Annotated in this window: 56 protein-coding genes (1 of these 56 cut by a window edge); 6 read left to right on the top strand and 50 right to left on the bottom strand. The window is 70.0% G+C overall.

Features of this window, described 5'->3' with window-relative positions; genetic code table 11:
* From VFX14_09055 to VFX14_09025, 7 genes are all read right to left on the bottom strand, one after another.
* On the bottom strand, positions 1-884 hold the 5' portion of the coding sequence (locus tag VFX14_09055; protein ID HEU5189825.1) for an NAD(P)-dependent oxidoreductase. Its footprint begins 4 nt before the window's first position; only the first 884 of its 888 coding nucleotides appear in the window; it begins with the start codon at positions 882-884; its stop codon lies off the left edge, out of view.
* Positions 885-889: 5 nt separating this feature from the next.
* Entirely contained in the window at positions 890-2074 is a 1185-nt protein-coding gene (locus VFX14_09050; GenBank protein ID HEU5189824.1) for an acyl-CoA dehydrogenase family protein, read from the bottom strand.
* Between the two features lie 3 nt (positions 2075-2077).
* Complete coding sequence (locus tag VFX14_09045; protein HEU5189823.1) at positions 2078-2545, bottom strand: VOC family protein; 468 nt, start codon at positions 2543-2545, stop codon at positions 2078-2080.
* A 1-nt stretch (position 2546) separates the two neighbouring features.
* The gene (locus VFX14_09040) at positions 2547-3482 is read right to left on the bottom strand and encodes a branched-chain amino acid ABC transporter permease (protein HEU5189822.1); all 936 of its coding nucleotides are present in this window, start codon (positions 3480-3482) and stop codon (positions 2547-2549) included.
* A 25-nt stretch (positions 3483-3507) separates the two neighbouring features.
* The gene (locus VFX14_09035) at positions 3508-4383 is read right to left on the bottom strand and encodes a branched-chain amino acid ABC transporter permease (protein ID HEU5189821.1); all 876 of its coding nucleotides are present in this window, start codon (positions 4381-4383) and stop codon (positions 3508-3510) included.
* Between the two features lie 112 nt (positions 4384-4495).
* Positions 4496-5731: an ABC transporter substrate-binding protein gene (locus VFX14_09030; GenBank protein ID HEU5189820.1), complete on the bottom strand. Its 1236-nt coding sequence runs from the start codon at positions 5729-5731 to the stop codon at positions 4496-4498.
* A gap of 35 nt (positions 5732-5766) precedes the next feature.
* Complete coding sequence (locus VFX14_09025; GenBank protein ID HEU5189819.1) at positions 5767-6180, bottom strand: VOC family protein; 414 nt, start codon at positions 6178-6180, stop codon at positions 5767-5769.
* Between the two features lie 158 nt (positions 6181-6338).
* Here VFX14_09025 and VFX14_09020 point away from each other — a divergent pair, with 158 nt between their 5' ends.
* A complete protein-coding gene (locus tag VFX14_09020; GenBank protein HEU5189818.1) occupies positions 6339-8597 on the top strand; it encodes a xanthine dehydrogenase family protein molybdopterin-binding subunit in 2259 nt (752 codons plus the stop codon).
* Between the two features lie 10 nt (positions 8598-8607).
* Here VFX14_09020 and VFX14_09015 read toward each other — a convergent pair whose 3' ends face one another.
* From VFX14_09015 to VFX14_08970, 10 genes are all read right to left on the bottom strand, one after another.
* A complete protein-coding gene (locus tag VFX14_09015) occupies positions 8608-8985 on the bottom strand; it encodes a hypothetical protein (GenBank protein ID HEU5189817.1) in 378 nt (125 codons plus the stop codon).
* 9 nt (positions 8986-8994) lie between these two features.
* Entirely contained in the window at positions 8995-9327 is a 333-nt protein-coding gene (locus VFX14_09010; protein ID HEU5189816.1) for a hypothetical protein, read from the bottom strand.
* An 86-nt stretch (positions 9328-9413) separates the two neighbouring features.
* Positions 9414-10163, bottom strand: a complete 750-nt coding sequence (locus tag VFX14_09005; GenBank protein ID HEU5189815.1) for an alpha/beta hydrolase — start codon at positions 10161-10163, stop codon at positions 9414-9416.
* A gap of 67 nt (positions 10164-10230) precedes the next feature.
* Positions 10231-10911 (bottom strand): amino acid ABC transporter permease, encoded by a 681-nt coding sequence (locus tag VFX14_09000; protein ID HEU5189814.1) that lies wholly within the window; start codon positions 10909-10911, stop codon positions 10231-10233.
* Positions 10908-11633, bottom strand: a complete 726-nt coding sequence (locus VFX14_08995; protein HEU5189813.1) for an amino acid ABC transporter permease — start codon at positions 11631-11633, stop codon at positions 10908-10910. Before VFX14_08995 ends, VFX14_09000 begins: the two co-directional genes overlap by 4 nt.
* Before the next feature lie 135 nt (positions 11634-11768).
* Positions 11769-12635, bottom strand: a complete 867-nt coding sequence (locus VFX14_08990) for a transporter substrate-binding domain-containing protein (protein ID HEU5189812.1) — start codon at positions 12633-12635, stop codon at positions 11769-11771.
* Positions 12636-12659: 24 nt separating this feature from the next.
* Complete coding sequence (locus VFX14_08985; protein HEU5189811.1) at positions 12660-13397, bottom strand: amino acid ABC transporter ATP-binding protein; 738 nt, start codon at positions 13395-13397, stop codon at positions 12660-12662.
* A 2-nt stretch (positions 13398-13399) separates the two neighbouring features.
* Positions 13400-13912 carry a biotin/lipoyl-containing protein gene (locus VFX14_08980; protein ID HEU5189810.1) on the bottom strand — a complete coding sequence of 171 codons (513 nt, stop codon included), beginning with the start codon at positions 13910-13912 and terminating at the stop codon, positions 13400-13402.
* A complete protein-coding gene (gene accC, locus VFX14_08975; GenBank protein ID HEU5189809.1) occupies positions 13894-15396 on the bottom strand; it encodes an acetyl-CoA carboxylase biotin carboxylase subunit in 1503 nt (500 codons plus the stop codon). The genes VFX14_08980 and accC overlap by 19 nt, the downstream gene beginning before the upstream one ends.
* 57 nt (positions 15397-15453) lie before the next feature.
* Positions 15454-16482, bottom strand: a complete 1029-nt coding sequence (locus VFX14_08970) for an ABC transporter substrate-binding protein (GenBank protein ID HEU5189808.1) — start codon at positions 16480-16482, stop codon at positions 15454-15456.
* 146 nt (positions 16483-16628) lie between these two features.
* Here VFX14_08970 and VFX14_08965 point away from each other — a divergent pair, with 146 nt between their 5' ends.
* Positions 16629-16766, top strand: a complete 138-nt coding sequence (locus tag VFX14_08965; protein ID HEU5189807.1) for a hypothetical protein — start codon at positions 16629-16631, stop codon at positions 16764-16766.
* A gap of 17 nt (positions 16767-16783) precedes the next feature.
* Here the strand turns inward: VFX14_08965 and VFX14_08960 are convergent, their stop codons facing one another.
* From VFX14_08960 to VFX14_08890, 15 genes are all read right to left on the bottom strand, one after another.
* Positions 16784-17596, bottom strand: coding sequence for an ABC transporter permease (locus VFX14_08960; GenBank protein HEU5189806.1), 813 nt, complete (start codon positions 17594-17596; stop codon positions 16784-16786).
* Positions 17593-18375, bottom strand: a complete 783-nt coding sequence (locus tag VFX14_08955; GenBank protein HEU5189805.1) for an ABC transporter ATP-binding protein — start codon at positions 18373-18375, stop codon at positions 17593-17595. Before VFX14_08955 ends, VFX14_08960 begins: the two co-directional genes overlap by 4 nt.
* A gap of 4 nt (positions 18376-18379) precedes the next feature.
* The gene (locus tag VFX14_08950; protein ID HEU5189804.1) at positions 18380-19291 is read right to left on the bottom strand and encodes an LLM class flavin-dependent oxidoreductase; all 912 of its coding nucleotides are present in this window, start codon (positions 19289-19291) and stop codon (positions 18380-18382) included.
* A gap of 8 nt (positions 19292-19299) precedes the next feature.
* On the bottom strand, positions 19300-19764 hold the full coding sequence (locus tag VFX14_08945) for a PH domain-containing protein (GenBank protein ID HEU5189803.1): 465 nt from the start codon (positions 19762-19764) through the stop codon (positions 19300-19302).
* 71 nt (positions 19765-19835) lie between these two features.
* Entirely contained in the window at positions 19836-20261 is a 426-nt protein-coding gene (ndk, locus tag VFX14_08940) for a nucleoside-diphosphate kinase (GenBank protein HEU5189802.1), read from the bottom strand.
* Between the two features lie 7 nt (positions 20262-20268).
* Positions 20269-21144 (bottom strand): succinate--CoA ligase subunit alpha, encoded by an 876-nt coding sequence (sucD, locus tag VFX14_08935; GenBank protein HEU5189801.1) that lies wholly within the window; start codon positions 21142-21144, stop codon positions 20269-20271.
* Positions 21141-22310: an ADP-forming succinate--CoA ligase subunit beta gene (gene sucC, locus VFX14_08930; protein ID HEU5189800.1), complete on the bottom strand. Its 1170-nt coding sequence runs from the start codon at positions 22308-22310 to the stop codon at positions 21141-21143. The genes sucD and sucC overlap by 4 nt, the downstream gene beginning before the upstream one ends.
* 8 nt (positions 22311-22318) lie before the next feature.
* Positions 22319-23068, bottom strand: coding sequence for a succinate dehydrogenase/fumarate reductase iron-sulfur subunit (locus VFX14_08925; GenBank protein ID HEU5189799.1), 750 nt, complete (start codon positions 23066-23068; stop codon positions 22319-22321).
* Positions 23068-24864 (bottom strand): fumarate reductase/succinate dehydrogenase flavoprotein subunit, encoded by a 1797-nt coding sequence (locus VFX14_08920; protein ID HEU5189798.1) that lies wholly within the window; start codon positions 24862-24864, stop codon positions 23068-23070. Before VFX14_08920 ends, VFX14_08925 begins: the two co-directional genes overlap by 1 nt.
* On the bottom strand, positions 24864-25628 hold the full coding sequence (locus VFX14_08915) for a hypothetical protein (GenBank protein HEU5189797.1): 765 nt from the start codon (positions 25626-25628) through the stop codon (positions 24864-24866). Before VFX14_08915 ends, VFX14_08920 begins: the two co-directional genes overlap by 1 nt.
* A 52-nt stretch (positions 25629-25680) precedes the next feature.
* A complete protein-coding gene (locus tag VFX14_08910) occupies positions 25681-26253 on the bottom strand; it encodes a FumA C-terminus/TtdB family hydratase beta subunit (protein HEU5189796.1) in 573 nt (190 codons plus the stop codon).
* The gene (locus VFX14_08905) at positions 26250-27092 is read right to left on the bottom strand and encodes a fumarate hydratase (GenBank protein ID HEU5189795.1); all 843 of its coding nucleotides are present in this window, start codon (positions 27090-27092) and stop codon (positions 26250-26252) included. Before VFX14_08905 ends, VFX14_08910 begins: the two co-directional genes overlap by 4 nt.
* 20 nt (positions 27093-27112) lie before the next feature.
* Complete coding sequence (gene mdh / locus VFX14_08900) at positions 27113-28042, bottom strand: malate dehydrogenase (protein ID HEU5189794.1); 930 nt, start codon at positions 28040-28042, stop codon at positions 27113-27115.
* On the bottom strand, positions 28042-29304 hold the full coding sequence (gene icd, locus VFX14_08895; GenBank protein HEU5189793.1) for an NADP-dependent isocitrate dehydrogenase: 1263 nt from the start codon (positions 29302-29304) through the stop codon (positions 28042-28044). Before icd ends, mdh begins: the two co-directional genes overlap by 1 nt.
* A 16-nt stretch (positions 29305-29320) precedes the next feature.
* Positions 29321-31567, bottom strand: coding sequence for an aconitate hydratase (locus VFX14_08890; GenBank protein ID HEU5189792.1), 2247 nt, complete (start codon positions 31565-31567; stop codon positions 29321-29323).
* 199 nt (positions 31568-31766) lie between these two features.
* Here VFX14_08890 and VFX14_08885 point away from each other — a divergent pair, with 199 nt between their 5' ends.
* A complete protein-coding gene (locus VFX14_08885) occupies positions 31767-32600 on the top strand; it encodes a hypothetical protein (GenBank protein HEU5189791.1) in 834 nt (277 codons plus the stop codon).
* Between the two features lie 17 nt (positions 32601-32617).
* Here the strand turns inward: VFX14_08885 and VFX14_08880 are convergent, their stop codons facing one another.
* From VFX14_08880 to hpnH, 18 genes are all read right to left on the bottom strand, one after another.
* On the bottom strand, positions 32618-33208 hold the full coding sequence (locus VFX14_08880; GenBank protein ID HEU5189790.1) for a TlpA disulfide reductase family protein: 591 nt from the start codon (positions 33206-33208) through the stop codon (positions 32618-32620).
* Positions 33208-36036 (bottom strand): molybdopterin-dependent oxidoreductase, encoded by a 2829-nt coding sequence (locus VFX14_08875; GenBank protein ID HEU5189789.1) that lies wholly within the window; start codon positions 36034-36036, stop codon positions 33208-33210. Before VFX14_08875 ends, VFX14_08880 begins: the two co-directional genes overlap by 1 nt.
* Before the next feature lie 9 nt (positions 36037-36045).
* On the bottom strand, positions 36046-37593 hold the full coding sequence (locus VFX14_08870) for a 4Fe-4S dicluster domain-containing protein (protein HEU5189788.1): 1548 nt from the start codon (positions 37591-37593) through the stop codon (positions 36046-36048).
* A gap of 33 nt (positions 37594-37626) precedes the next feature.
* Positions 37627-38436, bottom strand: coding sequence for a sulfite exporter TauE/SafE family protein (locus VFX14_08865; protein ID HEU5189787.1), 810 nt, complete (start codon positions 38434-38436; stop codon positions 37627-37629).
* Between the two features lie 56 nt (positions 38437-38492).
* Entirely contained in the window at positions 38493-39107 is a 615-nt protein-coding gene (locus tag VFX14_08860) for a c-type cytochrome (protein ID HEU5189786.1), read from the bottom strand.
* A gap of 17 nt (positions 39108-39124) precedes the next feature.
* On the bottom strand, positions 39125-40390 hold the full coding sequence (locus VFX14_08855) for an FCSD flavin-binding domain-containing protein (protein ID HEU5189785.1): 1266 nt from the start codon (positions 40388-40390) through the stop codon (positions 39125-39127).
* 138 nt (positions 40391-40528) lie between these two features.
* Positions 40529-41764, bottom strand: a complete 1236-nt coding sequence (locus tag VFX14_08850) for a threonine synthase (GenBank protein HEU5189784.1) — start codon at positions 41762-41764, stop codon at positions 40529-40531.
* Positions 41761-43101 carry an adenylate/guanylate cyclase domain-containing protein gene (locus VFX14_08845; protein HEU5189783.1) on the bottom strand — a complete coding sequence of 447 codons (1341 nt, stop codon included), beginning with the start codon at positions 43099-43101 and terminating at the stop codon, positions 41761-41763. The genes VFX14_08850 and VFX14_08845 overlap by 4 nt, the downstream gene beginning before the upstream one ends.
* 14 nt (positions 43102-43115) lie before the next feature.
* Entirely contained in the window at positions 43116-45197 is a 2082-nt protein-coding gene (gene fusA, locus VFX14_08840) for an elongation factor G (protein HEU5189782.1), read from the bottom strand.
* Positions 45198-45322: 125 nt separating this feature from the next.
* A complete protein-coding gene (locus tag VFX14_08835) occupies positions 45323-46258 on the bottom strand; it encodes a fumarylacetoacetate hydrolase family protein (protein ID HEU5189781.1) in 936 nt (311 codons plus the stop codon).
* A 3-nt stretch (positions 46259-46261) separates the two neighbouring features.
* Positions 46262-47260: a 4-hydroxy-3-methylbut-2-enyl diphosphate reductase gene (gene ispH / locus VFX14_08830; protein ID HEU5189780.1), complete on the bottom strand. Its 999-nt coding sequence runs from the start codon at positions 47258-47260 to the stop codon at positions 46262-46264.
* Between the two features lie 58 nt (positions 47261-47318).
* Positions 47319-48359 (bottom strand): alcohol dehydrogenase catalytic domain-containing protein, encoded by a 1041-nt coding sequence (locus tag VFX14_08825; protein ID HEU5189779.1) that lies wholly within the window; start codon positions 48357-48359, stop codon positions 47319-47321.
* Positions 48356-49366, bottom strand: a complete 1011-nt coding sequence (locus tag VFX14_08820) for an alcohol dehydrogenase catalytic domain-containing protein (protein ID HEU5189778.1) — start codon at positions 49364-49366, stop codon at positions 48356-48358. The genes VFX14_08825 and VFX14_08820 overlap by 4 nt, the downstream gene beginning before the upstream one ends.
* An 11-nt stretch (positions 49367-49377) precedes the next feature.
* The gene (hpnD, locus tag VFX14_08815) at positions 49378-50259 is read right to left on the bottom strand and encodes a presqualene diphosphate synthase HpnD (protein ID HEU5189777.1); all 882 of its coding nucleotides are present in this window, start codon (positions 50257-50259) and stop codon (positions 49378-49380) included.
* Positions 50256-51269: a hopanoid-associated sugar epimerase gene (gene hpnA / locus VFX14_08810; protein ID HEU5189776.1), complete on the bottom strand. Its 1014-nt coding sequence runs from the start codon at positions 51267-51269 to the stop codon at positions 50256-50258. The genes hpnD and hpnA overlap by 4 nt, the downstream gene beginning before the upstream one ends.
* Positions 51266-51979, bottom strand: coding sequence for a hypothetical protein (locus VFX14_08805; protein ID HEU5189775.1), 714 nt, complete (start codon positions 51977-51979; stop codon positions 51266-51268). Before VFX14_08805 ends, hpnA begins: the two co-directional genes overlap by 4 nt.
* Positions 51980-51983: 4 nt before the next feature.
* Positions 51984-52310, bottom strand: a complete 327-nt coding sequence (locus VFX14_08800; GenBank protein HEU5189774.1) for a hypothetical protein — start codon at positions 52308-52310, stop codon at positions 51984-51986.
* 16 nt (positions 52311-52326) lie between these two features.
* Positions 52327-53343, bottom strand: a complete 1017-nt coding sequence (gene hpnH / locus VFX14_08795; GenBank protein ID HEU5189773.1) for an adenosyl-hopene transferase HpnH — start codon at positions 53341-53343, stop codon at positions 52327-52329.
* 109 nt (positions 53344-53452) lie between these two features.
* On the opposite strand from hpnH, the gene shc reads away from it, so the two are divergent.
* The 3 genes from shc to VFX14_08780 all read left to right on the top strand — a co-directional run.
* Positions 53453-55420 carry a squalene--hopene cyclase gene (gene shc, locus VFX14_08790; protein HEU5189772.1) on the top strand — a complete coding sequence of 656 codons (1968 nt, stop codon included), beginning with the start codon at positions 53453-53455 and terminating at the stop codon, positions 55418-55420.
* Entirely contained in the window at positions 55417-56223 is an 807-nt protein-coding gene (locus VFX14_08785; protein ID HEU5189771.1) for an MlaE family lipid ABC transporter permease subunit, read from the top strand. The genes shc and VFX14_08785 overlap by 4 nt, the downstream gene beginning before the upstream one ends.
* On the top strand, positions 56220-56641 hold a 422-nt coding region (locus VFX14_08780; protein ID HEU5189770.1), incomplete at its 3' end, for an ATP-binding cassette domain-containing protein. The genes VFX14_08785 and VFX14_08780, both read left to right, overlap by 4 nt.

The following is a 56641-nucleotide window of genomic DNA, read 5'->3' as shown; positions in this document are numbered from 1 at the left end:
ACGCTTCCCGGCTGGCCGGAGAGACGCGCGAGCACGTCGAACACCGCCGCGCAGTCGCGGTCACCGAGCCCGAGCGCCCGCGCAGCCGTCAGCAGCTCGTGGACGATGGCGGTGGTGGGCAGCGGCACGCCCGCCGCGTGCCCCAGCTCCAGCGCGAGGCCGAGATCCTTCTGCATCATCACGCAGTCGAACAGGGGCTCGGCGGGCGAGGCGAGCACGAACGTGCTCCGGTACTGAAGCATCGGCGAGGCGAGCACGCTCCGGGCGAAGGCCTCCACGGCGCGCTCGCGGCTGATGCCCGCCTTCTCGGCGAGGAGCACCGTCTCGGCGTAGGCGGTGAGCTGCACGCCGATGCCGAGATTGAGCGCGACCTTCATGGTGACCGCCATGCCCAGCGCGCCCATGTGGGTGATGGTGGCGCCGATGGCGAGGAGATAGGGGCGCACTCGCTCCAGTGCGGCGGTGTCGCCGCCCACGAGGTAGGCGAGCTTCCCCTGCTCCACGGTGACGGCGCTGCCCGAGACCGGCGCGTCGAGGAACGCGGCGCCGCGCGCGGCCACCTCCGCGCCCATCGCGCGCGACACGGCGGGGCTCACCGTGCTCATGTCCGCCCACACCGCGCCCGGCTTGAGCCCGGCGAGGATGCCGTCGGGGCCTTCGGCGATGCGGCGCAGGGCCTCCGAGTCCGTCACCATGCTGAGCACCGCGTCGCCCGCCGCGGCGGCCTCGCGCGGGGAGCCGGCCACGCGCAGGCCCAGCGGGACCAGCGCCTCCGCCTTGGCCCGCGTGCGGTTGTACCCGGTCACGGTGTGCCCGGCGGCGAGGAGACGCCTCGCCATGGGTGTGCCCATGGCGCCGAGGCCCACGAAGCCGACTGCGCCCATGCCGCTCAGGCGCTCGGCGCGCCGCCCACGCGGAACATCGCCGCCTCGAGGCCGAGCGCGGCCTTGCCGATGGCCTCCATCATCCGGTCCATGGTGGGCGGCATGAGGGTCGCGGTGCGGAGATCGCGGAAGGCGCGCTCCACCGGAAATTCCTTGTAGGCGGCCCGGCCGCCCACGGTCTGGATGGCGTGGCCGGTCACGGCCAGCCCCACCTCGGTCGCGAGGAGCTTGGCGCGATTGGCGAGGAGCCCCCGCTGGAGCATGTCGGCTTTGTCCCAGCGAGCAGCGGCATCCCCGAGCACCAGCAGCACCGCGTGGAGACGCGCCTCCAACTCCCCGATGTGACGCTGGACCGCGGGATCGTGGGCCACTGGGATGTTCTCCGGCTTGACCACTCGCTTCTTCACCGCCTCGATGGCGAAGGCGAGCGCCGCCTCGGCCAGCGCCACGTACACCGCGGCATAGCCCAACGCAAAGCTCTCGACGACGCCGACCTTGAGCGCATTGCCCGGCTCGCCCATGAGGGCCTCCGGCGTCACCCGCACGTCGCGGAGCTCCACGCTCGGGCTGAAGGTCGCCCGCATGCCGAGGGTGTCCCACTTGCCGTCGGTGTGGATGCCCGGGCTGTCCGCCGGGACCAGCACCTGGATCAGCGCCTTCGACATGTCGGCCTCGCCGTCGAGCGCGCACCAGACCATGTAGTAGGAGGCGCCGAGCGCCATGGTGCAGAAGTGCTTGAGACCATCCACCACGTAGCCGCCGTCGCGGCGGCGCACCACCGTCTCGATCTGGAACGTGCGCGAGAGGCTCACCGCCGGCTCGCTACCCCAGGAGCCGAAGAGCTTGCCGTGGTCCACCACCTCCGCGTAGTACCGGCGCTTCTGTGCGTCGGTGCAGAGGGCGTCGATGAAGCGCATGACCGTGGAGTGCATGTGCACGGTCATGGCGGTATTGGCGCAGCCGCGCGCGATGGCGCGGAGGCAGGCGATGTAGGTCCCCATGTCGAGCCCGCGCCCGCCGTAGGCGGCGGGCACGGCGGCGGCGAGGAAACCCGCCCGCCAGAGATCCCGCCAGCTCTCGACGGGGTTCTTGCCCTCGCGGTCGTACGCGGCCGCCCGCGGCGCGATGCGCGTCCGCGTGACCTCGTCGATGCGCTCGACGTAGGCCGTCTGGCTGTCCGAAACCGCCATGACCTAGCCGGCCATGCTGGCCGGCGGCGTCACTCGATACGGGCGCGACGACTGTTTGCATCGGCAGGTGCCGATCTGATGGAGCTCGACCAGGTTGCCGTTGGGGTCGTCCATGAAGATCTGCTCCAGCTCCGGGCCCACCACCGACTTGATGGTCCAGTACTTCACGCCCAGCCGGTCCAGCTCCTTCTTGGCCTCCTGGATGTCGGGGATGGCGAGGGCGACGTGCAGGCGCGTGGGATCCTTGTCGGGGCTGCCCTGGGCGTAGCGTGACATCCCCTCGCAGCCCATGATGTGGATCTGCGTGTCGTTGCCGCAGTCCATCCAGTAGCCGGGGATGCCGGGAATGTTCGGCCGGCCCGGATCGGCGCTGAGACCCAGCACGTCCTCGTAGAACGCCTTCACCTCATCGGCCTTCTCCGGGCGGACGCGAATGCCGTGATGGTGGAGCTCGAGCACCTTGATCGCCATGTCAGATCCTCCCAATGGGAAGGCGTCCGACCAGCGTGCCCCAGATGCCCTTGGGCAGGAACAGGACGAACGCCATGAAGATGAGGCCGATGACGAGGGGCCACGACTCGGTGAAGACGCTCAGGCGGTCTTCCAGCACGAGGTAAGTGCCCGCGCCCACGAAGGGCCCGAAGAACGTCCCCGCCCCGCCCAAGAGCGTCATGATGACCACCTGGCCCGAGGTGGTCCAGTACAGCGACTCGACCGGCACCACCGCGAGGCGGAGCGCGTCAAGCCCGCCCGCGAGCCCCGCGAAGGTCGCCGAGAACACGAACGAGAGATGCTTGATGCGGTTCACGTCGTAGCCGCAGGCGGCGGCGCGATCGGGATTCTCGCGAATGGCCTGGAGCACGGTGCCGAAGGGCGAGTCGAGGATGCGCTTGAGCGCGGCCACCGCCAGCACTACCAGCACGTAGGCGAAGTAATAGAAGGCAAGGGTCGATTCCAATGGAATCGTCCACCCGAGGAGCCGGAGCGGCAGCTGAGGGATGCCGCGCAGCCCGTCATCGCCGCCGGTGAGATCGGCGAGGTGGAAGGCTACGAAGTAGAGCAGCTGCGCGAAGGCCAGTGTGAGCATGGCGAAGTAGATGCCGCGCCGGCGCAGGCAGAAGAAGCCGATCAGGGCGCCCCCGACCATCGCGAGCAGTGGGCCCGCGAGCACGCCCAGCCACAGCGAGCCGAGCTTCGTCTTGGCGAGGACGAGCCCGGTGCCATACGCGCCGAGCCCGTAGTACGCGGCGTGGCCGAAGGACAGGAGCCCGGTGTAGCCGTAGAGCAGGTTGAAGCCCATGGCGAGGAGCCCGAAGATCAGCACCTGCGCCGCGAGGGCCTTGTAGGGGACGACGAACGGAAAGACCGCGAAGACGAGGGCGAAGGCGAAGACCGGGTGGCGCGCCACCCATCTCGTGACAGTCCGCACCGGCCTACTCCGCGAGTCCGGCCTCGCCGAAGATGCCGCTGGGCCGGATCAGCAGGACCACCGCCATCACGACGAAGACCATGATCTCGGCGAGCTTGGGGGCGAAGAGGGTCGTGATGCCCACCACCTGCCCCATCATGATGCCCGCCACCACCGCGCCCAGCAGGCTGCCCATGCCGCCCACCACCACCACCACGAACGACTCGATGATCATCGTCACGCCCATGTCGGCGTAGGCGCCCCGCATGGGGCCGGCAAGGGCGCCCGCGAGTCCGGCCAGGCCGCAGCCGACGCCGAACACGAGCAGCCAGATCCGATTGAGATCCACGCCCAGGGCCCGCACCATCAGCGGATCGCGCGAGCCGGCACGGATGATCAGGCCCACGTTGGTGCGGTTCACGAACGCCCAGAGACCGATGAGCACGACGATGGTGACCGCGATGACGAAGAGGCGATAGACGGGAAATGCCATGAAGCCGAGGTCGACCGCGCCGGCCAGCGCGCGCGGCGGATCGAGGGTGAGCCCGATCTTCCCCCAGATGAGCTTGGCCGTCTCGATGAGCACCAGCGAGAGCCCGAAGGTGAGCAGCAGGGGGTCGTCGGGCCCGCGACCGTAGAGCCGCCGGATGAGCAGCCGCTCGATCGCGAACCCGAGAACCCCCACCAGGATCGGCGCCACCACCAGCGCCACCCAGAAGCTCCGGGTGTACGCGAGCAGGAACACCGTGAAGTACGCGCCCAGCATGTAGAGCGAGCCGTGGGCGAAGTTCACCACCGTCATGAGCCCGAAGATCAGGGAGAGCCCGATCGCGAGCAGCACGAAGATCATCCCCAGCACGAGCCCGGTGAACACCTGGGGCAGGATGGCGGCCAAATCCATGTCTACGTATCCGCTCGGCTCGCCTTCGGCTGCGCCTCGCCGCCCTCGCTCCGCTCGGCACCCACTACCATATCCGCTCGGCTCGCCTTCGGCTGCGCCTCGCCAATCCACTTCATGCGAACCCCTTCTCGGCGCAGGTGCGATCGTACTTCTCGTCGGCCGGCACGCGAGCCACGATGTCGGCGAGGCCCCACTCGCCCTTGGTCTTACCGGGGCCGCGCCCCTTCACGATCCACATGTCCTGGAAGGACTTGTTGTCGCACGCCCGCCACCACTGCTTGCCCTTGAAGTGGTCGTAGGTGGGACTCTTCCGCAGGGCGTCGGCCACCGCGAAGGAGTCCGTGGACTTGGCCAGCTCCACCCCGCGCGCGACTTCCAGGACGCCGGAGTACGAGTACGCGCCGTAGTCGCCGGGCGGCATGTTGAACTTCTTCATGGACGCCTCGACGAACTTCCTGGCCGTCGGGATCGTCTCCTGCAGCTCCCAATACCAGTTGAGCGCGCCGTGCACGTCCTGGTAGAGCTCGGGGCCACCCTCCTTGAGATAGGAAATCCACAGCAGCGGCTGGGCGAGCTTCATCTGCTTGTCCATCCCGAAGCTCCGCGCTTGCTTGAGGAACGCGATGTTGTCCGCACCCGGGGTCACCGACATGAGCACGTCGGGCTTGGCCGCCTGGATCTTCGGGAGATGCGCGGAGAACTCCGCGCTCCCCAGCGGGTACGGCGTGGAGCCGAGCAGGGTGCCGCCGTTGGCCTTGAGCGTGTCGGTGAGCACCTGGTTGTTCTGCTTGCCCCAGGCGTAGTCGGCGTAGATGATCCACCACTTCTTGCCGAGGTTGTCGCACGTCCACTTGCCCATCACCCGCGAGGTAATCGTGGGATTGAGCGCCTCGTGGAAGGTGATGTTGCTGGTGTCCGGCTTGGCGCTGATCTCGTCGGACTGGCTGGTGGAGATGAACAGCACCTTGGACTTCTTGGTCTGCTCGTTGATGGCCATCTGCACGTGCGCGGCGAGGCCGCCCACCACGAACTGCACCTTCTCGTTCTCGATCAGCTCCTTCGTGCGCTGGGCGCCTACCGCGGGCTTGAGCTGGTCGTCGCGGAACAGCACCTCGACCTTGCGGCCCATCACGCCGCCCTTGGCATTGATCTCATCCTGGGCGAGCTGAGCGCCGCGCTGCATGTCGGCGGCGAGCGCGGCGAAGGGGCCGGTGAGCGGGAGGGGGCAACCGATCCGGATGGGATCGCTCTGCGCGCGGAGTACGGCGGGGAAGAATCCCTGGGTCGCCGCCATGCCGGCGGCGGCACCGCTGGCGGCCAGGAAGCTGCGGCGGGTCATCGACTTCATCGTCGTCTCCTTTTGTGTCGCGGGTGTGGGAACCGCTACTCCATGCGGCGTACGCGCGACGCCTTGGTGGGACCGATGAACTCCAGCATGTTGCCGTCGGGATCTTTCACGAAGAGCTGGCGGAGCCCGGTGGGCGTGGACACGAGGTCATGGACGTGGATGCCGGTGGCGGTGAGCTGCTCGGCCGTCGCGTCGCAGTCGTCCGTCCACAGGGCGAAGTGCGGATATCGGCCCTCGAACGAGGCGCGCTCGACCGGCGGCCGCACGAGCGCCTCGTTGACGATGATGTGAAGCGAGAGATCCCCTCCGATGCCGTACCAGACCCCGGGAAAGTTGAACGCCGGCCGCGGAATCTCCTTGAATCCGAGCAGCCCGCCGTAGAACTCCTTGGCCTTCGCGAGATCGGTCACGGTAATGGAGACGTGATTGAAAGCCTTGAAGAGGGTCATCCGCTGGTCCTCCGGGGCGAGAGGCTCGGCATGTAGGCGAAACACAAGTAACAAACGGCCCGTGACCTGTCAAGGCTCGCGGGGTTGATCGTGCCGGCGAACGCGGGCTATGATCCGCCGGTGACGCGCCGCTCCCTCCCCGCTCCGGCCGCCCGCGTATGATCGGCGCGTCCCTCACCCGGCTCGGCGCGGAGCCACTCCTCACCGGCCGCGGCCGCTTCGTGGCGGACGTGCGCCCCGAGGGCGCGCTCGAGGCCGCGGTGCTCCGCTCGCGCCACGCGCATGCACGGCTCGTGAGCGTCGACGCGCGGCGGGCGCTGGCCCTGCCCGGCGTCCGCGTCGTGCTCACCGCCGCCGACGTGCCCGCCGCCGCCGTCATCCCCAACCGCGTGCCGGTGCCCGACGGCGCCACGCGCTATCTGCAGCCGGCGATCGCGCGCGAGGTGGTCCGCTACGTCGGCGAGCCGGTGGCGGTGGTGCTGGCCGACACCCGCTATCTCGCCGAGGATGCGCTGGAGGTGATCGGCGTCGAGTACGCGCCCCTGCCCGTGGCGGCGTCGGTGGACGTCGCCCTCGCGCCCGGGGCGCCGCGGCTCTTCGCCGGCACCGACTCGAACAACGTCGCCCTCATCCGGATGCGGGTGGGCGACACCGACAGCGCCCTCGCCCGCGCCCACCTCGTGCTCCGCGAGCGCTTCACGCATCCCCGCCAGACGGCGGCCGCGCTGGAGACGCGCGGGCTGGTGGCGGTACCGCCCGCGGCGAGCGGCGGCGAGCTGCATCTCCTCGGGTCGACCAAGTGCATCCACATCAATCGCGGCATCCTCGCCCCGATCTTCGGACTGCCGCCGGGCGCCCTCCGCCTCACCGAGGTGGATGTGGGCGGGGGCTTCGGTGTGCGCGGCGAGCTCTACCCCGAGGACATCCTGATCCCGCTCGCGGCCCTGCGCGTCGGCCGGCCGGTGCGCTGGATCGAAGAGCGGCGCGAGAACCTGATGGCGGCCAATCACGCTCGCGAGGTCGTCTACGAGCTCGAGATGGGTTTCGACCGGGACGGGCGCATCCAGGGCGTGCGGGTCGTGATCCGCGCCGACATCGGCGCCTACGTGCGCACCGCCGCGCTGGTGCCGGCCGAATTTGGCGCGGCCCTCCTGCCCGGCCCCTACCGCATGCCCGACTACGCCTGCGATCTCTGGAGTGTGGTGACCAACAAGACGCCGGTGGGCACGCTCCGCTCGCCCGGCCGCCCGGAGTGCAACTTCGCGCGCGAGCGGCTCCTCGATGCTGCGGCGGCCCGGCTCGGCCTCGATCCCGCCGACATCCGGCGAAGAAACCTCGTTCGATCGGACGAGATGCCGTGGGACTGCGGCACCGTCTCGTTCGGAGTGAAGACGGTCTACGACTCCGGCGACTTCCCCGCCCTCTTCGAGCGGCTGCTCGATCGGCTCGACTACGCGGGCGCGCGCGCCGTCCAGGCGGCGGCACCGAAACAGCTCGGCATCGGGCTCGCCATGTACGTGGAAAAGACGGGGCTCGGCCCCTTCGAGACCGCGCGCGTGGAAGCCCGGCCGGACGGGCGATTCACGGTGGACACCGGCGCCTCGTCCATGGGGCCCGGCCTCGAGACCGCGCTCGCGCAGATCCTGGGTTCGGCCCTCGGCCTGCCCGCGGACCGCTTCGTGGTTCGCCATCCCGATACCGCCGCCGTGGAGAGCGGTGTGGGCACCTATGGCTCGCGCGCCACTGTCACCGCCGGTAACGCGGCGCACATGGCGGCGGGCAAGCTGCTGGAAGAGGCTCGCACGCGCGCCGCCGTCGTCCTGCGCGTGCCCGCGGAGGAGGTCGTCTACGCCGCCGGCGCCTGCTCCGCGCGCGGCCGGCGCGTGGGCCTCGACGAGCTGGCGGCCGCCGGACCCCTCGCCGCCGGCGCCTCGTTCACCGTGCCCAAGCTCACCTATGCCGGCTGCGGCGTGGCCGTGATCGTGGAGGTGGACGCCGAGACCGGGCAGATCACGCTGCGCAGGATCGTGGTGGGCGCCGACGTCGGCCGTGCGGTGAATCCCGCGCTGATCGAGGCCCAGCTCGCGGGGGGCGCGGCGTTCGGCCTCGGCAACGCCATGCTGGAGAGCCTCGAGTACGATGCCGACGGCCAGCTCCTCACCGGCACCCTGCTCGACTACGCGCTGCCGCTCACGACCGACGTGCCCCTCATCGACGCCTTCTACCAGGAGATCCCCGCGCACACGAATCCGCTCGGCCTCCGCGGCGTGGGGGAATGCGGCAATCCCGGGCTCGGCGCGGCCATCGCGAATGCGGTGTGCGACGCCCTCCGCGGCCTCGGCGTGAGCCTCACCGCCCTGCCGGTGACACCTGCGCGGGTGCGCGCCGCGATCGAGGCGGCGACGCGAGGGAGCTGAGCGTTCGCCGCTATTTCATCGGGGTGGCGGGCGCGTCGGGCGTCGACGGGGCGGTCGGCGGTGTGCCGGGGGCGAAGTTGACGCCGCGCCGAGCGAGCTCCTGGACGATCAGGGTGGCGCTCGGGTTTCCCTGCTGGGACAGCGCGTAGACCCGGCGCGCGGTGGTCTCGAGCTGCGCCTGGCGGCGCCGCGCCTGCTCGAGAGGCCCTTCCTGGCCGGCATGGATCCCCTGGAGGTTCTGGTACTCGCGCTGGAGATTCCAGGCCTGGTAGCCGAACCAGATCAGCATGGCGAGCACGAGGAGCACCACCGCGGCCCAGGGGCTCGGAGGCGCCGCCGGCCGCGGCGCGGGAGGCTCGGTCTCGAGGAGCAGCTCGTCGGAGGTCATGGGTGGCGCTCAGCGCCCGCTGCCCGCGGCGGGCGCGGGGACGGACGGCGCGGGCGACGGCGCGGACGGCCCTGGGGACGGCGCGCTCGGCGCGGGCGCCTGCTCGAGGACCGCGCGAAGGGCGGCGTCGTTGTTGCGCGCGGCCAGCGTGGCAATGGCGTTCACGAGCTCGCGGTGCAGGACCTCGAGCTGACTCGCGCGCTGCAGGAAGGCCTGACGATTGGCGACCTGCACCTGGAGCGTACGATTGCGCTCGAACAAGAACAGGTCCTCCACCGCGAGGAGCACCGCGAGCGCAGCGGCCACGATCACCCAGGTCTGCCAGCGCGCCAGCCGGCTCATCGTGCGCCCTCGCGGGTCCACATGGCGCGTGAGCGTAGCACGCGGGTCTGGGGGTCGCAAGAACAGGGGGACGCCGCGGCGGCGCCCTAGATGCCGAGGGAGCGGAAGAAGGCGTCCATCACGCCTTGTACCTCGGCGCGATGGGTGCGATTGGGAAAGTGCGGCCCGCCCGCGACCGCGTGCAGACGAGCGCCGGGGATGGTGTCAGCGAGCCGTTCCGACATCGCCACGGTGGGAAAGCGGTCGTCCGCGCCCGCGATGATCTGGACGGGGCATCGGATCCGCGCGCAGTCGGCCAGCCACTCGCCGCGCGAGTAGGTCTCGTCGAGGAGCGCGAGCAGCGACGCCACCGAGTGCTGCCGGAGCACGCCGGTGAGCTCGGCGTAGCGGGCGGGCCGTGCCTTGAGCCGCGCGAGGGCCGCCTCGCCCATGCGCAGGCGCAGGTTGGCGTCGAAGTACTCGTCGAAGCGTCCCGCCGCGACCAGGGGCCGGTGGGCCGCCCACCAGGCCTTGTCCTCGGGCGGGGGCTCGTAGGGGGGGCCGCTGATCGAGATCACGCCGCGGACGCGCGCCGGCTCGTGAACGGCCATCCAGAGCGACAGCGCCGCCCCCATCGAGGCGCCGCCCCACACCGCCGGCCCCACGCCGAGCGCGTCCAGCCAGGGGCCGAGATCCTCGGCCTTGCGGGCATAGGTGTAGTCCTCCGGGCGCTCGAACTTGCTGGACCGGCCGTGGCCGCGTGTGTCCGGGAGGAGCGCCCGCACCCGGCCGAGGAAGGGCTCCACGTCGGGCAGCATCACCGAGGACTCCTCGACGGAGCCCCCGTGGATCCACACGAGCGGCGGCCGGCTCGGATCGCCCGCCTCGCGCCAGTGCAGCCGGACGCCGGAGGGCAGGACGGTCTCAGGCAGGGCCGAGCCTCTTCTCCAACGCGCGGGCGTAGCGAGACATCGAGTAGGTGCAGATCCAGTAGACGACGGCAATGAAGAGGTAGAGCTCGAAGGGGCGGATCTCGCGATTGTTCACGACCTGGGCGGCCTTGGTCAGGTCCATGAAGCCGATGATGGACGCCAGCGAGGTGTCCTTGAACAGCACGATGAACTGGGTGACCAGAGAGGGAATCATGTTCTTGAGGGCCTGCGGCAGCACCACGAAGCGCATGGTGCCGCCGGGGCGCAGGCCCAGCGCGGTCGCCGCCTCCACCTGCCCGCGCGCCACCGACTGGATGCCCGCGCGCACGATCTCGCCGAGGTACGCCGCCTCGAAGATCACGAAGGCGGTCAGCGCCACGCCGAACTCGGGGATCTTGGTCTTGAGCAGGATGGGGAGGATGAACCAGATCCAGAAGATCACCATGACGAGGGGGACGCCGCGGAAGAACTCGACGTAGATCGTGGCGGGGATGCGGACCCAGGCGCGCGGCGACAGGCGGGCCAGCCCGACGAAGACGCCGAGGAGGAAACCCAGGACGATGGAGGGAATGGCCAGCCGTACCGTGCCGCCCACGAAGGCGCCGAAGCCCAGGAAGCCCTGGACGAGCAGGAAGTCGAGGTTCCGCCAGATGACGCCGAGATCGAGGCTCATGCGCGCCGCCGCCTCCCGCCCGCGATCAGCCCGGGAATCGCGGTCCGCCGCTCGACCCAGCCCATGAGGGCGGAGAGCGAGAGACAGAGGACGAGGTAGATCACGGTGCCGGCGGTGAGAGCCTCGATGGCCTTCGCGGTATAGGTCTCGATCTGGCGGGTCTGGAAGGTCAGCTCGGCCACGCTGATGGTCAGCGCGACCGAGGAGTTCTTGAGGAGGTTCAGGGACTCGTTCGTGCCGGGAGGAATGATGAGCCGCAGCGCGATGGGGAGGATCACGTAACGATACGCCTGCACCACGGTGAGCCCGGAGGCCACCGAGGCCTCGAGCTGCGTGCGCGGGATCGACTGGATGCCCGAGCGCAGCACCTCGGAGAAGCGCGCGCCGCTGTACACGCCCAGCGCGCACACCGCCGCCCAGAACTCGAGCCCGTGCCCGAACAGCCACTCCCGCACCACCTCGGGGAGCAGCGGCGGCACCGCGAAGTACCAGAAGAACATCCACACCAGCAACGGGACGTTCCGGAAGAACTCCACGTAGAACGTCGCGATGCCCCGAAGCGCCCGATACGGCACAGTGCGCATCGCCCCCGAGACAATCCCGAGCACCATCGCCAGCACCCACGCGCAGAGCGACAGCTCGAGCGTGGTGATGAGCCCGGAGAGCAGCCACTGGCCGGACTGCCCCGTCCACAGCACCGACCAGTCGAATCGATAGTTCACGGCCGTTGATCCATCACGCTCGTGAAAGCACGCGGGGCCGGGACCGGAGGCACGCTCGCTCGCTCAGTGAAGCATTGCGCCGCGAGCATGCCCCCGGCCCCGACCCCGCTTCCCGTCGCGTGGCTCGAACGCCTTCTATTTCGGGACGACCTGGTAGATCATGAAGGACCGGACAGCGGCGCTCATGGGGTACGGCAATTCGCCCTTGGCGCCGAACCACTTGTCGTAGATCTCGAAGTACTTGCCGGATTCGATCCCCTCCATGAGGCCGGCGTTCACCACCGCGCGGAAGTCGGCGTCACCCTTCCGCAGGGCCATCCCGTAGGGCTCGTAGGAGAAGAAGTCGCCGACGATGTCCCACTGCGCCGGATTCGGCGCCTTGGACTTCAGGCCGGCGAGCTGGATGCCGTCGTTGGTGTACGCGTCGACCTGCCCCTGGAGGAGCGCCTGGAAGGCGGCGGGCTGGTCGGGGAACTCGCGGAGCTGCGCCTTGGGCGCCTTCTCGCGGATGATGCGGGCGTTCGTCGAGCCCTGCTGGGCGGCGATGCGCTTGCCGTCGATGTTCTGGATGCCCTTGATCGGGCTCCCCTTCTTCACGAGGAACTGGGCGCCCGTCACGAAGAACGTGATGGAGAAGTCCACGCTCTCCCGCCGCGTCCGCGTGTCCGTCATGGTCCCCGCGATGAGATCCACCGCGTTCGACGTGAGGAGGGGAATGCGGGTGGGCGGGGTGGATTCCTTCTTCTCGACCTTGATGGGCTTGCCGATCTTCCTCTCGATCGCGGGCTTCACCAGCTCCTCGACGAGATCGATGGAGAAGCCGACCCACTCGTTCTTGGCGTTGACGTACGCGAAGGGCGGCGAGCCGGTGCGGGTGCCGATGGTGAGTACGCCGGACTGGCTGATCTTCTCGAGGGTGCCGGTCAGCTGCTGCGCGGTCACCGGGGCGACCCCGGCGGCGAGCAGGGCGACGGCGGTGATGAATCCAATGACACGCTTCATGCAGGGCCTCCTTGCGGGGCGGAGCTAGTGGGACAGGATCTTGGACAGAAAGTCCTTCGCGCGCTCCGAGCGCGGCGCGGCGAAGAACGTCTCGGGAGTCTGGACCTCGACGACGCGGCCGGCGTCCATGAAGACCACGCGGTGCGCGACGCGGCGGGCGAAGCCCATCTCGTGCGTCACCACCATCATGGTCATGCCGTCCTTCGCGAGATCCGTCATGACCTCGAGCACCTCGTTGATCATCTCGGGGTCCAGCGCCGAGGTGGGCTCGTCGAACAGCATGATGCGGGGCTGCATCGCAAGGGCGCGCGCGATGGCCACCCGCTGCTGCTGGCCGCCGGAGAGATTGGCCGGATACTTGTCGGCCTTGTCGGGAATGTGCACCCGCTCGAGAAGGCCGCGCGCGATCTTCTCGGCCTCGGCGGTCGCGAGCCCCTTCACCTTCACGGGGGCCAGTGTGACGTTCTCGAGCACCGTCATGTGCGGGAACAGGTTGAAGGACTGGAACACCATCCCCACCTCGGCACGCAGGCGCGAGAGGTTGACGTCCGAGGCGGTGATGGACTTGCCGTGCACCTTGATCGCGCCGCCCTGGATGGGCTCGAGGCGGTTGACGCAGCGGATGAGGGTGCTCTTGCCCGAGCCGGACGGGCCGCAGACCACGATCACCTCACCCGCCGCCACGTCGAGGGTGACGTCGGCGAGGACGTGCAGCGGCCCGAACCACTTGTTGACGCCCGCGAACTCGATGGCCGCCGCCATGCCTACTCGATCACCAGCAGCACGTCGCCGGGGTTCACGGCTTGACCGGCCTGGACGCGGATCTCCTTCACCGTCCCTTCCCCCGAGGCGCGGAACTCGTTCTCCATCTTCATCGCCTCGAGGATTACAAGGCCGTCCCCCTTCTGCACTCGCTGGCCCACCGCGACCTCGATGAGCACCACCCGGCCCGGCATCGGGGCCTTGAGGACCTGGCCACGGCCGGCGGCGGTGCCGCCGCGCGTCCGGATGAGGTAGCGCGACTCCTCCTCGACCCGGATGCGGTAGATCTCGCCGTCCACGCGCACCACCGACACCCCGTCCTCGTCGCTGATCTCCGCGACCATGGATTCCCCGCCGAGCACCAGGGACCAGAGCCCCTCCCCGACGCGCCGCGCGTCGACCTCCAGCGTCTGGCCGTCCAGGCGCACGCGATAGCGTCCGGCCTCGCCCTCCACCTCCACGGGGCTCAGCGCGCCGTCGAGCTCGGCCTCGAACTTCATCGCGGGCGGGTCCACGAGCGGCCGCTCTGTGTCCAGACGCTCGGCATTGTCGAGGGCGGCGCGGGCGCGCGGCGCTCCCCCTGCTCGTAGGCGGCGAGCGTCGCGGCCACCAGCGCGAGGCGGCGGCGGCCGGCGCCGCCCCCGATCCCGGCCCCGAGCAGCCGCTCCATGAAGCCGGTGTGGAGACGGCCCGCGACGAACTCGCCGTCGGCCATGATGCGCTCGAGCACGGGAATGGTGCTGCGCACGCCGGTGATGCGGTACTCGCTCAGCGCGCGGCGCATGCGCGCGATGGCGGCCTCGCGATCGGGGCCCCACACGATGAGCTTGGCCATGAGCGTGTCGTAAAAGCGGGGCACGGTGGCGCCCGCGTACACGCCGGAGTCGTCGCGCACCCACGGACCGCCGGGGACACGCAGGCCGGCGATGCGGCCGGGCGACGGCACGAAGCCCGCGAGCGGATCCTCCGCGTTGATGCGGCACTCGATGGCCCAGCCCCGCCACGTCACGTCGTCCTGGCCGAAGGCGAGCTTCTCGCCGGCGGCGATGCGGAGCTGCTCCTTCACGAGATCGCGTCCGGTCACCAGCTCGGTCACGGGGTGCTCGACCTGGAGCCGCGTGTTCATCTCGAGGAAGTAGAAGGCGCCTTGCCGGTCGACCAGGAACTCCACCGTCCCGGCGTTGACGTAGCCCACCGCGGCGGCGAGCCGGCAGGCGGCCTCGCCCATCTGCCGGCGCATCTCGGCGCTCACGAAGGGCGAAGGCGATTCCTCCACGAGCTTCTGGTGCCGCCGCTGGATGGAGCACTCGCGCTCGCCGAGGTGGAGCACGGTGCCGTGCGCGTCCGCGAGCACCTGGATCTCGATGTGGCGCGGCTCCTCGACGTAGCGCTCGATGTACACGGAGGAGTCGCCGAAGGCGCCGCCCGCCTCGCTGCGGGCGGCGCGGAGGGCGCCCGCGAGCTCGCCGGCGGCGCGCACGAGGCGCATGCCCTTCCCGCCCCCGCCCATCGCCGCCTTGATCATGACGGGATAGCCCACGGTGGCGGCGACACGCGCGGCTTCCGCGTCGTCGGTGACGGGCGTCTCGGTGCCCGGCACCACCGGCACACCCAGGCGATTCGCCGTGCGCCGGGCCGCCACCTTGTCGCCCATGGCGCGGATGGCGGACGGCGGCGGCCCGATGAAGACGAGGCCGGCGCCGACGCAGGCCTCCGCGAAGGCCGCGTTCTCGGCGAGGAAACCGTAGCCCGGGTGCACGGCGTCGGCGCCCGTCGCGCGCGCGGCCGCCACGACGCGGTCGATCGCCAGGTAGCTCTCGGCGGGCGCCGGCGGCCCGATGGCGACGGCCTCGTCGGCCATGAGCACGTGGAGCGACTCGCGGTCCGCCTCCGAGTAGACGGCGACGGTGGCGATGCCGAGCTCGCGGCAGGCCCGGATGACGCGCACCGCGATCTCGCCGCGGTTGGCGATGAGGACTTTCTTGAAGGGCGAAATCACAACCCGAGAATCATAGCAGGGGGATACGGACGCGGCAACGCGAGGTCGCGGCGCCGCTCACCCGCCCAGCTGCTTGAGCGCCTCTTCCAGGAAAGAGGGATCTATGACGTCCTTGACGGGCAGCGCCTCCTTCATGAAGCCGTGCTTGACCCACCACGCGATCTGCTTCTCGATGTCGGGGACGAGGAGGCGGCCGTTGCGGTCCTGGTACGGGAGGCCGAGCTTGATCACCTCGGGCTTGGCCCCCGTGTAGCGCGCGGTGATGTCCACGACCTCCTCGTATGCCGTGCCGGGCACGACCTTGCCGTCCTTCTGGACGAGGGCCGCGTCGAAGTAGTAGCGGGAAGCCTTGGCGTACCCCTTCATGAAGGCCACCGCCCGGGACCGATCCGCCGCGAAGCCCTTCGAGTAGAAGACCGCCGCGATCTGCCACGGATAGAGATCACCGGCCCAGGCGAGAATCTTGCCGAAGCCGGCCGCCTCGGCCGCGCCGGGAAAGGGCTGCGGCACAAGGATCGCGTCCACCTGCTTGCCCTTGAGCGCCTCCACCGTCGCCGGTATCGCCTGCAGCGGCACGATACGCACGTCGGAGAGCGCGAGGCCTTCCTTCTCGAGAATGTTGCCGATCTGGAAGTGAAACGTGGAGCCGAGCTGGGTCACGCCGATGCTGCGGCCCTTGAGATCGCGGATCGACCGCAGCGTGCCGGCGTCCCACAGCTCCTTCTGCACCATGATGCCCACCAGCGGAAAGCCCGGCCACTCGCGCCCCTTGTCGGCCACGATCCACAGCTTTTCGCCCTGCAGCACGATGTTGTAGAGGGCGGCGGTGAGGCCGGTGGCGCCGACCTCGATCTGGCCGGCGGCCAGCGCGGTGGCGATCGGGACGGCGGCCTGGAAATAGACCAGCTCGGGCTCGACGCCGAACTCCTTGAAGAATCCCTTCTCCACGCCGACGAAGATGGGAGCCGAGGACGTGAGCTTGAGCACACCGACCTTGACCTTGGTCTGAGCCTCGGTCGCCATCGGGGCAAGAAAGAAGGCGGTCATCAGCAGCGCGGCCGCGAGGGGAGTCAGGAGTCGAGTCATGGCGGGTAGGCTATCACGACCCGCCTGTCGGAAGAGATTACAGGGCGAGCGGGTGCTTCTCGGCACTATAGAGGAATGATAACGCCTTTCTCCTGCTGAATCGGCCACTTGCATCCCTGGTCTCAGTATTGCTCTCTAAGGTGGTCATGCACGCCTCTTCGCAGAGGGATCGAAGGTTCGACGCGGCCCGGGGCCTGGCGCTCGGCATCACCATGGGTGCGGCGGTCTGGCTCGCGATCGCGATCGGCGTGTGGATGTTGCTGAAGGTCGGCAACCTGGTCTGATCGCGCCGGCCGACTGCTCACCCCTCGCGCCAGGGCAGGACCAAGCGCTCCAGCGCCACCAGGCCCCCGTGCGATAGCACGCCCAGGGCCGAGAGCAGCACGATGCCGACCATGAGCTTGGTCGTGGCCATGAGATTGGCCGCGTTCAGGATCAGGAAGCCGATCCCGGACTCCACCGCGATCATCTCCGCGGCCACGAGCAGGAGTAGCGCCGTGCCCGCCCCCAGCTTGAGGCCCGCGAAGACCATCGGGAGCGTGGACGGCACGATCACCTTGCGGATCATGCTCCAGCGCCCCGCACCGAAGGCGACGGCCGCGCGCACCAGCACGGGATCGACCTGCCGTGCCCCCGCGTAGGTGTTGAGGGCGAGCGGGAAGAACACGCCGAGCGCGATCACCGCGACCTTCGACGGCTCGCCGATGCCGAGCCAGAGGATGAGGAGCGGCAGGAGCGCGATCTTGGGAATGGGGAAGGTCGCGGCGATGAGGGGCGTCCCCACCGCCTCCGCCACCGAGAACACGCCGACGACGATGCCCACCGCGATCCCCGCGGCGCTGCCGATGACGAAGCCCAGGAGCAGGCGCTTGAGGCTCGCGGCCAGGTGGACGAGGAGCTCGCCCGACACGAGCATGTCGCGCCCCTCCCGGAGGACGCCGAGCGGCGACGGCAGGAAGAGAGCGGGCACCCAGCCCGCCCGGCACAGGAGCTCCCAGAGCACGACCACGCCGACCAGCGCGGCGACCCGCAGCGCCGGGTGATGCCGGCGCACGAGGAAGCGCGTGCGGTCCTCGACCGGCACGCGGGACACCGCCGCGCGCGAGACGCTCATGCCCGCCCCTCGACGAGCGCGGCCTCGGCCTGCGAGCGGATGAGGCTCCAGATGCGGTCGGCGGTGGCCACGAAGGCTGGATCGCCCAGCATGGCCTCGGTGCGCGGGCGCGGCAAGGCCACCGGCACGCTCGCGAGCACGCGGCCGGGCCGGCGTGAGAGGACGAGGACGCGATCGGCCATGAACACCGCTTCCTGGATGTTATGGGTGATGTAGACGATCGTGGTGCGGGCGCGCTCCCAGATCGCCAGCAGCTCCTCCATCATGAGGGTGCGCGTCTGCGCGTCGAGCGCGGAGAAGGGCTCGTCCATGAGCAAGACCGCGGGATCCACTACGAGCGCGCGCGCGATGCCCACGCGCTGCCGCATGCCCCCCGAGAGCTGATGCGGGTAGCGGTCCTCGAAGCCGCCGAGGCCCATCTGGTCGATGTAGCGCCGCGCCCGCGTGGCCCGTTCCGCCGCGGGCAGCCCCAGCTCTTCCAGCCCAAGCTCGACGTTGGCGCGCGCCGTGCGCCAGGGAAAGAGCGCGAACTCCTGGAAGACGGTGGCGGTGAGCGGCTGCCCCGACCGCCGCGCGCCCTCGAAGAAGATGCCGCCGGAGGAGGCCGGCAGGAGCCCGGCGATGGCGCCGAGCAGGGTCGACTTCCCGCAGCCCGAGGGACCGAGGATGGCGAGGAACTCTTCGGGCTCGGCGGTGAATGTGACGTCCTCGAGCGCGGTCACCGCATGGCCGCGACGGTCGCGATAGATCTTGCCGAGCCGGTCGACGATGACCTTCACGCCGCTAGAGCCGGGGCGCCAGCTCCGCGGCGAAGCGCTCGAGCTGCTCCTCGTCGTCGAAGACGGGGTTGAGCATGAGCATGCCGGCCCCCGCCGCCACCACCGCCCGGAGCCCCTCCGCGCACTGCTCGGCCGAGCCCCACACCGAGACCTCCTCGGCGAGCTGGGGCCGGTGATAGAAGCCGCCGAACCACTCGGTGAGGCGGCGGGCCGCCCGCGCGCGGTCATCGTCCACGGCGATGTAGACGCGCTTGGCCACAGGGAACGTCGCGGGGTCGCGGCGCGCCTCCTCCAGCGTGCGCCGCAGCTGCGCCACCTCGGAGGCGAACGTCGCGGTGGAGGCCGAGCCCGCGCCCATGAACGCGTCGCCGAGAGCGACGGCGCGCCGGAGCGCGTCCGGGTGATGCGCTCCGAACCAGATCGGTGGATGCGGACGCTGGCGCGGCTTGGGCTCCATGGGCAGATCCTTGAGCCGGTAGAACTCGCCGTCGAATGTCACGCGGGGCTCGGTCCAGAGGCGCTTCATGAGCGTCACCCCCTCCGCGAAGCGCGCGGCGCGACGCTCGGCGGAGAGCCCGAAGGCGGGATAGACCGCAGGCTGGCCGCCCAGGCCCACGCCGACGTCGAGTCGTCCGCCCGAGAGCTGATCGAGCGTGGCGAGGCTCTTGGCGGTGTGAAGCGGCGTCCGCAGCGCGGTCAACAGCACCGCCGCCCCGACGCGTAGCCGGCGCGTGGCCGCGGCGGCAAAGGTGAGCAGCTCGATGGGCTCGAGACTCGGGATCGTGCCCACCACCTGCTCGACCACCCAGGCGCCAGTGAAGCCGAGGGCCTCGGCGCGGGCGAGATACCGGCGGATGCGCTCGGGATCGATCGGGCCTGAAGGGAACGTCTGCGGGATCGAGACGGCGAGCGGGATGCGGCTCGTCACGGCGAATCCTCCCCTCGCCTGCCGAGGCGGGCGGAGAGCGCGGCCACGAACTCGTCCGGGCGGCTCGGGGAGATCACCACGAGGCCGCGGCGGGTGTGGAGGTAGACGAGGTCGCGCGTGTTGGTGATGGCGAGGTAGTGGAGCCCCGTCCGCCGGTTCCAGCGGAGCCCGTGCGAGCCGAACAGCGCATTGAGGCCGAGGGCGAGGAAACCGCCGATGGGCCGCGGCGTGCGGTCGGCGGCGGTGATGGCCGCGTAGGGGAGCCGTCGGGCGAGCCAGCGGCGCTCGAGTCGGAGACCGCGGCGCTCCAGCGTGTAGCCGGCAGGCGCCATCGATTGGAGCGCCCAGACCAGGCCGAGGAACGGCAGCGGGAAGATCGTGAAGAGGAGATCGCCGGTGGCGGCCACCACCGCGACGGAGAGGAGGAAGGGTGCCACCACGCCCAGGCCGATCCCGACCACGCCCGCGATCACCCGCTGTCGTGTGCCGAGGATGGCGGGAAAGAACTCGTCGTCGACCCGGGCCCACGTCTCTATCGCGTGTGGATCTCGTGGGGGCCGAAGAAGTACTCGATCTCGAAGGCCGCGGATTCGGGCGAGTCCGACCCGTGCACGGCGTTGGCCTCGATCGAGGAGGCGAAGTCGCGGCGGATCGTCCCCGGCGCGGCCTTGGCGGGGTCGGTGGCGCCCATGATGTCGCGCAGCTTGGCGATGGCGCCCTCGCCCTCCAGCACCATGGGCATCACCGGGCCCTGGGTCATGAACGCGCAGAGGCTCGCGAAGAACGGCCGCGCCTTGTGCACGGCGTAGAAGCCGGCCGCCTGATCGGGCGACAGGCGCACGAACTTGGCGCCGAGCACCTTGAGGCCGGCCGCCTCGAAGCGCGCGATGATCTGGCCGATCGCGTTCCGCGCGACCGCGTCGGGCTTGATGATGGTGAGGGTCCGCTCGATGGCCATGACTCCCCTAGCCCTTGCCGAGCACGCGTGCGACGGTGGCGCCCATGTCGGCGGGACTCTTGACGGTGGTGATGCCGGCGGTTTCCATCGCCTTCATCTTCTCGGCGGCGGTCCCCTTGCCGCCCGCGATGATCGCGCCCGCGTGGCCCATGCGGCGGCCCGGCGGTGCGGTCTGGCCGCAGATGAAGCCGACGACCGGCTTGGTGACGTACTGCTTGATGAAGGCGGCCGCCTCCTCCTCCGCGGTGCCCCCGATCTCGCCGATCATCATGATCGACGTGGTGTCGGGATCGGCCTGGAAGAGCTTCAGCACGTCGATGAAGGTGGTGCCGTTGACGGGATCGCCCCCGATCCCCACGCAGGACGATTGCCCGAGCCCACGTTGCGTCAGCTGGTGCACGACCTCGTAGGTCAGCGTGCCGCTCCGCGAGACGACGCCCACGTGACCCGCCTTGTGGATGTGGCCGGGCATGATGCCGATCTTGGCCTGGCCCGGCGTGATGAGCCCCGGGCAATTGGGGCCGATCAGCCGGCTGGAGGTCCGGGCGAGGAACGCCTTCACGCGCACCATGTCGGCCACCGGCACGCCCTCGGTGATGCACACGATCAGCGGCATGCCGGCATCCGCCGCCTCCATGATCGCGTCCGCGGCGGCGGGAGGCGGGACGAAGATCAGCGCGCAGTCCGCACCGGTGGCCTTGACCGCGTCCTCCACCGTGTTCCAGACCGCGAAGCCCTCGTGGGTGGTGCCGCCCTTGCCCGGCGTCACGCCCCCCATGATCTGGGTGCCGTACTCCTTGCAGCGGGCGGCGTGGAAGGCGCCTTCCTTGCCGGTGATGCCCTGCACGAGGACCTTCGTGTTCCGGTCGACGAGAATGCTCATCGCGCGGCGCCGCGAGCCAGCGCGACCACCTTCTTCGCACCCTCGCCCATGTCGTCGGCCATGACGAGCGCGAGGCCGGACTCGGCCAGCATCTTCTTGCCCTGCTCCACGTTGGTCCCTTCCGCGCGCAGGACCACCGGGAGCTTCAGCCCGAGCTTCTTCACCGCGGCGATGATGCCCTCCGCGAGCCGGTCGACTCTCAGAATGCCTCCGAAGACGTTGATGAAGACGGCCTTCACGCTCGGATCGGAAGAGAGGATGCGGAAGGCATTCTCGATCTGCTCGGGGGAGGCGCCGCCCCCCACGTCGAGGAAGTTGGCCGGCTCGCCGCCCGCGAGCTTGATGATGTCCATGGTGGCCATGGCCAGCCCCGCGCCATTCACCATGCAGCCGACATTGCCGTCCAGCTTGATGTAGTTGAGGCTGTACTTGGATGCCTCGACGTCGAGCGGCGTCTCCTCGTTGACGTCGCGGAGGGCCACCACGTCCTTGTGGCGATAGAGGGCGTTGTCGTCGAAGTTGAGCTTGGCGTCGAGCGCCAGCACCCTCCCATCCCCCGTCACGACGAGTGGATTGATCTCCGCCAGCGAGCAGTCCTTCTCGAGATAGGCGCGGAAGACATTGAGGATCAGGGTCACCCCGGCCTTGAACTGCTCACCGGCCAGGCCCAGGCCGTAGGCGAGGGTACGCGCCTGAAAGGCCTGTAGCCCCAGCGCGGGATCGGCCGATTCACGGATCATCTTCTCCGGATGTCTGGCCGCGACCTCCTCGATGTCCATGCCGCCCGATTGGGACGCCATCACCACGTGCTGCCCTCGCCCGCGGTCGAGCGTGATCGAGAGGTAGAGCTCGCGCTCGATGGGCGAAGCCTCCTCGATCAGGACCTTGAGCACCTTGATACCCTCGGGGCCGGTCTGGGGCGTCTTCAGCATCATGCCGAGGATCTGCGTGGCGGCCGCCTCCGCGGCCGCGGGATCGTCGGCGAGCTTCACGCCGCCACCCTTGCCGCGCCCGCCCGCGTGGATCTGCGCCTTGACCACGACCTTGCCGCCCAGACGCTGGGCGATCGCGCGGGCCTGCGCCGGCGTGTCCGCGACGTCCCCGTTGGGCACCGGGACACCGAACTCTCGCAGGATCGCCTTGCCCTGATACTCGTGGATTTTCAAAGGCTTGGTTACTTGCCCTTGAGCTTCCGGGCGAGCCAGAACAGCGGATCGTACTTCTCGCTGATCACGCGCTCCTTGAGAGGGATGAGCGCGTTGTCCGTGATGTGGATGTGCTCGGGGCAGACCTCGGTGCAGCACTTGGTGATGTTACAGAACCCGAGCCCGGCCTTCGACTGGGCCAGCTCCAGCCGGTCGTTGGTGTCCAGCGGGTGCATCTCCAGCTCGGCGATGCGCATGAGGAAGCGCGGGCCCGCGAAGTGCGGCGTGTTCTCGGGATGGTCGCGGATCACGTGGCAGACGTTCTGACACAGGAAGCACTCGATGCACTTGCGGAACTCCTGGCTGCGCTCCACGTCTTCCTGCCACATGCGCCGGGTGCCGTCGGCTTCCTTGGGGCCCGGCTTGAACGCGGGGATCTCCTTGGCCCGCTCGTAGTTGAACGAGACGTCGGTGGCGAGGTCACGGTAGAGCGGGAACGTCTTGATGGGCGCGACGGTGATGGTCTCGCCGGGCTGGAACGTGTCCATGCGGGTCATGCACATGAGGCGCGGCTTGCCGTTGATCTCCGCGCTGCACGAGCCGCACTTGCCCGCCTTGCAGTTCCAGCGGCAGGCGAGATCCCCCGCCTGGGTGGCCTGCAGCGTGTGGATCACGTCCAGCACCACCATGCCCTCCTGTGAGGGCACCTGGTACTCGCGGAAGGCGCCGCCCTTGGCGTCGCCCCGCCAGACCTTCATCGTCACCGTGGTCGCGGCCATTACTTCTTCTCTCCGAGGAGCGCCTTGAGCTCGGGCGGCAGGGGGGGAATGGGCTCGATCGACACGCCCAAGGCGCCGGCGGAGCGGCGGATTACCACGTTGAGGGTGCCGAAGCGCTCGTCGGTGAACGGATAATCGTCGCGGGTGTGCCCCCCACGGCTCTCTTTCCGCTCGAGGGCGCCGAGGGTGACCGCCTCGGACACCGACAGCATCGAGTGGAGATCCAGCGCGAGATGCCAGCCGGGATTGAAGGCGCGGCCGCCTTCCACGCGCACGCGCGCCAGCCGCTGCTTGAGCACCGCGATCTCCTCGAGCGCCTTCCGCAGCTCGCCCTCGGTGCGGATGATGCCGACGAGCGTCTGCATGCACTCCTGGAGATCGGAGTGGATGGCGTAGGGGTTCTCGTTGCCCTTGCTATCGAAGGGCGACAGCAGCGAGCGCACCGCCGCGTCCGCCTGCGCCGCATCGAGGGCAGGCGCCGTCTTGAGCCCCTTCGCGTACTCGGCGGCGGCGAGACCGGCGCGCCGGCCGAACACCACGAGGTCGGAGAGCGAGTTGCCGCCGAGGCGATTGGCGCCGTGGAGACCGCCCGCCACTTCACCGGCGGCGTAGAGACCGGGGACGCGGGTGGCTGCGGTCTCCGCCTCCACGCGCACGCCGCCCATGATGTAGTGGCAGGTGGGGCCGACTTCCATGGCGTCCTTGGTGATGTCCACGCCCGCCAGCTCCTTGAACTGGTGGTACATGGACGGCAGGCGCTTGCGGATGTAGTCGGCGGGACGGCGGCTGGCGATGTCGAGGAGCACGCCGCCGTGCGGCGTCCCCCGCCCCGCCTTCACCTCGGAGTTGATGGCGCGAGCGACCTCGTCGCGCGGCAGGAGGTCGGGCGTGCGCCGATTGTTCTTCTTGTCCTCGTACCAGGCATCCGCTTCCTTTTCGTTGTCCGCGGTCTCGCTCTTGAAGAACTCGGGGATGTAGTTGAACATGAAGCGCGTCCCCTCGGTGTTCTTGAGGGTGCCGCCGTCGCCCCGCACGCCTTCCGTCACGAGGATCCCTCGCACCGAGGGCGGCCAGACCATCCCGGTGGGATGGAACTGGATGCACTCCATGTCGATCAGCTCCGCGCCGGCATCGAGGGCCAGCGTCATGCCGTCGCCGGTGCACTCCCACGAGTTCGAGGTGTACTTCCACGCCTTGCCCACGCCGCCGGTGGCGAGGACGACCGCCTTGCTCCGGAACACCGCGAGCTCGCCGCTGGCTCGGTAGTAGCCCACCGCCCCCGCCACGCGGTCGCCGTCCTTGATGAGGCGCTGGACGTTCACTTCCATGTGGACGTCGATGCCCAGCGCCACCGCCCGCTGCTGGAGCGTGCGGATCAGCTCGAGCCCGGTGCGGTCACCCACGTGGGCGAGCCGCGCGTAGCGGTGGCCACCGAAGTCGCGCTGGGAGATGAGGCCGTCCTTGGTGCGGTCGAACAGCGCGCCCCACTCCTCCAGCTCCAGCACGCGGTCGGGGGATTCCTTGGCGTGGAGCTCGGCCATACGCCAGTTGTTCAGGAGCTTGCCGCCCCGCATGGTGTCGCGGAAGTGCACCTGCCAGTTGTCCTCCTTCCAGACATTGCCCATGGCGGCGGCCATGCCGCCCTCCGCCATCACGGTGTGGGCCTTGCCGAGGAGGGACTTGCAGATGAGCGCGGTCTTGACGCCCTTGTCGTGGGCCTCGATGGCCGCGCGCAGCCCCGCGCCCCCCGCGCCGATCACGAGAACGTCGTACTCGAAGGACTTGAAATTCTCCATCACAGGATCCTCACGTCGTGGATGACGCCCATGGACACGAGCCGGATGTAGAGATCGGTCAGTCCCACGCTGAAGAGGGAGAGCCACGCGAAGAGCGGGTGGCGCTCGTTGATTGTCGTGATGAAGCGCCACACGGCGAGTCGGGCGGGCGCCTTGTGGAACGAGCTCACGTGGCCGCCGCAGACGTGCCGGCAGGAGTGGCACGAGAAGGTGTAGGCGGCCAGGAAGATGACGTTCACCCACATCACGAGCGTCCCCACCCCGATCCCGAAGCCATCCTTGAAGCGGAAGGCGAGGAGGGCGTCCCACGTGAGGAGCGCGATGAACACCACCGCGACGTACCACGCGTAGCGATGCAGGGTCTGCAGGATGAGGGGGAAGCGCGTCTCCCCGGTGTAGCGCCGGTGGGCGTCAGGCACCGCGCAGGCGGGCGGCGAGAGCCAGAACGAGCGGTAGTAGGCCTTACGGTAGTAGTAACAGGTCAGCCGGAAGAGGCCGGGTCCCCACAGGATCAGGAAGGCCGGCGACACGAGCCCGATGATCGGCATGTGGATGTCGGGAAGCCCGAAGCCGAATGTCGAATGCAGGCAGGACGTGGAGATGCATGGGGAGTAGAACGGCGAGAGATAGGGCGCCACGAAGTAGTGAGCGTTCTGGAAAGCCGCCCACGTCGAGTAGACGATGAAGCTCCCCAGCACCACCACCACGGTGACGGGCAGGAGCCACCACGTGTCGGTGCGGAGGGTCGCGCGCGGCAGGGCCACTTCACCACGTTGATTCCCCAACAACCCGTCTGGCATACGTCGAGCCCTTTCTCTAGTCGCGTGCGTACTGCTTGACGCCGTCCTGGTAGAGATCGCCGCCGTGGCAGTCGTTGATCACGATGGCGGGGAAGCCTTCCACCTCGAGGCAACGGATGGCCTCCGTGCCGAGGTCCTCGTAGGCCACCACCTCGAGCTTCTTCACGAAGCGCGAGAGCACCGCGCCGGCGCCCCCGATGGCGCCGAAGTACACGCCCTTGTGCCGGGCGAGGGCGTCCTTCACCGGCTGCGAGCGCGCCCCCTTCCCGATCGTGCCCTTGAGCCCGAGGGCGAGGAGACCGGGAGTGAACGTGTCCATGCGGCCCCCCGTGGTGGGCCCCACGGAGCCCACCACATCCCCCGGCCGCGCCGGCGAGGGGCCCGTGTAGTAGATGATCTGGCCCTTCACGTCGATGGGGAGCGGCCGGCCCGCCTCCACCAGCGGCGAGAGGCGGCCGTGGGCGGCGTCCCGCGCCGTGTACAGGGTGCCGGTGATGCGGACGCGGTCCCCTGCGGTGAGCGATTCGACGTCGGCGTCGCTCAGCGGCGGCGTCACGTCCTTGATCCCGTCCGCCGCCGTCTTGATCACAGGACGGCTTCCTTGTGGCGGTGGGCGTGGCATTCGATAGTGACGGCCACCGGAAGGCTCGTGATGTGGCAGGGATAGGTCAGGATGTGGATGCCGAGCGCGGTGGTGTCGCCGCCGTAGCCCTGGGGGCCGATGCCGAGGCGATTGGCCCGCTCGAGCAGCTCCTTCTCAAGGGCATCCGCGGCGGGATCGGGATTCGGCGAGCCCAGCTCGCGGAACAGCGCCTTCTTGGACAGGATTGCCGCCTTCTCGAATGTGCCCCCGATGCCGACGCCGGCGATGAGGGGCGGGCACGCGTCGGGCCCCGCCGTCTTGATGCACTCGAGCACCCAGGCCTTGGCGCCCTCGATGCCCTCGGCCGGCGTGAGCATCTTGTACTTCGACCGGTTCTCGCAGCCGCCGCCCTTGGCCATGATCTGGATGCGGAGATTCGCGCCCGCCGTGAGCTCGGTGTGGATGACCCCGGGCGTGTTGTCGGCGGTGTTCACGCGGTCGAAGGGCGAGCGCACGATCGAGGCGCGCAGATAGCCCTCGGTATAGCCAGCGCGGATCCCCGCGTTGATCGCGTCGGCGAGGAGACCGCCCTCCACGTGCACGTCCTGGCCGACCTCCGCGAAGCAGACCACGAAGCCGGTGTCCTGGCAGTACGGGATCTTCTTCGTCCGGGCGAGCTCGGCGTTGTCCTTGAGGATCTGCAGCACCTGGCGGCCGGCGGGTGAGCGCTCGACCCCCAGCGCGCGGTCGAAGGCGCGGAGCACGTCCGGCTCCAGGTCGTAGTTCGCCTCCATGCAGAGCTTCTTCACCGCGTCGGTAATCGCCGAGACGTGGATGGGACGCATGGACAAGGCGGGGGGCGCTCCTACAGCTTCAGCTTGTCGACGAGCTCACGCACCGCCGCCGCGGACTTATCGAAGGCGGCCTGCTCGTCCTTGGTCAGCTTGATCTCGACGATTTGCTCCACGCCGGCGCGCCCGAGCTTCACCGGCACGCCCACGTAGAGGCCTTTCACGCCGTACTGACCGTCGAGATAGGCCGCGCACGGGAGGATCTTCTTCTTGTCCTTGAGGATGGCTTCCACCATCTCCACCGCGGAGGCGGCAGGCGCGTAGTAGGCGCTGCCCGTCTTCAGGAACGCCACGATCTCCGCGCCGCCGTTGGCGGTGCGGGTGACCAGGGCGTCGATGCGCTCCTTGGGCAGGAGGTCGGTGATGGGGATGCCGGCCACCGTGGAATAACGCGGCAGGGGCACCATGGTGTCGCCGTGGCCGCCCAGCACGAAGGCGGTGACGTTCTCCACCGAGACCTCTAGCTCCTGGGCGATGAAGGTGCGGAACCGCGCGGAGTCGAGCACCCCCGCCATCCCGATCACGCGCTGCGCGGGGAACTTCGACTTCTTCCACGCCAGCTGTACCATCGCGTCGAGTGGATTGGTCACGAGGATCAAGATGGAGTTGGGCGAGCGCGACACCACCTGCTCCACCACGCTCCCCACGATCTCGGCGTTCTTGAAGAGGAGGTCGTCACGCGTCATGCCCGGCTTGCGGGCGAGGCCGGCGGTGATGACCACGATGTCCGAGCCCGCCGTCTCGTCGTAGCCGTTGCTGCCCACGAGGGCCGCGTCGTAGCCGTGCACCGGCCCCGCCTGGGCGAGGTCGAGCGCCTTGCCCTGCGGGATGCCCTCCACCACGTCGACGAGGACCACGTCGCCCAGCTCGCGCTCCACCGCATACTGCGCGACGCTGGCACCGACGTTGCCGGCGCCGACGACGGTGATCTTCGGCCGCGCCATCAGAGGGTCTCCATGTTCTTGATGATGGCGGTGCCGAACTCCGAGCACTTGACCTCCTTCGCCCCCTGCATCAGCCGGGCGAAGTCGTAGGTGACGGTCTTCTGATCGAGGGTCTTCTCGAGGCCGGCCACGATGCGGTCGGCCGCCTCCGTCCAGCCCATGTAGCGCAGCATCATCTCGCCCGACAGGATGACCGAACCGGGATTCACCTTGTCCAGGCCCGCGTACTTCGGCGCGGTACCGTGGGTGGCCTCGAAGAGGGCGTGCCCCGACTCGTAGTTGATGTTGGCGCCGGGGGCGATCCCGATGCCGCCCACCTGCGCCGCGAGAGCGTCGGAGATGAGGTCACCGGTCAGGTTGCAGCACGGAATCACGTCGAACTCATCCGGCCTCGTCAGGATCTGCTGGAGGAAGGCGTCGGTGATGGCGTCCTTCACCAGGACCTTGCCCGCGGGGGGCTTGCCGCCGCAGTCATCCCAGCCCACGAGCTTGTCCGAGAACTCCGCCTTGGCGAGCGCGTAGCCCCACTTCATGAACATCCCCTCGGTGAACTTCTGGATGTTTCCCTTGTGCACGAGGGTGACGTTGCGACGGCTGTTCTCGATGGCGTACCGCATCGACGCCCGGATCAGGCGCTCCGAGCCTTCCTTGGAGACGGGCTTGATGCCGATGGAGGACGTGTTGGGGAAGCGGATCTTCGTGACCCCCATCTCCTTCTGGAGAAAATCGATGACTTTTCGCGCCTCCGGCGTCCCCTGCACCCACTCGATGCCCGCGTAGATGTCCTCGGTGTTCTCGCGGAAGATCACCATGTCGATCTTCTCAGGATGCTTCACTGGCGAGGGCACGCCCTTGTACCAGCGCACCGGGCGGAGGCACACGTAGAGATCGAGCTCCTGGCGAAGGGTGACGTTCAGCGAGCGAAAGCCCTCGCCCACCGGCGTGGTGAGCGGGCCCTTGATGGCGACCAGATACTCGCGGATCACGTCGAGGGTCTCGGTGGGCAGAAGGTTCGGCGGGCAGTCCTTGCCGTACACGGCCTGCGCCTTCTCACCCGCATACACCTCGGTCCAGGCGATCTTCCGCCGGCCCTGGTAGGACTGGGCGACGGCGGCGTCCAGCACTCGCACGGACGCGGCCCAGATATCCGGCCCCGTCCCGTCGCCCTCGATGAACGCGATGATGGGGTGATCCGGCACCTGCAGCTTGCCGTGGCTGATCGTGACTTTCTCGCCCGCGGGAATCTTCACCTTGCCGGCCATTGAGGTCTCCTCGAAGTTAGGTGAGCGCGTTGAGCGCCGAGCCTGCCTTGAACCAGCCGATCTGCTCGTCGGTCAAGGTGTGGTTGCACTTGATGGTGACGGTCTCGCCACCCGCCTTGTGAATGACCACCTCCACCGGCTGGCCCGGCATCAGCGCGGCGAGCCCGCGCACGCTCACGCGATCGGCCCGGTCGAAGAGGTCGTAGTCCTTGGGGTCGCTGAAGGTCAGGGGCAGGATGCCCTGCTTCTTGAGATTGGTCTCGTGGATGCGCGCGAAGCTCCGGACGATGACGACCTTGGCGCCGAGGTAGCGGGGCGACATCGCCGCGTGCTCGCGGCTCGACCCCTCGCCGTAGTTCTCGTCTCCGATCACCATCCAGGAGATCCCGCGCGCCTTGAGATCGCGCGCGTTCTGGGTGAAGGTCTTGCCCGCCTCGCCGGTGAGGGGGTTCACGCCCTTCCCCGCTTCGCCGGTGAAGGCATTGACCGCGCCCAGGAACATGTTGTCGCTGATCTTGTCGAGGTGCCCGCGGAAGCGGAGCCACGCGCCGGCGGGCGAGATGTGGTCGGTGGTCGTCTTGCCCTTGGTCTTGACGAGGATCGGGAGCTCGGTGAAGTCCTTGCCGTCCCACCGCGGGAAGGGCTGGAGGAGCTGGAGCCGCTCGCTCCCCGGTGGGATCACGACCTGCACCGCATCGCCGCTCGCCGCCGGCGCCTCGAAGCCCTCCTCGCCTTTGGCGAAGCCGCGGGCGGGCAGCTCCTCGCCCTCGGGCGCGGTGAAGCGGAACGCCCGCCCGTCGGGACCGGGGATGGTGCCGTTGACGGGATCGAACTCGAGCGACCCCGCGAAGGCCAGCGCGGTCACGATCTCCGGGCTGGTGAGGAACGACAGCGTGCTCGCGCTGCCGTCGTTGCGCCCGGGGAAGTTGCGGTTGAACGACGACACGATGGTGTTGGTCTCGGTCGCGCTCACGTCCGACCGCTTCCACTGGCCGATGCAGGGGCCGCACGCGTTGGCGAGCACGGTGCCCCCGATCTGCTGGAAGGTATCCATGATGCCGTCGCGCTTGATGGTCTGGTAGATGCGCTCCGACCCCGGCGTCACGAGGAAGGGGGTCTTCGCCTTGAGCCCGGCCTTGAGAGCCTGGGTGGCGATGTGGGCGGCGCGTCGCATGTCCTCGTAGGAGGAGTTGGTGCAGGAGCCGATGAGGGCGGCCTTGATCTGGGCGGGCCAGCCCTCCTTCTTCACCTCGGCGGCGAGCTTGCTGACGGGCCGCGCGCGGTCGGGCGAGTGCGGGCCGACGATGTGAGGCTCGAGCTCGGAGAGGTTCACCTCGACGACCTCGTCGTAGTACTTCTTCGGGTCGGCGAGCACCTCGGGATCGGCGACGAGATGCGCCCGGTGCGCCTCCGCGAGCGCGGCCTGGTCGGCCCGGTCCGTCGCGCGGAGATAGGCGGCCATGCGGTCGTCGAAGTGGAAGAGCGAGGTGGTGGCGCCGAGCTCCGCGCCCATGTTGCAGATGGTGCCCTTGCCAGTGGCGCTGATCGACTCCGCGCCGGGACCGAAGTACTCGATGATCTTGTTGGTGCCGCCCTTCACGGTGAGGAGCCCGCAGAGGTAGGTGATGACGTCCTTCGCGGAGGTCCAGCCCGAGAACTTCCCGGTGAGCCGCACGCCCACGAGCTTGGGATCGAGCACCTCCCACGCGAGCCCCGCCATCGCCTCACCGCAGTCCGCCCCGCCCACGCCGATCGCGGCCATGCCGAGGCCGCCCGCGTTGGGCGTGTGCGAGTCGGCGCCGATCATGAGCCCGCCGGGGAACGCGTAGTTCTCCAGAACCACCTGGTGGATGATCCCCGCGCCCGGCTTCCAGAACCCAATCCCGTACTTCCTGGAGGCGGAATGGAGAAACTCGTACACCTCGCGGTTCTCCGAGATCGCCCGCTCCATGTCCTCGCGCGCCCCGGTCTGCGCGCGGATGAGGTGGTCGCAGTGCACGGTGGACGGCACCGCCACCTGCTTCTTCCCCGCCTGCATGAACTGGAGCAGCGCCATCTGGCCCGTGGCGTCCTGTAGCGACACGCGGTCCACACGCAGGCGGAGCTGGGCCTTGCCGCGGCTCCACTCCTGCTTGTCGAAATCGTCGGCGTGCGCGACGAGGATCTTCTCGGCGAGGGTGAGCGCGCGTCCGAAGCGCGTGCGAGCCCGGTCCAGCTTGGCGGGCATGGATTCGTAGAGTCGCTTGATCTGGTCTGCCGCCATGGTGGGCCTCCCTCGCTCGCTTCCGGGGCTACACAGACGTATCGCCTCCCGCCCGTTTCGGATGGGAGGCGACCGGTCAAAAATCTCGCCGTTACGCTAACATGTCGGCCCCGGAGAGGTCAAGGCGACGTGCCTGCCCCGGGGCTGCGCCTTGACTTGTCGCGGGGGCGAATGCTTTGATGCCGCAGGAGGGAATCCCATGAGGAGTCTCGCTCGCCTCGTCGTCGCCGTCCTGCTCGTGATCGCGGTGATGCCCCTGACCGCCGCCGCCCAGGAGACGCTCACCAACGAGTCGATCATCTCCATGGTGAAGGGCGGGCTCAGCGAAGCGGTCGTGCTCGCGCGCGTGCGCTCCGGCCCGGCCAACTTCGACACGAGCACCAACGCGCTCCTGAATCTGAAGAAGGCGGGCGTTTCCGACAAGATCATCGAGGCCATGGTGAGCGCGCCCAAGGCGGGGGGCGCCACCGCGGCGGCCCCGGCACCGGCCGCGCCGACTTCGCCGGCGGGCACCCCGCAGAGCGCGCCGCCGGCGGCGGTGTCATCCGCCGCGCGCTCCAGCGCCGGCGGGGCCGCGCCCAATCTGCCCCGCGACTCGATCTACTATCTCAACGGCTCGAAATACGTGGAGCTGCAGCCCCAGGTGATCGAGATCGAGACCAACGTGGCCTTCTTCTCGCAGAAGAGCGAGGTGGTGCTGGGCGGGCGCAAGGCCGAGGCCCGCATCACGGAGAAGCAGCCGCAGTTCTACAGCTACTACGCGCCGACGGAGGCCCTGCTCGTCAAGCTGAAGCCCGGCGACACCAAGAATGACCGGAACCTCAAGATGGGCAGCGGCGGCTTCTTCCCGGGCGGCGGCACGATCCGCCACGGCGTGCGCAATGAGGACCGGATCGCGGTGAAGAGCGAGCGCGAAGCCAATGGCTTTTACCGCATCACGCCCGCAAGCCCGCTCGCGCCCGGCGAGTATGGCTTCGTCGTCCTGAGCGGTGCGACTGCGAGCGGCCGCATGTTCGACTTCGGCATCGACTAGTCTCGCACGCCGCACTCCTAGCGAGTCTGCGCGGGCGGGAGCAGGGCGTCCCACAGGGGGCGGGCACGGTCTGACGTCCAGGAACGGGTGCCCACCGCGCGGGCGACGGTGCGGCCATCGCGGTCCACGAGCACCGCGGTGGGCGTGGCGGTCACGCGGTAGTCGCCGCTGACCTCACCGTTGCCGTCCAGGAGCACCGGGACGGAGATGCCGTGCTTCTTCACCCACGCACGCACCTTGTCCCGCCCTTCCTCCAGGTTGACCGCGAGCACGACGAGCCGCCGGTCGCGATAGCGGCGCGCCAGCTCCTGCACGGTGGTGGGGAGCTCCTTCTGGCAGTAGGGGCACCAGGTCGCCCAGAAGTAGATCAACACCGTCTGACCTCGCAGGCTCGCGAGCGACTGCGCGCGGCCGTCGAGATCGGCGAGGGTGAAGGCGGGCGCGGCCGCGCGCGGGAGCGGCGCCAACTCGAGGGCGGACAACACCTCGGCCGACGGCTCGGCGGAGTCCCCGGCGCCGGGCGCGCCGACGAGGACGGCCGCGACAAGCGCGACCAGGAGCAGGAACCGCCACGCGAGACGGCGGCGGAGGACGCGGAGGCGAGCCATCACCCCTCCAGCTTATACGCGGACGCGTCGGGCTTGAAGGCGCGGGGCAGCCAGAGCGGGCGGCGGAGGCCGCCGGGGCCCGGCGCCGGCCGCGTCATCGCGAGCCAGTGGCGGAAGACCTCCTGCGAGCGGTTGGTGTCCACGAAGACGTCGCCGTAGCGGTCGTCCGGCCCCGGACGCACCGCGCGGACCTTCTGATGCCAGCAGTGCTGGCCGCTCACCGGGTCGGGATGCACGGGGAACGTCAAATTCTGGTGCACGCCCGCGTCCTCCCACCACACGCGCTCGGAGTCGGGATCCGCGCTGGCGAACGGACGGATGCCGTGGACGTGGCGCATGCGCCAATGCCCCGGCGCCTCACGCGTGAGATCCACCAGCGCGGTCGACCAGCGCTCGCCGCCGGTCGACTCGTGGAGCCGCCACCGCCCGATGTGATGCGAGCACGCGATCACGCCGGGCCGGATGGACTCCGTCACCCACACGCGGTCCACGAAGTGGCCGATCTCCGTCTCGATCCGGAGGAGCTCGCCCGTCTTCACCCCGAGGCGCGCGGCGTCCTCCGGGTGCAGCCACAGGGGGTTACTGTGGGAGATCTCGTACAGCCACTTCGCATTGCCCGAGCGCGAGTGGACGAGCGTGGGCAGCCGGAAGGTCGGCAGCAGCAGCATCTCGCCCTTAGCGCGGTCGATCTGCGACCAGTGGACATGGCTCCGCGCGTACGTCGGCACCGCGTGCTCGGGCCACTTCCAGTCTTTCAGCGTCTTCGAGTAGAACTCGAGCTTGCGCGAGGGCGTGGGAAAGCCCGCGGCGGCGCGCCCGTCCACCTCGACGCCGACGGCCGCGCCACCCTTGGCCACCACGCTGGTGACGGGATCCACCGTCGCCCCCTCGCGCTCCGCGGCGGACAGCGGCTTCTCGTGCGACGCGTACACGCCGCCCTCCACGAGGAAGGCGCCGTACTTCCGCATGTAGGCGAGCGGGGTCAGGCCTTCCTTCTGCGCGGCGGCGGGCAGGCCGGGCACGCTGTGCTCGAAGATCCAGCGGTAGAACTCCTCGATGGTGAGCTTCTGCCCCGGGCGGTACGGGGACTCGAAGTACTTGCGGATCCCGAGGGCGCCGTCGGGATCGATCCGCCAGGACAGCTCGATCCAGAACTCGTCCTCCTCCCACACCTGGCCGAGCCCGGCCGCCTCGTGCGCCTGCCACGTCCAGTCGAAGCGCTTCCCCTGCTTCTCGAGCGCCACCCGCAGCACGGGCTGGCGGAAGCCGATCCAGCGCGCGGCGTGCGTCTCCTGACTCATGAGATCGTGGCGCTCGGAGGCGTGGCCCATCGGGAGGACGTAGTCCGCGAAGTGCGCGGTCTCGCTCCAGATCGGCGTGAGGCAGGCGTGGCGCTCGATCTTGGCCTCGTCGGTGAGCATCTCGATCCACGACATCCCATCGGGGTTGGTCCACACCGGGTTGTACACGCGCGTGAAGTACATCGCGAGCTTGCCCCGATTCTCTCGGAGCAGATGGGGCAGGAGGAAGCTCATCTCGAAGAAGGCGAGCGGGTACTCGCGCGGCATGAGCAGCTCGCTCCACACCTTCCCGGGCGGCGGCATCATGGGCGGCGCGGGCACCGCCTTGTGGAAGCCCGACGGCGCGGTGCCGCCGGGCGTGGCCACCGCGCCAGCGAGGACGACCAGGAGCTCGAGGGCGCGCGCGACCTCCCAGCCCCACAGGTTGCCCGCCGCGGCATTGCGCCACACGTGCGTGGACAGCGCGCCGCCGGCGCGCCCGATCTCCCGCGCGATCTCCTCGATGCGCGCGGCGGGCACGCCCGACTCGCGCTCCGCAAACTCCGGCGTGTAGTCGGCGTAGAGATCGACCAGTGCGGTCTCGAAGGCCTCGAACGTCACCGGCGTGCCCGGACGCTCCTCGCGCAGGTACTCCCCCCAGTTCACCCAGCGGCGGACGAAGTCGCGGTCCCACGTGCCCTCGCGCAGGAGCACGTGGCACATGGCGAGGAGCAGAGCGGCCTCGGTGCCCGGCCACGGGGAGAGCCACCAGTCCGCCATCGAGGCGGTGTTGCTCAGGCGCGTGTCCACGACGCACACCTTGGCGCCCGCCTGCTTGCCCTCGGTGATGCGCTGCGCATGGGGATTGAAGTAGTGGCCGGCCTCGAGATGGGAGGAGAGCAGCAGGATCACGCGCGCCTTGGCGTGATCCGGCGAGGGCCGGTCGAGCCCGTGCCAGAAGGCATAGCCTGCGCGCGCCGACGCCGAGCAGACATTGGTGTGGCTGTTGTGGCCGTCGATACCCCACGCGTGGAAGATCCGCTGCAGATAGACGAGCTCGTGGCCGGGGCGCCCCAGGTGATACATCACCTCGGTCGGACGCTTCTCGACCAGCGCCTTGCGGATGCGGCTCGCGATGTCATCGAGAGCCTCGTCCCAGGTGACGCGCTCCCACGTTCCCTCGCCGCGCGCGCCCGCCCGGCGGAGGGGATAGAGGATGCGCTCCGGATCCGTCACCTGGTTGAGGGTGGCCGGGCCCTTGGCGCAGTTGCGGCCGCGGCTGCCGGGATGCGCGGGGTTCCCCTCGAACTTCTGGATCTTGAGCGTGCGCTGGTCCACGTAGGCGAGCAGCCCGCACGCCGCCTCGCAATTGAAGCAGATCGTCGGGATGAGCGAGTACTGCCGCTTCACCCGCCGCGGCCACGCGCGCGGGTCGAACTCCTCCCAGTTGTCCCAGAGCGCAGCGGGCGGATAGCGATGCAGCCCCTCCGCGGGAGCTTGGAGATCGCGGGCGACGGGATGCAGCGGCTCGGTCACGCGGTCGGTCATGGGTCGGCCTCAGCTCAGCGGCACGGATTGGCCCGCGCGTATCCAGAGGTCCTCGTAGAGCCAGAGCCCGGCGAGGGACAGCACGGCCGCCACCCCCCACGCGGCGTGCCACGGCGTGAAGAGGAGGGCGACGGGGAGCACGATCCCCGCCCCCCCCACGCCGGCCCAGAGCGGGGCGGCGAGGGGCCCGCGGGTGAGGAACCGCGCGGCGCGCTCGGCGTCGAGGGTGGGATGGGGGGTGAGGATCTCGGCTTCGAGGACCACGGCGAGCGCGATGAGCGAGCCGAGCAGGACCAGGCGCAGCCCCCACGGCGCGCCCGGGCCCCCGCCGAGCGCAAGCGCGGGGAGCAGCAGGCTCGCGCTGCCCGCGGCGAGCGCGGCAACGAGGAGATGCGGCAGGGTCAGTGGGCTCTGCCAGAAATCGCGGCCCTCGGCCTGGCCGAACAGGAACGCGCTGTAGCCGGCGGTCGAGGCGGCGAGCAGGGTGACGGGCACCGCCAGCCACACCAGGGCCTGCGGGCGCCCGGCGAGCGCGGCGAGCAGCCAGAGCGTGACGCCGCCGCCGTAGGCGATCAGGATCCAGCCGCCCCAGACGAGCCACGAGCGCCAGTTGGGCTTGAAGAGGAGATAGAGAAAGCGCTCCGGCCGCTTGAGATCCGCAATGAGGAGCGCGGTCGTCAGCACGAGGAACACGAGCGCGATCACGGGCGCGATGCGGCCGGCGAGGACGTTCCCCGACGCCAGTCCGGACAGCATGCTCACCCCCGCCACGAGCATCGCGCCCGCGGACACCGACTTGGTCCAAAGATAGGAGGACACCTTGCCGCCCCAGGGCCGCGCGGGGTGCGCGACGTCGTAGACGGTGCGGGCGAGTGCCCGGAGATCGAGGGGGTCGTCCGGCACGGGCGGCGCGGGCGCCACCGCGTGGTTGCGCTGGCCGGGCGTCGGGATCGTGGAAGCCTGGGAGAACACGTACTGCCCGTCTCGCCGCTGCATCTCGGGCGCCAGCGCGGACATCTCGGCGCCGAGGTAGAACACCTTCGGCTGCGTCCCCTGCTCCGGCTTCCGCACCTGCACCTGCTGCGAGGCGACCAGGCGGGCAATGGGAGTGCCGGGATCGTCGAGGTCGCCCGCCACGATGGCCTGTACCGGGCACACGATCGCGCACGCGGGCTCGAGCCCCACCTCGACGCGATGGGCGCAGTAGTGACACTTGGCCGCGGTCTGGGTCTCGGGATCGATGTAGAGGGCATCGTAGGGGCAAGCCTGCATGCACGATTTGCAGCCGATGCAACGCGCGCCGTCGAAGTCTACGATGCCGTCGGGCCGGCGATAGAGGGCGACGGTGGGACAGATCGTCACGCACGGAGCATCGTCACAATGGTTGCAGCGGAGCACGGCGAAGTACCGCCGCGTGTCGGGAAAGGTGCCCTTCTCGATGTACTTCACCCAGGTGCGGTTGACGCCGAGGGGGACGCCGTTCTCTTCCTTGCAAGCCACCGTGCAGGCGTGACACCCGATGCACTTCCGCTGGTCGAGGACGAATCCGTAGCGCATGCGGAGACTGATATTACTCCGTTCGCCGCGCGGCTACAGGGCTTTGAAGATGAGGCGGGCCCCCACGAAAGCCAGCGCGAGGACGAGGGCGCGGATGATCCAGACGCCGCGCATGCGCTGGGCGAGGCGGGCCCCGACCTGCGCGCCGACCACCACGCCGAGGGAGAGCGGCACGACCCGCGGCGCCGCGCCCACGAGGGTGCCGGTGAGGAGGTGCACCACCGAGCCCACCGCCGTCATCACCGTCAAGGTGAAGTGGGAGGTCGCGGAGGCGACGTGCACGGGAAAGTTGAGGAAATTCACCATCACGGGGACGTGGATGAAGCCGCCCCCGATGCCGAGCAGACTCGACACGAAGCCGATCACCACGCTCACCGCCACACCGAGCACGGGGTTATAGCTCCACGACTGCACGGTGCCATCGGGATCGATCATGCGGCGGCTCATGCGGAAGCGCCCGGTCCACTCACGCGCCTCGGCGAGCGGGCGGAGGACCAGAAAGATCGACAGGGCGACGAGGAGACAGCCCACGATGAGGTCGAAGGGGCGGCGCGGGATCAGCGGGGTCGTGAGGGCGCCGAGAATGGCGCCGGGCACGGTGGCGAGGGCGAGCAGGACGCCGGAGCCGTAGTCGACGCGCTTGAGCCGGGCGTAGGCGATCGTGCCCGAGAGCGCGTTGAAGAACACAACCGCCAGCGACACGCTGGCGATCGACTCGGAGCTCTCGTTGGGATAGAAGATCAAGAGCAGCGGCACCAGGATGAAGCCGCCCCCGGCCCCGATGATGGTGCCGTAGGCGCCGATCACCAGGCCGGCGATGAGCAGCAGCAGCCATTCGGGCACGGTGAGAGCCCCTCCAGGACAAACGGGCGACGAATCACCCGGGAACGCGGGGTTCGCTAGCGCAGGCTCGAGTAGTACGCGGCCAGGTCGGCGTCCTGCGCCTCCGGCAGCGTCTTCATCAGAGCCTTGATCGCGGCGAGCGTCGTGTCGCCCGGGTTGCGCGCATCCTGCCGGAAGAGACCGATCTGATCCCGCAGATAGCCCGGCGGCTGGCCGGCGAGGCTCGGAGTGCCCTTGGCGGAATCGCCCTTGCCGTCGGCGCCGTGGCACGCCACGCAGGGCGCCGACGCGGTGCGCCCCCGCGCCACCGCCGCCGCGTCGGCCTTGAGCGGCGTCGGCTCCATGCGCTGCGCGGCGAAGTGGCCCGCCACCGCATCGAGGCCGATGTCGAGGATCTGCTTCGCGTAGGGCCCCATCTCGGGGGACGGCCGGGCGTTGGCGGCGTACGCCTGCACCTGCTTCTTGAAGTAGCCGGCGTCCATCCCGGCGATGATGGGCATGGCGTCGGACCGGCTGTTGCCGTTGACGCCGTGGCAGGCGGCGCACGTGACCACACGCGCGGTCGTGGTCTCGTAGAGCATGGGCGCGGAGGCCTGCGCGGAAGCGGGCGCCGGCGCGCTCGCGGCGGCGAGCAGCGCGGCACCGACGACGGCGATGTGGACTCTGGGCATGCTGGTCTCCCTGGCGCCTAGCCGACCACGTCCTGCCAGATACTTTGGGTCCAGCCGACCGCGCGCGCCGCCACCGCGGGGGACTGCGCCGGGGTGAGCCGCTGCTCGATCTGAACCACCTTGCCGTTCTCGATCTTGTACGCATTGACCACCGCGATGGCCTCGCGATCGCTCACCCAGCTGTAGCAGGTATTGCCCGGTGCCACCGAGGGCGCCGGCTTGTCGTTGAGGAGAGACACCGCGGCGATCGCGGCAATCTTCCCCATGTTGTTGGCCACGTTCCCCGACTTCGGCACCGGGAGGCCGGTGGTCGCGTCCCCCACCACGTGCACGCCGGGCGCCTTCACCGACTCGTACGTCAGGTGGCTGACCTCGCACCAGCGCTTGTCGGCGCCCACGAGGTTCGCGTCCACCACGATCTGCCCGGCGCGCTGCGGCGGGATCAGGTTCAGCACGTCGTACTTGATCCGGTCGAACTCCGTCCGCACTTCCCTCGCGCCCGGATCGACGGCGATCACCCGATTGGTGGCGCGGTACTCGATGTTGGGGTACGCCTTCCACGCCTCGCGGAACAGCGCGGTCTTCGAGACGATGTTGGGATTGGCGTCGAGCACCAGGACCTTGGCGCGCGGCTTGTTCGCCTTGAGGTACCACGCCACCATCGAGATGCGCTCGTAGGGGCCGGGCGGGCAGCGATAGGCCACCGGCGGAACCGTCAAAATGAACACTCCGTTGTCCGGCATGGACTGGATCTGCCGCGCCAGCTCCACCGTCTGCGGACCGGCCTTCCAGGCATGGAGGACGGTGTCGCGCGCAGCGGGCAGCCCGTCCACCTGGTCCCAGAGAAAGTCGACGCCGGGTGACACGATGAGACGGTCATAGGCGAGATAGCCGCTCGCCAGTCGCACGCGCTTGGTGTCGGGCTCGATGGCCAGCGCCGCCTCGTGGCGCACCGTCACGCCGCGCCGGCGCAGCCCGTCGTAGCCGAAGCTCAGGCTCTCGACGTTGCGCAGGCCGGCCAGGACGAGATTGCTGAACGGGCAGGAGATGAACTGACGATTCGGCTCGAGGAGCACCACGTCGATGCGGGGATCACCCATCCGGACGTACTTGGCGGCGGTGGCGCCGCCCCAGCCCCCGCCGATCACCACGACCCGGCGGCGGCCCGTGGGCTGTGTCTCGCCCATCGTGGACGCGCAGCCGGCGAGCCCGGCGGCCATCACCGTGCCGACCACGCCCGCGCCGCTCGCCCTGAGGAATGTCCGTCGCGTCAGCTTCCCCATGGGTCCTCCCCCCGCCCGGGCTCGGCTCCTTCCGCACTGCGCAGCCGCGCTGGTCGACGGCCATCGGCAACGCTATCACGGAACGGCGCCGCAACGCGCACGCCGAGTGAGGGCCGGATGCGGTGGGCCGCGCGCCACTCAGGCGCCGACGGCGCGGCGGACGGTCGCGAGCACCTCGTCGGGGGAACCCTCGAGGTGAATCGCCGCGGGGAGGGGCGGCGGGACGTACTTGATGCCGGCGCCGGTGAGGACCAGGACCACGCGGTCGCCGGGCGCGACGTCACCGGTCGCGCGCAAGCGCATCAGGGCCGCCAGCGCGGCGGCGGCCTCCGGCGCGGTCCAGATGCCCTCGACGCGCGCGAGGAGCTTCTGCGCCGCCACGATCTCGTCCTCGCTGACCGCGAGCGCGCCGCCCCCGGTCTCGCGCAGGATGCGCAGCATCTGGCGGCCGGCGAAGGGGCCGGGCACCCGCAGCCCGGCCGCGTGGGTGACGGGGTTCTCCCACATCGACGTGGTCTCCGCCTTGTCCTCGAAGGCCTTCACCACCGGCGCGCAGCCTTCGGCCTGCACGGCGAAGAAGCGCGGCTGCGGGGAGCCGATCCAGCCCATCGCCGCCAGCTCCTCATAGGCCTTCCAGATCCCGACGAGGCCGGTGCCGCCGCCCGTCGGATACATGAGGACATCGGGGGCCTCCCAGCCGAGCTGCTCGGCCAGCTCGAGGCCCATCGTCTTCTTGCCCTCGAGGCGATAGGGCTCCTTGAGCGTGGCGAGGTCGAACCAGCCGAGGCGCGGGGCCACTTGCGCGATGAGGCGGCCCGCGGTCGCGATGGAGCCTTCCACCGTGAACACGTGGGCGCCCGCGATCAGGGCCTCGGCCACCGCCGCTTCGGGCGTGCCGCGCGGCACCACCACCGCGACGGGCACGCCCGCGCGCGCGCCGTACACCGCGGCGGCGCCGCCCGCATTGCCCGCGGAGGGGATCATGAGGCCCTTCACGCCGAGCGTGCGGGCGCGGGTGATCGCCATGCCCAGCCCGCGGGCCTTGAACGAGCCGGTGGGATTCTGTCCCTCGTCCTTCGCCCACAGCCGGCGCATCCCGAGATGGCCGGCCAGGCGCGGCAGCTCGAGCACGGGCGTGCCGCCCTCGCCCAGCGTGACCGGCGCCTCGTCGTCGCCCAGCGGCAAGAGCTCGCGGAAGCGATACATGCCCGGGGGGCGCGACCGCAGCGCGTCCTTGGTGAGGGCGCGCGCGACGGCGGGGAGGTCGTAGCGCACGGCCAGCATCTGGCCGCAGGCCTCGCAGATGGTGAGGAGATGGGTCGACGCGTGCGCCTTGCCGCAGACGGTGCACTCGACGTGGGTGACGAAGCTCATACGCGCGCCACGCCCCGATCCACGGCAAAGAGATGCCAGTCGCCGGGCACGCCCTTCAGCGTGTGCAGCCCCCGGTCGGCGAAGGCGAGGCCGGAGCCCGCGACGAGGTCGCGGACAGTGCTCGACACCAGGACCTCGTCGGGCCCTGCCACCGAGGCGACCCGCGCGCCGATGTGCACGGCGATGCCGGCTAGCTTGTTGCCAAGCACCTCGCACTCGCCGGTGTGCACGCCGGCGCGCACCGTCACGCCCAGCGGGCGCACCGCCTCGCCCACCGCGCACGCTGCGCGCACCGCGCGGGCGGGCCCGTCGAAGGCGGCGAGGACCCCGTCGCCGGCGGAGTCGATCTCGCGGCCCCGGAAGCGCCCCACCTCGCGCCGGACCGCCGCGTGGAAGCCGCCGAGGAGCTCCCGCCACCGGCGGTCGCCCAGGGCCACCGCCTGCTCCGTCGAGCCCACGATGTCGGCGAAGACCACGGTCGCGAGCACCCGGTCGGGCTCGGCCTCGGTGGGGAGCTCGCCCAGGAAGCTTCGGATCTCCCGCAGGACGTGCTCGGCGTTGTCCGCGAACGGCAGGTGGTCGATCCCCGGCAGCTCGATGAGCTTCGCGCCGGGAATGTGCTCGGCCATGTAGCGGCTGGCCTCCACGGGCACCACCCGATCGCCGGTGGGGTGGAGGAGCAGGGTGGGCACCCGGACGCTCGACAGGATGCGGCGGACGTCGATCTGCGTGTTCATCCGGAGCACCTGCGCGCTCGAGGCGGGGCTCGCGCTCATCCGGGTGAAGCGCGACCACCACTGCACGAAGGCTTCGTCACGCATGCGGCTGGGCGCGCGCTCCGCGAGCCCCACCGGGCCGCCCCAGCCCTTGACGGTGGACTCGATGAACCGCTCCCAGTCCTCCAGGACCGGCATCCACGGGTGATCGCTCGATCGGACCCGGCGCGCGTACGAGCCGTGCGTGATGAGGGCGCTCACGCGGTCCGGATAGGTCGCGGCGAAGAGCACGCACATGGGACCGCCCTCGGAGTAGCCGAAGAGCGCGGCACGCTCCGAACCCACTGCGTCCATCACGGCCCGGACATCGTCCATCCGGGTCTCCAGTCCCGGAATGTCCGGCACGCGATCGGACAGACCGGTGCCGCGCTTGTCGAAGAGAATCACTCGGGAGAACCGCGCGAGGGATTCGAAGAACCGAACCGCGGAGGGCTCTTCCCAGAAGACCTCGACGTTCGAGAGCCAGCCCGGCACCACCACCAGGTCGCGCGGGCCCTCCCCGACGACCTGATAGGCAATGCTGACGTCACCGCTCTTGGCGTATCGGGTCTGGGGCGGCATCCGGGCGGGCGACGCTAGTGGCTCGCCTTCTCCTTCTCGGCCTTGGCTTCCTTGACCACCTTCTCCGCGATGTGGGCGGGCACTTCCTCGTAGTGCGACGGCTCCATCGAGTAGGCGCCGCGGCCGCCCGTCATCGAGCGCAGGGTGGACTCGTAGGTGAGCATCTCCGCCATCGGCACCTGCGCCCGCACCGCGACGATCTCGCCGTCTGGCTCCATGCCGATCACGCGGCCGCGCCGGCCGTTGATGTCGCCGATGACGTCACCCGCGTTGTCGGCGGGCGCGGTCACCTCCACGTTCATCACGGGCTCGAGCAGGATCGGGCGCGCCTCCATGAAGCCCTTCTGCAGCCCCATCGACGCCGCGATCTGGAAGGCCATGTCGGAGGAGTCGACGTCGTGATAGGAGCCGTCGTAGAGCGTGACCTTGAGGTCAACCACCGGGTAGCCCGCGTAGATGCCGCGCTTCATGCAGTCCCGCACGCCCTTCTCCACCGAGGGGATGAAGTTCCGCGGGATGGCGCCCCCGAAGATGTCGTCCACGAACTCGAAGCCGCCGCCGCGGGTGAGCGGCTCGATCCGGAGCCAGGTGTCGCCGTACTGCCCGCGCCCGCCCGTCTGCTTCTTGTACTTCCCCTGCACCTCCGCGCGCCCCTTCACCGTCTCCTTGTACGGGATGCGCGGCGGGAGCACCAGGACGTCCACGTTGTACTTGCGCTTCATGCGCTCGACGACCATCTCCACGTGCATCTGCCCCATGCCAGAGACGAGGAGCTGCTTGGTCTCGGGATCGAAGTGGTGGTGGAGGGTGGGATCTTCCTCGGCCATGCGGTGCAGCGCAGTGGAGATCTTGTCCTCGTCGCCGCGGGACTTGGGCTGGATGGCGAAGGAGATGGCCGGCTCGGGGAAGGCGATGCCGGACAGCACGATGGGGCTGGCCTCGTCGCAGAGCGTGTCGCCGGTCAGCGTGTCCTTGAGCTTGGCGACCACCCCGATCTCGCCCGGGCCCAGCGCGTCCATCGCCTTCTGAGTCTTGCCCTGCAGCCAGCCGATGTGCCCCACCCGCTCCCTGGTGCCGCGCGTGGCGTTGAACACCTGGCTGTCCGACCGCAGCGTCCCCGAGTACACGCGGAAGACGGAGAGCTTGCCTACGTGGGGATCGGAGATGGTCTTGAAGACGAGCGCAGCGAACGGGGCCTTGGGGTCGACGGCCCGCGTGCCCGCGGCTTTGGTCTTCAGGTCGGTGCCCTCGACGGCGCCGGCGTCGGCGGGGGACGGGAATTCTTCCACGATGAGGTCCATGAGGGGTTGGATGCCGATGAGACGCGTGGCCGCGGCCGCGAGCACGGGCACGAGCGTCCCGCTCGCGATGGCCTTGCGCAGAGCGCCCAGCATCTCGCCCTCGGCGATCGAGCCCTCCTCCAGATATTTGGCGAGGAGATCGTCGTCGGTCTCCGCGACGGCCTCGGTGAGCTTCTCCCGCCATTCCTTGGCGGTGTCCATCACCTCGCCCGGTATCTCGGCCTCGCGCGGCTTGCCGTCGGCGACGAGCGCCGCCTTCATCTTCACGAGGTCCACCACGCCCCGGAATCCCGCCTCCGCTCCGATCGGCACCTGCAGGGGGCAGAGGCGTCCCTTCAGCCGGCGCTGGAGGGAATCCAGGGCGCGCGAGAAGTCGGCCCGCTCCCGGTCCATCCTGTTGATCACCACGATGCGCGGGAGGCCGTAGTCGTTCGCCATCTTCCAGACCTTTTCGGTCTGGACCTGCACCCCCGCCACCGCGTCCACCACCACGATCGCCCCGCCCACCGCCCGCAGGCCGGCCCGGGCGTCGGAGATGAAATCGCCGTATCCCGGCGTGTCGACGAAATTCAGGCGATGCCCCTTGTAATCGCAGTAGGCCGCCGACGTGGACAGCGAGATCTTGCGCTTGATCTCGTCGGGGTCGAAATCGGTGGTGGTGGTGCCATCATCGACGCGGCCCAGCCGGTTCACCGCGCCGGCGACGAACAACATGCCTTCCACCAGCGAGGTCTTGCCGACCCCGCCGTGGCCGACCATGCCGATGTTGCGGATCTTCGCGATATCGAGCGCCATGTCCGCCTCCCCGTTGATTCCGACACGACGGATAGAACGACGAAGAAGGAAGAGGGCTGATGTGACGGGGATGCTACCACACGGCGACGGACCCTTCTAGGGGCCCGCGGGGCCGCCCGACGACGCTAGGGCGCGGCGACCCGGTTGGCGAGCACGCCGATCCGTTCGACCTCCGCCTCCATGCGGTCGCCGATCTTGAGGAAGTTGCCGGTGGCCGCGCCCACGCCGTCGGGGGTGCCGGTGGCGATGACATCGCCGGGCACCAAGGTAAAGCCCTGCGAGAGCACCTCGATGCACTGATCCACCGGGAAGATCATCTTGGAGGTGTGGCTGGACTGACGCGCCTGCCCGTTCACCCGCAGCGACACCGCGAGGGACTGCGGATCGGGGATCTCGTCGGCGGTGACGAGCACCGGGCCCATGGGGCAGAAGGTGTCGAGCGACTTCCCCTTGAACCACTGGCCGTGCTTCTTCTGGAGATCGCGCGCGGTCACGTCGTTGATCACCGTGTAGCCGAAGACGTGGCGGAGCGCGTTCCCCCGCGGGATGTCGCGCCCGCCGGTGCCGATCACCGCGGTCAGCTCGACCTCGTAGTCCAGCTCCTTGGTGACGGCATGATGGGTGACGCGCTCGCCCGTCCCGATCACGCAGTCGGCCGGCTTGGTGAAGTACACCGGATGCTCGGGCACGGCGGCGCCGCGCTCGGCGGCATGGTCGGCGTAGTTACGGCCGAGGCAGAACACGTTCCGGGGCGGAATGATCGGCGCGAGGAGACGCACCTTGGCGAGGGGGTACGCGAGCTTCCGCGCGGCGAGATCGTCGATGCCCTGCGCATCGACCAGGCGCTGGCCCGCCTCGAAGGCCTCGCGCGCGCGAGCGAGCGCGGTCTCGCCGCCCTCCACCAGCTCGAGCATGGTCTTCGGAAATCCCCGGCCGCGCGCTGGCTCGTTGCGCTGGGCGGCGAGATCCTTGGCCACCCCGGCCAGATCGATCACAGCCTCGTGCCAGATCGCACCCACGCGCCCCTGGCTGCGCCCCTTGCGGAACGTGACGAGATGCATGGCCTACTCCTCGTCGACGCCGCGCCGGGCGGGCAGGGTCTTGCCAGCCTGGCGCGCGATCTCCTCGAGCTCCTTGGGCAGCCCGAAACGGACGTCCTCCTCGACCACGTGCACCTCGCGCACCTCGGCCGGTCGCATCGCCTGCAGCGCGTGCACCACCTCGGTGACGAGGAACTCGGGCGTCGAGGCACCGGCGGTCACGCCCACGCGCGTCGCCCCCTCCAGCCACTCCGGGCGGATGTCGTTCTTGTCGTTGATGAGATAGGACGCCGTGCCCAGCCCCTTCGAGACCTCGACGAGGCGGTTGGCGTTGGAGCTGTTCGCCGCGCCGATGACGAGGAGCACGTCCACGCCGCTCGCCACCGTCTTGGCCGCAGCCTGCCGGTTCTGGGTCGCGTAGCAGATGTCGTCCTTCGACGGCCCCACGATCTTGGGGAAGCGGCGGCGCAGCGCGGCGATGCAGTCGCGGGTGTCGTCGACCGACAGCGTGGTCTGGGTGAGGAACGCGACCTTGCTGGGATCCGGCACCTCGAGGCGATCGACCTCGTCCGGGTGCGCGATCACCAGGATCTTGTCCGGCGCCTCGCCCGTCGTCCCCACCACCTCATCGTGGTCGGCATGCCCCACCAGGATGATCGAGTAGCCCTCGCGCGCGTAGCGAACGGCCTCGAGATGCACCTTGGTCACGAGGGGACAGGTGGCGTCGATCACGCGGAGCCCGCGCCGCTCCGCCTCCACGCGCACCGCCGGCGCGATGCCGTGGGCGCTGAAGATCACGGTGGCATCGTCCGGTACCTCGTCGAGCTCGTCCACGAAGTGCGCGCCCTTGGCCCGCAGGGCCTCCACGACGTGCCGGTTGTGCACGATCTCTTTCCGCACGTAGACCGGCGGCGGGCACACCTGCAGGGCCAGCTCGACGATGTCGATCGCCCGGTCGACGCCCGCGCAGAAGCCGCGGGGCCCGGCCAGCACGATGTCCTGGAGCAGCGGAATGGTGGCCATCGGGTCTCCTGGGTAAATGTGAGGACTCACGCGAGTATACCGGAGGGGCGACCCCCGCTCAAACGGAAGGATCGATGGCCACCTTGAGTGCCTGGCCATCGCCCATGAGGCCGAGCGCCCGCGGCACGTCGGCCAGCCCCATCGTGTGGGTGACCAGCGGGTCCGGGTTCAGGGCGCCGGTGGCGAGGAGGTCGACCGCACGGCGGATCAGCTCCGGGGTGTGGTGAAAGGCTCCCGCCAGGGTCAGCTCCTCGTAGTGCGCCCGCCTCGCGTCGACGCGCACGTGCGTCCCCGGCGCGCAGCCGCCGAAGAAGACCACGGTGCCGCCCCGTCCGACCGCGTCCATGGCCAGCTCCCACACCTCCGGCCGCCCGGTGGCGTCGACGGCCACGTGGATGCCGTCGCCGCCCGCGCGGGCGCGCAGCTGCTCGATCACATCGCCCTCGCGTGCATCCACGCATTCGGCAAAGCCCGCCGCGCGCACGCGCGCGAGGCGCCAGCCGCTCTTGCCGATCACGAGCACCCGCGCCTTGCGTTGGGCGGCCACCAGCGCGAGCAGGCAGCCCAGCGGACCCGGGCCGAAGATTGCCACCGTCATCCCGGCTTCCACGCGCCCGCGGTCGATCCCCTGCACCGCGCAGGCGAGCGGCTCCGCGAAGGCGGCGCGCGCGGCGGACAGCGACGGGCTGATCCGCACCACGTTCCGCTCCACCAGGCGCGGCGGCAGCGCGATCATCTCGCCGTAGGCGCCGTTGACGAACAAGAGGTCCTCGCAGAGGTTGGGCCGCCCCGCGCGGCACAGGTGGCAGGCCCCGCACGGCGCCGAGTTCGCGGCCACCAGACGGTCGCCCTCGCGCCAGCTCCGCACCCCGGCCCCGACCGCGGCCACGGTGCCCGCGAGCTCATGGCCGAACACCGTGGGCACGGTGGGAATCATCACGGGGTGACCCCGCCGCAGCGTTTTCACGTCCGTGCCGCAGGTGAGCGCGGCCTCCACCCGGAGCAGGATCTCGCCGGCGCCCGGAGCGGGCACGGGCACCTCCTCGAAGCGCAGATCGCCCGGCCCGTGAAAGACCTGGGCGCGCATGCGCGCGGTCACGGCGTCACGTACACCTTCACCGCCTCCTGCCGCCGCATCAGCGCCACGCCCTCCTCGAGTCGTGCCAGGGGCAGGCGGTGCGTGATGAGACCGTCCACCATCACGCGCCCGCTGACCAGGTGCGCGAAGGCCTCGGCCAGCTCGGTGGGCGAGGACGAGTAGGTGGCGCTGAGCGTGAGCTCGCGGTGATAGAGCGTGTCGAGGGCCAGCGGGAGCAGGTCGCCGGCCCCGCCCGCGAAGCAGTGGACGTGGCCGCCGTCCCGCACGCGGGCCGCGGCCGCGGCCACCGCGGTCGCCGCGCCGGCGGTAAGCATCACCACGTCGGCGCCGCGCCCGCCGGTGGCCTCGCGGAGGACGCCATCCAGCGCTGCGTCGTCCTCGAACACCTCCACACCGAGCCCCGCGGCCAGCCGACGTCGCGCGGCGAGGAGATCGGCGCCCAGCACGCGCGCACCCGCCAGGCAAAAGCCCTGGGCGAGGAGACAGCCGATGGAGCCGAGCCCTACCACCACCACGGTGTCGCCCGCGCGGGCACCGGTGCGCTTGACCGCGCGGAGGCAGCACGCGAGGGGCTCGGTGAACGACGCGGTTTCGTCGCTCATGGTCGCGCCGATGGCGAACGTCGCATGCGCGACGTTGGGCGCGGGCACGCGCACGAGCTCGGCGAACCCGCCCGGGTCGAGGTTCACGCGCTTGAACTCCCGGCACATGGAGGGACTGCCGCGGCGGCAGTAGTGGCAAGCGAAGCAGGGCACGTGATGCGCGACGACCACACGGTCTCCCTCCGCAAAGCGACCCACGCCCGGCCCGACCGCCGCGACCTCGCCCACCAGCTCGTGGCCCAGCACCGCGGGCGCCGCCGCCGCCCCGCGGGCGAGCTTGGCGAGGTCCGAGCCGCAAAGGCCGCAGCCGCGGAGCCGCACGATCAGCTCGCCCGCGCCCGCCCGCGGCTCCGGCCACTCGCGCAGCTCGAGGCGGCCGGACCCCACATGCACGGACGCTTTCATGAGCGCGGCGGCTATCGGGCCGGGCGCGCGAGAGGCGGGCGGCCGCGGGTGCCCAGGCGGGAGCGCGCCCAGCACGCGAGCGCGATGGCGATGCGCCGGCGGGAGGGCACGGTGACGCGCTCGCCGAAGACGTCGAAGCCGCGCGCTTCGATGGCCTGGAGCAGTGCGAAGTAGGTCCGGCCCATGATCTCCGCGGCGAAGAGCGAGCGGCGATCCGCCGGGGGAAATCCACGCCAGGCCCGCGCGTAGTACTCGCGGGCGCGCGTGGCCTGGAAGGCCATGAGGGCCTCGAAGGCCGGCGAGTAGCGCCCCAGGCGCAGCTCGTCCGGGCTCACGCCGAAGCGCCGCAGATCCTCCTGCGGCAGATAGACCCGGCCGATGCGGGCGTCGACCTGAACGTCGCGGAGGATATTCGTCAGCTGAAGAGCCACGCCGAGGTTGATGGCATAGTCCTGCGCGCGCGGATCGGTGTAGCCGAAGATGGCGATGCTGCAGAGCCCCACCGCGGAGGCCACGCGATAGCAGTACGGGTAGAGATCCTTGAAGGTCTCGTAGCTGGCGACGTCGAGGTCCATTTCCACGCCGGCGATGATCTCCTCCAGCGCCTCTCGCGGGATGGGGAACCGTCGCACCGCCTCGCGGAGCCGCTGCGCCGCGGGGTGCTGGGGGTCGCCGGCGCCCCACACCCGCGCGATCTCCTCGCGCCAGCGGGCGAGCTCGGCGCGCTGAGCGCCGCGGTCCGCGCCCTCGTCGACCGCGTCGTCGACGATGCGGCAGAAAGCGTAGACGGCGAAGATCGCCTCCCGCTGGGCGCGCGGCAGGAGGAGAAAGGCGTAGAAGAAGTTCGACCGGCTCTTGCGCGTGAGCCGCGAGACGAACCTGGCCGGGTTCACGCGGCCCGCCGTCCCCGCGGCGGGGCCGCGTAGCCCCGCGCCACGAACCAGTCGACGGCGTCGCCGAGCGCCCGCTCCGCGGGCGTTTGGGGCAGGCCGAGCTCGCGCACCGCCTTGTCCACGCTGAAGAACATGCGCTTGCGCGCCATCCGCACCGCGGTGAGCGGCACCGCGGGCGCGCGGCCGGTCAGCCGCGCCACGCCTTCCATGCCCGCCGCGGCCAGCCAGGCTACCGCGTACGGCACCCGGAAGCGCGGCGCGGGCAGGCCGGTGAGCCGGGCGAGCGCGCTGAAGATCTCCAGCAGCGTCAAGTTGGCGTGACCGAGCACGTACCGCTCGCCGAGGCGCCCGCGCTCGGCGGCGAGGATGTGACCGCGCGCGACGTCCCGGACGTGCGCGATGTTGAGGCCGGTGTCGAACGACGCGACCATCTTCCTGCGGAGGAAGTCCACGACCATCTGGCCCGTCGGCGTGGGCTTGACGTCCCAGGGGCCGATCGGCGCGGACGGATTCACGATCACGATGGGCGCGCCGCGCGCCGCGAGCTCGCGGGCGACTTCCTCCGCCACGAACTTCGAGGCCTTGTACGGCCCGACCATGTCCGCGAGCGACACCGGCGTGGCTTCGTCGCCGGGCCGGCCGTCCTTCGGGATGCCGAGCACGCCCACCGTCGACGTGTAGACGATGCGGCTGGCCCCGGCCTGGGCGGCCGCCTCCAGCACGTGGCGGGTCCCGTTCACGTTGGCGCGAAAGAGCGCGGACGGATCGGGCGCCCAGAGCCGGTAGTCGGCGGCGACGTGATACACCCGCTCCATGCCCGCGGCCGCCCGGCGCACCGAGGTGGAATCGAGCAGGTCGCCCTCGACGATCTCCACCTCGCAGCCCGCGAGGGCGCGGCGGTCGCCGCCCGCCCGGGCGAGCACGCGCACCCGGTCGCCGTCGGCCAGGAGCTCGCGGACGAGATTGGCGCCGACGAACCCGGTGCCGCCCGTCACGAGGGAGCGCCTCATGCTCCGGCCTCGAGCCCGGCGAGCACCCGCGCCACCGTGGCGAGGGCCAGGCGGCTGCCCCGCCGGAGCGCGAGCGCGCGCGGCAGCGTCTGCGGCTGGGTGAGCGCGAGCAAGAGGACGCGGCCGCCGCGCACGCGCCCTTCGGGGGAGACCAAGGCGCTCAGCGCCGCCGGCACCGAGGATCCGGCGTCGTCGGAGACGCCGCGCACGACCAGGGCCGGCGCGCGCGCCGCGCGGGCCGCCGCCACGATTGGCCCCGACTCCATGTCCACCGCGACGGCGCCGGTGGCGGCGCGGAGCGCGGCCTTGTCCCCGGGCGTGGCCAGCACGCCCGCCGACGTGGCGAGGAGACCCGTCTCGGCGCGCGGGCCGGCGAGCGCCAGCGCGCGCGCGTGCGCGGACGCCGAGATGGTCAGCGTCTCTCCCCCCGCGCCGAGGATCCGCGTGGGGAGCACCAGGTCGCCGGGGGCGAGGCGCGGTTCGAGGCCGCCGCAGATGCCGGCGGAGATCACCAGCGGATCGGTGAGCCCGTCGAGCCCGTCGGCCCAGCGCGCGGACAGAAGCGCGGCGCCCAGTCCAACGGGGACGATGCGAGTGGATCCACGGCCGAACGCACGATATGGCAGACCGGCGAGGGCGGGAAGCTCGAGCTCCCGCGCCAGCCCCGCGGCCTCGAGCTCGACGGCCGTCAGGATCAGGATGCCGTTCACAGGACTACGCGGGCGGGGCGTGCTGCGCCTTCTCGCGCTCCTTGCGCTCCAGCCAGGCCTTCCACGAATTGCCCTCGGCGGGGTCCTTGCCGGTGAAGAGGACGTTGACGATGTCGTCATACGGGATGCGGACGGGATCATTGCCCTCCTCGTCGATGACCTGGACGAAGGGCTCGGGCGCGCTCCCGTCGCGATTGCTCAGATAGCCCACCAGCTCGCTGCCGTCCTTCCGCACCACCGTGACGTTGCCGCGGTAGTCGAAGGCGTGCTCGATCACCTCGGCGAGGGTGAGGTAGGGCCCGATGTCGGGCACCCAGCCTTGCAGCGTCATGCGCGCGCCTCCGGCCTCAGAGCTTGCCGGTGAAGGTGACGGCGGCGGTCTCGATGAAGCCGCGGAGCGAGCTAAACGTGTGATCCACCGCAGTGGCCTCGAACCCGCAGTGCACCATGCAGTCCTGGCACTTCTCGTTGCCGCTCTTCCGCCCGTAGTTCTCCCAGGGCGTGGTCGCCATCAGCTCCTTGAAGGTCTCCGCATAGCCGTCCTGCAGGAGATAGCAGGGCCGCTGCCACCCGAACATGTTGTAGGTCGGGTTGCCCCATGGGGTGCACTCGTAGTCGTGCTTGCCCATGAGGAAGCGGAGGAAGAGCGGCGACTGGTTGAAGCGCCAGCCACGCTTGGGGTTCGACAGGATGGCGCTGAAGAGCTGATTGGTGCGGCTCCGGCGGAGGAAGTGCTCCTGGTCCGGCGCCTTCGAATAGCTGTAGCCGGGGGAGACCATCATCCCCTCCACCCCCACCCGCATCATCTCGTCGAAGAACTCGCGGACCCGCAGGGGGGAGGCGCCGTCGAAGAGCGTGGTGTTGGTGGTGACGCGGAAGCCCCGCGCCAGCGCCTCCTGGATGGCCGGCAGCGCCTGGTCGTACACCCCGTCGCGGCACACCGCCTCGTCGTGCTCCTCGCGGAGGCCGTCCATGTGCACGCTGAAGCTGAGATACCGCGAGGGCGTGAAGAGGTGCAGCTTCTCCTTCAGCAGGATCGCGTTGGTGCAGAGGTACACGTACTTCTTCCGCTTCACCAGCTCCGCCACCAGCCGGTCGATCTCCGGGTACATCAGCGGCTCGCCGCCCGGGATGCTCACCATCGGCGCCCCGCACTCGTCGACCGCCTGGAGGCACTTTTCGACGGAGAGACTCTTACGCAGGATCTGCGCCGGGTACTGGATCTTGCCGCAGCCCGCGCACGCGAGGTTGCAGCGGAAGAGCGGCTCGAGCATCAGGACGAGGGGGTAGCGCTTGTGGCCCGCGAGCCTCTGGCGGATCACATACGTCGCAACCGTCCACATCTGCGAGAGCGGCACACTCATGGGTTAGGCGATCCCTTTCGTGTGTAGGACATGTCCCAGAACAACCCCGCAACAGAGTACCAGAAAGAGCCCGGCGTGGCGCACCAAAACCGTGTGCTAGTATGGTGCGATGTTTGCTCAGAAACTCGGCGCGATGAGTGTGTCCGAAGCCTCTTCGCCCGCTCCGACCGACTCGGCGGCGGCTCGCGTCGACACCGCCATCGCGCGCGCGCACCGGCTGCTGCTCCGGACGCAGGAACCGGACGGGCACTGGGTGGGCGAGCTCGAGGCCGACAGCACCATCTCGAGTGAGTATCTCCTCTTCTGTCACCTGTTGGACCGCGTCGACCGCGAGCGCGAGGCGAAGATCGTCGCCTACCTTCGCGAGCGCCAGCTCGCCGACGGCGGCTGGAGCCTCTTCGAGGGCGGACCACACAACCTCTCCGCCACCATCAAGGCCTACTTCGCCATGAAGGTGGCCGGCGTGTCGGCGGACGATCCGGCGATGGCGCGGGCCCGCGCCCTGATCCTGGCCGAAGGCGGGCTGGTGCAGGCCAACGTCTTCACCAAGATTCTCCTCGCCCTCTTCGGGGAGTACGACTGGGCGGGGATCCCCGCCATGCCGGTGGAGATCATGCTCCTGCCCCGCTGGTCGTACTTCAATCTGCTCGAGGTCTCGTACTGGTCCCGCACCGTCATGGTCCCGCTGCTCATCGTGATGGACGCCAAGCCGGTGCACCGGATGCCGCCCGACCGGCGCCTCGACGAGCTCTGGACGGTGCCGCGCACGGAGGCGAGCCTGCGCATCGACCGGATGCCGCGGCCGTTCTCGCCGAGGACGTTCCTTTGGAAGAACTTCTTCATCGGCGTGGACGACGCGCTGAAGGGCTGGGAGCGCCTGGGACCGCGCCCCCTGCGCGCCCGCGCGCTCGAGGCGGCCCGGCGATGGCTCGAGGAGCGCCTCGCGGTGCCCGGCGGCCTGGGCGGGATCTTTCCGGCGATGGTCAACGCGGTCCTGGCGCTCCGATGCCTCGGATATCCGGATGACCACCCGCTCATCCGCGGCCAGCTGAAGGAGATCGAGGCGCTCGGGATCGAGACCGCACGCACCCTGCACTACCAGCCGTGCGTCTCGCCGGTATGGGACACCGCGCTCGCGGCCAACGCGCTGATCGAGTCCGGCTTCCCCGTCGATGATCCGGCCCTCGTCCGTGCCGGCGAGTGGTTGATCGACCGGCAGGTGACGGTGCCGGGCGACTGGCAGATCAAGCGTCCGGGAGTGCCACCGGGCGGCTGGCCGTTCCAGTACCACAACGACTTCTACCCCGACCTCGACGACTCGGCCATGGTCATGATGGCCCTGGCCCGCACCGAGGGGCTCGACGCCGGGCGCAAGGAGCGCGCGCTCACGCGCGGCATGGCGTGGTTCATGGGCATGCAGGGCGGAGACGGCGGGTGGGGCTCGTTCGACGCCGACAACAACCGCCTCATCCTCAACAACATTCCCTTCGCCGACCACGGCGCGCTGCTGGATCCGTCGACCGAGGACCTCACCGGGCGCGGCCTCGAGCTCATGGGCATGCTGGGCGAGACCCTCGACCACCCGGCGGCGCGGCGCGGCCTCACCTTCATCCGCGACTCGCAGCGCGCGGACGGCCCCTGGTACGGCCGCTGGGGCGCCAACTACATCTACGGCACGTGGTCGGTGCTCCGCGGGCTGGGCGCAATCGGCGAGAACCCGTCGCGCGCCTACGTGCAGCGGGCGATCGTCTGGCTCGAGGCGCGCCAGAACGCGGACGGCGGCTGGGGCGAGACCCTGCATTCCTACGAGGATCCGGCGCAGGCGGGACGCGGCGCCTCCATTCCCAGCCAGACGGCCTGGGCGCTGCTCGGCCTGCTCGCGGTCGGCGGCGCGGAGCGCCCGTCGGTGGCGCGGGGAATCCGCTACCTCCTCGAGACGCAGGGCGAGGACGGGGCGTGGGAGGACCCGCTCTGGAACGGGACGGGCTTCCCGCGCGTCTTCTACCTCAAGTACCACCTGTACGCGAAGTACTTCCCCCTCTGGGCTCTGGGGGCCTACCGGAACGCCCGCGGATGACGGAGCGGTTCTCGGCCGCAGCCCAGCCCCTGCCGGTGCGGGTGGTCGGGGGGCTCGGCGCGGTGACCCTGGAGATCGTGCAGTCGCTCGGCCGGTTCGGCCGCTTCCTCGTCCAGGCGCTCAGCTTCGCCGTCATCCCGCCGATCAAGGTGGGGCGCATCGTCGAGCGCATCCACTTCATCGGCTTCCGCTCGCTCACCATCGTGATCCTCACCGGCGCGTTCACCGGCATGGTGCTGGGCCTCCAGATCTTCCTCGTGCTCTCCCGCTTCGGCTCGGAGGCCTTCCTGGGGCCGGCGGTCGCCCTCGCGCTAATCCGCGAGCTCGGGCCCGTGCTCTGCGCCCTCATCGTCACCGGCCGCGCCGGGTCCGCCCTCACCGCCGAGCTCGGCATCATGAAGATCACCGAGCAGATCGATGCCCTCACCGTGATGGCGCTCAATCCCCGCCGCTACCTGATCGCCCCGCCCATCGTGGCCGGGATCATCACGTTCCCGCTGATGGCCGCGCTCTTCGACGTGGTGGGCATCTTCGGCGCGTACCTCGTCGCGTCCCAGCTCCTGGGGATGTCCGACGGGACGTACTTCGGCGAGATGGACACCTTCGTCGACGTCGCCGACATCATGACGGGTTTCTGGAAGGCGCTGTCCTTCGGGGTCATCGTCACGTGGGTCTGCACCTACAAGGGCTACTACTGCGGCCACGGCGCCGAGGGCGTGGCCCGCGCGACCACCCAGGCGGTGGTGCTCTCGTCGGTGCTCATCCTCGTATGGGACTACTTCATGGGGTCCGTGCTCCCGTGATCAAGGTCGTGGGGGTGCGTCGGTCGTTCGGACCGCAGGAGGTCCTGCGGGGGCTCGACCTCGAGATCGCCACCGGCGAGATCCTCGTCGTGATCGGACGGAGCGGCGGCGGGAAGTCGGTGCTCCTCAAGCATCTCATCGGGCTGCTCCGGCCGGACTCCGGGCACATCTTTGTGGACGACGTCGACATCACCCGCCTCGGCCGGAACGCGCTCGACCGCATCCGCGAGCGCTACGGTGTGGTATTCCAGGGGGGCGCCCTCTTCGACTCGATGTCGGTGTACGACAACGTGGCCTTCCCCCTTCGCGAGAAGACGCGGCTCCGCCCCGCCGAGGTCCGGCAGCGCGTGGAGGAGAAGCTCGCGCAGGTGGGCCTCGAAGGGATGGGGGCGAAGAACCCCGCCGAGATCTCCGGCGG

Source organism: Candidatus Methylomirabilota bacterium (assembly GCA_035764725.1).
Classification (GTDB): Bacteria; Methylomirabilota; Methylomirabilia; order Rokubacteriales; family CSP1-6; genus DASRWT01.
Note: the sequence above shows the minus strand (reverse complement) of the source record. Positions and strands in the feature narration are given on the sequence as shown.

Excerpts from the sequence above, each read along its gene's own strand:
- VFX14_09050 (HEU5189824.1), bottom strand. The coding sequence starts at position 2,074 with ATGGCGGTTTCGGACAGCCAGACGGCCTACGTCGAGCGCATCGACGAG.
- VFX14_09045 (HEU5189823.1), bottom strand. The coding sequence starts at position 2,545 with ATGGCGATCAAGGTGCTCGAGCTCCACCATCACGGCATTCGCGTCCGC.
- VFX14_09035 (HEU5189821.1), bottom strand. The coding sequence starts at position 4,383 with ATGGATTTGGCCGCCATCCTGCCCCAGGTGTTCACCGGGCTCGTGCTG.
- VFX14_09030 (HEU5189820.1), bottom strand. The coding sequence starts at position 5,731 with ATGAAGTCGATGACCCGCCGCAGCTTCCTGGCCGCCAGCGGTGCCGCC.
- VFX14_09025 (HEU5189819.1), bottom strand. The coding sequence starts at position 6,180 with ATGACCCTCTTCAAGGCTTTCAATCACGTCTCCATTACCGTGACCGAT.
- VFX14_09020 (HEU5189818.1), top strand. The coding sequence starts at position 6,339 with ATGATCGGCGCGTCCCTCACCCGGCTCGGCGCGGAGCCACTCCTCACC.
- VFX14_09015 (HEU5189817.1), bottom strand. The coding sequence starts at position 8,985 with ATGACCTCCGACGAGCTGCTCCTCGAGACCGAGCCTCCCGCGCCGCGG.
- VFX14_09010 (HEU5189816.1), bottom strand. The coding sequence starts at position 9,327 with ATGAGCCGGCTGGCGCGCTGGCAGACCTGGGTGATCGTGGCCGCTGCG.
- VFX14_09000 (HEU5189814.1), bottom strand. The coding sequence starts at position 10,911 with ATGAGCCTCGATCTCGGCGTCATCTGGCGGAACCTCGACTTCCTGCTC.
- VFX14_08990 (HEU5189812.1), bottom strand. The coding sequence starts at position 12,635 with ATGAAGCGTGTCATTGGATTCATCACCGCCGTCGCCCTGCTCGCCGCC.
- VFX14_08985 (HEU5189811.1), bottom strand. The coding sequence starts at position 13,397 with ATGGCGGCGGCCATCGAGTTCGCGGGCGTCAACAAGTGGTTCGGGCCG.
- VFX14_08970 (HEU5189808.1), bottom strand. The coding sequence starts at position 16,482 with ATGACTCGACTCCTGACTCCCCTCGCGGCCGCGCTGCTGATGACCGCC.
- VFX14_08965 (HEU5189807.1), top strand. The coding sequence starts at position 16,629 with ATGCACGCCTCTTCGCAGAGGGATCGAAGGTTCGACGCGGCCCGGGGC.
- VFX14_08960 (HEU5189806.1), bottom strand. The coding sequence starts at position 17,596 with ATGAGCGTCTCGCGCGCGGCGGTGTCCCGCGTGCCGGTCGAGGACCGC.
- ndk (HEU5189802.1), bottom strand. The coding sequence starts at position 20,261 with ATGGCCATCGAGCGGACCCTCACCATCATCAAGCCCGACGCGGTCGCG.
- sucD (HEU5189801.1), bottom strand. The coding sequence starts at position 21,144 with ATGAGCATTCTCGTCGACCGGAACACGAAGGTCCTCGTGCAGGGCATC.
- VFX14_08925 (HEU5189799.1), bottom strand. The coding sequence starts at position 23,068 with ATGGCCGCGACCACGGTGACGATGAAGGTCTGGCGGGGCGACGCCAAG.
- VFX14_08920 (HEU5189798.1), bottom strand. The coding sequence starts at position 24,864 with ATGGAGAATTTCAAGTCCTTCGAGTACGACGTTCTCGTGATCGGCGCG.
- VFX14_08905 (HEU5189795.1), bottom strand. The coding sequence starts at position 27,092 with ATGCGTCCCATCCACGTCTCGGCGATTACCGACGCGGTGAAGAAGCTC.
- mdh (HEU5189794.1), bottom strand. The coding sequence starts at position 28,042 with ATGGCGCGGCCGAAGATCACCGTCGTCGGCGCCGGCAACGTCGGTGCC.
- icd (HEU5189793.1), bottom strand. The coding sequence starts at position 29,304 with ATGGCCGGCAAGGTGAAGATTCCCGCGGGCGAGAAAGTCACGATCAGC.
- VFX14_08890 (HEU5189792.1), bottom strand. The coding sequence starts at position 31,567 with ATGGCGGCAGACCAGATCAAGCGACTCTACGAATCCATGCCCGCCAAG.
- VFX14_08885 (HEU5189791.1), top strand. The coding sequence starts at position 31,767 with ATGAGGAGTCTCGCTCGCCTCGTCGTCGCCGTCCTGCTCGTGATCGCG.
- VFX14_08880 (HEU5189790.1), bottom strand. The coding sequence starts at position 33,208 with ATGGCTCGCCTCCGCGTCCTCCGCCGCCGTCTCGCGTGGCGGTTCCTG.
- VFX14_08875 (HEU5189789.1), bottom strand. The coding sequence starts at position 36,036 with ATGACCGACCGCGTGACCGAGCCGCTGCATCCCGTCGCCCGCGATCTC.
- VFX14_08870 (HEU5189788.1), bottom strand. The coding sequence starts at position 37,593 with ATGCGCTACGGATTCGTCCTCGACCAGCGGAAGTGCATCGGGTGTCAC.
- VFX14_08860 (HEU5189786.1), bottom strand. The coding sequence starts at position 39,107 with ATGCCCAGAGTCCACATCGCCGTCGTCGGTGCCGCGCTGCTCGCCGCC.
- VFX14_08855 (HEU5189785.1), bottom strand. The coding sequence starts at position 40,390 with ATGGGGAAGCTGACGCGACGGACATTCCTCAGGGCGAGCGGCGCGGGC.
- VFX14_08850 (HEU5189784.1), bottom strand. The coding sequence starts at position 41,764 with ATGAGCTTCGTCACCCACGTCGAGTGCACCGTCTGCGGCAAGGCGCAC.
- VFX14_08845 (HEU5189783.1), bottom strand. The coding sequence starts at position 43,101 with ATGCCGCCCCAGACCCGATACGCCAAGAGCGGTGACGTCAGCATTGCC.
- fusA (HEU5189782.1), bottom strand. The coding sequence starts at position 45,197 with ATGGCGCTCGATATCGCGAAGATCCGCAACATCGGCATGGTCGGCCAC.
- VFX14_08835 (HEU5189781.1), bottom strand. The coding sequence starts at position 46,258 with ATGCATCTCGTCACGTTCCGCAAGGGGCGCAGCCAGGGGCGCGTGGGT.
- ispH (HEU5189780.1), bottom strand. The coding sequence starts at position 47,260 with ATGGCCACCATTCCGCTGCTCCAGGACATCGTGCTGGCCGGGCCCCGC.
- VFX14_08820 (HEU5189778.1), bottom strand. The coding sequence starts at position 49,366 with ATGAAAGCGTCCGTGCATGTGGGGTCCGGCCGCCTCGAGCTGCGCGAG.
- hpnA (HEU5189776.1), bottom strand. The coding sequence starts at position 51,269 with ATGAGGCGCTCCCTCGTGACGGGCGGCACCGGGTTCGTCGGCGCCAAT.
- VFX14_08800 (HEU5189774.1), bottom strand. The coding sequence starts at position 52,310 with ATGACGCTGCAAGGCTGGGTGCCCGACATCGGGCCCTACCTCACCCTC.
- hpnH (HEU5189773.1), bottom strand. The coding sequence starts at position 53,343 with ATGAGTGTGCCGCTCTCGCAGATGTGGACGGTTGCGACGTATGTGATC.
- shc (HEU5189772.1), top strand. The coding sequence starts at position 53,453 with ATGTTTGCTCAGAAACTCGGCGCGATGAGTGTGTCCGAAGCCTCTTCG.
- VFX14_08785 (HEU5189771.1), top strand. The coding sequence starts at position 55,417 with ATGACGGAGCGGTTCTCGGCCGCAGCCCAGCCCCTGCCGGTGCGGGTG.